This is a genomic window from Pedobacter sp. BMA (assembly GCF_001027745.1).
GTDB lineage: Bacteria > Bacteroidota > Bacteroidia > Sphingobacteriales > Sphingobacteriaceae > Pedobacter.
This window is the reverse complement of sequence record NZ_LECU01000001.1, coordinates 115,344-173,014: the sequence shown is the minus strand read 5'-3', so window position 1 is coordinate 173,014 and position 57,671 is coordinate 115,344. Positions and strand designations below refer to the sequence as shown.

Sequence of the window (57,671 nt, the reverse complement as noted above, 5' to 3'; positions counted from 1 at the left end):
TAGCTAATTATTTACTAACCAACTATAACTAATTACTATGAGTCAATATTTCAATTCGGAATAGGTTTGCTGCCTATAGCATTATTCAGGGGAGCCCTGCAAATAATTCGTTTAACATGATTTAATAAATAATTATCGCTTAAATCTTCCAATAACATATGAATATAAACTACTTGCTTAAATACAGCCAGAAATTGTTGGCTAAGCTTTCACCGCAAATCCTCACTAAACTAGTGGTGATGATGATGATTCTGACTGTAGTAGAAGTCAGTGCAAAGCCAACTTATGCGCAAAATGTGAGCTTAAACATCAAAAAGGCTAGCATTACCCAAATTCTTCAGTTGCTAATCAAACAAACTGGCTACGAGTTTCTCTACGAGCCCGACGAATTATCAGCTTATCAGAGTGAAACGTTGAACATGACCAACAAACCACTAAGAGAGGTTTTGGATGTTGTTTTCAGCAATAAATCTTTAAAATACAGTATCCAGGATAACATCGTGATTATTGAACGGTTAAAGCCCGAACAAACGAAGGCGATGCCCGTTACCGGGCAGGTTGTTGATGAATCGGGTTTACCGGTACCTGGAGTAAGTATTAAAATAAAAGGTGGTGCCCTGGTTGGTCAAACCAATAACAATGGTGAATTTTCGGTACAGGTGCCTGATGAGCAGGCTATTCTGCAATTCACGGCGGTTGGATTTGAAACTCTTGAAAAAGCGGTAACTACCGGTAAGATGAGGATTGTGATCAAAGCTGCCATTAATACCATGGAAGATGTAATTGTTGTTGGATATGGAACAACTACCAGAAAAAAGATCGCCGGCGCAGTTGATCAGGTAAGGGCTTCACAGCTTGCTAATCGTCCTACGGCCAACCTCACCCAGGCCCTTCAGGGTGCAGCCCCAAGTTTAAGTATTCAGCAGCGTAGCATGGATCCGAACGGGAATACTACAAACCTTAACATTCGTGGTGTAAGCACTATGAATAGCAATACGCCACTTATCGTAATAGATGGACTCATCAGTGATGGCAGCAGCTTAAATAAACTTAATCCGGCAGACATCGAAACGGTGTCTATCCTCAAAGATGCAGGTGCGTCGGCAATTTATGGTTCAAGATCTGCCAACGGTGTGTTATTAATTACCACCAAAAGGGGAATGAAAAACCAGGGTCCGGTAATCAGGTTAGATGGGCAGATTGGGCTACAGGATCCTAAAATTTTATTTACCCCTGTTGCCGGCTACCAGAATGCCACATTAAAGAATTTATCGCTTACCAACGTAGGAATGGCCCCTCAATTTAGTCCCACGCAGATCCAGGATTTGTATGCCCATGAAGGTGAAGAAGACTGGTATTTTAACCAGATCCTTAAAACAGCTACCCAGCAAAATTATAATGTCAATGTATCAGGCGGCGGCGCAAATACCACTTACCTTTTTTCGGGCGGATTTTATGATCAGGGAAGCAACTACGAAGGCAATTATGGCATCAAGCGTTACAATTTGCGCTCAAACATCACAGCCGAGTACAAGCGCTTTAAATTCAGCTCCATATTAACCTACACCCGAAACAATTCAAATGCAAGTACTGCAAGCAATGCCATTGTAAATTCATCACGTATACCAACATATTACTATTATAAAATGGTTGCCCCGAATGGTAAATACCTTGTCAATGATGTATTAACCGACCAGAACCCCCTGGCTGAATTGAGGGATGGAGGATATATCAATTCTGATAACAACTATTTCAATGCTAATCTTAACGTTGAAGCCAGACTATTCGACGGCCTGAAGTTTAGAGGGGTGTTCGGAGCCGACGTGATCAATGATCATCGCTTTACCAGAAGAAAACAAATTCCACTCTATTCATCTGAGACTGCAACAGCGCCTTTGGTATTCATGAATTCTACCAGAAACACAGAGGATTACAATCAACAGGTTTCCTTACTGAATTATCAGCTTCTACTGGATTATTCAAAAACACTAGGAAAACATAGCATTACCGGATTGTTTGGTGCGAGTAATGAATCCTATACAAGGCGTGCAAATGAGATCAAGTATAAATTTACCGATCCCATCCTGGGAACTCCCACAACAGGTACAGAGATTGATCCAACCAGTTACGGATCTTTGGGGGCAACAACCGAAAATAGCATTAATTCATTATTTGGACGGGCGGGCTATGCCTATGCCGACCGCTATACTGCTGAATTTAATTTCCGCTATGATGGTTCTTCCAAGTTTGAAAAAGCGCTCAGATGGGGCTTTTTCCCTTCCGGATCAGTAGGATGGTCGCTCTCAGACGAAGTTTTTTTTGCCAGATATAAAGAAAAAGTCGGCGACCTGAAACTAAGGGCCTCCTATGGACTGCTCGGTAATCAGGATATCGACTCTTATCAGTTCCTCACTTCCTACACACCTTACACCAATTCCTATGGATTTAATAATGTTGGTGTCACAGGTGCCGGTTTTACTTTCGGAACCCCTAATTTACTTTGGGAAGTAACCCACACACTCAATATCGGTGTAGATGCTGATTTTTTCAATAAAGCTTTAACGGTGTCATTTGATTATTTCAGTAAAACCACAAAAGATATCCTAATAAGCCCCACAATTCCCTCCGTATTCGGCACAACATTAGGAAAGTATAATGCGGGTCAAATGAGAAATCAGGGCTGGGAGCTCACAGTTGGGTACCAGGTTAAAACAGGAAGCTTCAATCACAACTTCAGCGGGAATATCGGCGATTCAAGAAACAAAGTCCTGAAATTCGTTGGCGATGAGCAAATCACCACTGCCGACAACATCAGTAAAATTACACGTGTTGGCCTCCCATTCAATTCTTATTATGGCTATAAAATCAGTGGCTTATTCCAGAGCATGGAAGAACTCGAAACTGCAGCATTACCCGTAGGCATGAGCGCGTCTGATTTGAAACCCGGAGATGTGAGGTATACAGACAGAAATGGCGACGGAGTAATCGATTCTAAAGACCGTTTTGTCTTGGGTAACGCTTTCCCAAGGTTCACCTTTGGGTTCAACTATAACCTCAATTATAAAGGATTTGATTTCGGGATGCTTTGGCAGGGTGTAGGTAAACGCGATATGGTTGTTCGTGGCGAATTAATTGAGCCCTTCCATGAAAACTATTCTTACGTCATTTATAAGCACCAGCTTAACTACTGGACACCAACCAATACCGATGCCACTCAACCTCGCTTAACACCTGCAGGGGCTACACCTACAAAAAATAACTATCAAATGGGATCCGATCTCTATCTTTTTGAAGGTAGTTACATCAGGTTAAAAAATATTCAACTTGGTTATACTATACCCAAAAATATTTCTCAAAAAATAGGTATGCAAAAATTAAGGGTGTTTGCCAATGCGCAGAACCTGCTTACGTTTAGCGCAAATTCCTGGATCGATCCTGAATCTTCAGAATTTGATTCAAATATGTCGGGTTCTGCCAATAGTGCAAGAAACTATCCGACATTAAAATATTATGGTTTAGGCTTCAACATAGAACTTTAACAGGAGAGAATATGAAAAACAAAAGAAAACTTACCACTCCGCTATTTGCCGGTATTTTATTCCTGATGGTATTTGGTGCCTGCAATAAGCTGGATACTATACCTACGAACAAATTTACAGACGCAAATTTCTGGCAATCTGTAGAGAACTCTGAACAAATGGTTAATATGGCTTATAACCAGATGTTTTCTGCCGACAAAATGTGGAATGATGAGGCGTTGAGCGACAATATTTTTGAAGGACGAACCAATACTGCGCAGCGATCCATCAGAAACGGCATCGCCGATCCGAGCCTTGATCTTTTCAGCAGCGAATGGAAGTGGGGTTACGAAGGACTTAAGAGCTGCCATGTATACCTCGCCAATATTGATCTGGTTCCAGGTATGGACCCGGTACTAAAGAATAAAAGAAAAGCTGAAATCCGCTTCATTAGGGCATCTATCTATTTCAGACTGGTCAATTTTTTTGGTGCAGTACCTTTTTTTACCAAGGATGTTAGGCTGGATGAATCCGGTACAGTAGGTAGGACCCCTAAAGCGACTATTATGAGCTTTATACACCAGGAACTGGACGAAATTATACCGCTTTTGCCTAAAAAAGAAAACGTTTCAGCTGCCGATAACGGTCGTATTACCAAAGGAGCAGCCTGTGCTTTCCAGGCAAGGGCCTATCTTTATGAAAGTAACTGGGCTAAAACTGCAGAATACTGTCAGAAACTAATCACCAATGGTGCAGAATTCGGGACTTATAATTTGTTCTCTAGTTATACAGGATTATTTACTGCAGCTAATGAGTATAACTCAGAAGTAATTCTGGATTATGGTTATGTTCCTGCGGTTAAAACCTGGTCGAAGTTATATGACGCAGCCCCGCTGTCGGTGGGTGCCCGCCTAAATGCCTACGCGCCGGTTCAGGGTCTTGTTAACAACTATCTAACCATAAATGGCCTAGCAATAGATAAAGATCCGTCATACAATGCCGGCAATCCTTATGTTAACCGCGACCCAAGGCTGGCAGCTACGGTAGTTTTTCACGCAGGAAAATGGACAAACTTTAACGGAACTGAATCTACAATTTATATCCGGCCGGGTACAGGAAGTAATAGCACTGAACGTGCCGACAACTATGTTAGCGCGAGTTCAAATTCCACCCCAACAGGTTATTATGTGAAAAAATACTATGACCAAACTGCTACGGCAACTTTCGCATCTGGGTTAAATATCATCATGTACCGCTATGCAGACATCCTTCTGATGTATGCTGAGGCAAAATTCGAAATGGGTCAGCTTGATGCCACAGTATGGAACCAAACCATACGGGCCATACGGAACCGCGCAGGCTTCACAGCGGCTACCGCCCTGGATTATCCATCTACACTATCCACAGCTGATATGCGCAGCCTCATCCGCAATGAACGCCGTAGTGAATTTGCTTTGGAAGGCCTCAGATATTTTGATATTGTACGCTGGAAAGCAGGCACACAATACCTCAATGGCTATGTTTACGGTGCCAGATTTCTCAATAATAATACAGAAGACATTCGTCTGGATAATCGGAAATTTGACGAATCAAGGGATTATTTATGGTCTGTTCCACGTTCACAGATGGACTTAAATCGTAACCTCCAGCCCAATAACCCAGGGTACGCAAACTAATTTTTAACGACTTTAAAAAAGACTAATATGAAAACAAACTTTAAAATCGGAATTTTCCTTTTTATACTGAGCAATTTTGCCGCTTGTAAATCTGATGATATGATCTACAAAGACGCCAATGTAAGTCCAGTAAACGCACTTTACGAGCCAATTAACAATAAAACGATCAAGCTACTATCTTCGGCTTCTGCTTCTCTCTATTTCAACTGGGAAGCAGTAAAAGTAGAAGATAGTGGTGCCGCATTGTATGAAGTTATTTTCGACAAAGCAGGTGGTGATTTTAGCAAACCGATCTATCGTACTACCTCAGATAATAATGGCTACTCGAACGGCGCTACGGTTACCCATAAAATTATGAATAAAATTGCTTCACTGGCAGGAATCCAGCCGGGTGGAACAGGAAATCTGATCTGGACTGTTGCCTCATCGCGTGGTATCAAAACGGTCATGGCCAATGAGCGGAGAACCATTAGCGTAACCAGCTTAAATGGCTTCGTAGATATTCCTGATGAGGTATTTATTACCGGTGAAGGGTCAGAAGGAGGTAGCACACTTTCTGCTGCCTTACCGTTCAAGCTGAACGCACCCGGAGAATTCGAGATCTACACCAAACTGGAGGCTGGTAAAACCTATTACTTCGTTGATCGTAAAACCGGTACACCACGCGTGTTCTATTCCACTGATAACGCAACGCTTCGCGAAGCTGCGCAAACCGGAACAATTACGCCTTCAAAAACAGCTGTCTATCGCATTAACCTCGATTTCACTACCGCAACCCTCGCATATACGGAAATAAAAAGTGTCGGACTATGGTTTTCCCCAAGTAATGCAATTACTTTAAATATGCCCTATCAGGGTAAGGGTGTGTGGACAGGCACTGGTGTAGTCAACTTTAAAACCGAAAGCTGGGGCAAAGATCAACGCTACAAATTTCAAATTGTTACTTCCGTTGGGGGGAACGATGTGGTAAAACAATTCGGTACACTTAACGGAACCGATTCTGCCCCGAATGATGCTTCTGCACCATCATATTATTTTGTTAAACTGCTCGCAAACGTTACCCAGTGGGATGATAAATGGAAATTCGCAGATAAAGTAGATGGTAAATCATCCAGCATTTCTTTAGTATTAAAGGGTGATGCTGCCTATACCCATACAATTGTTGTAAACTAGTATCGATGCGGCATATGCTATAAACGTGTGCCGCTTTAAACTGAAAAGGATGAAAAAGTTATTAATATGTTTAGCCCTTGCCGTTTTTATGGCAGGCTGCAGCAAAATAGAAGATGAGTACCGATATGGTGAGCCACAAGCCGTAGATTGGACATTAGCAGCCAATAGCAGTACAAATGCTTTGATCTCACAGTTCTGGAATAATGACGGCTATTTTAACTACGGCAGTAATGGATCTGATAAAGGGTTTCAGTACTGGCCCAATGCCCATGCAATGGATGTAGTAATCGACGCATACATCAGAACAGGAAATGAGACTTACAAATCATACTTTGATAAATGGTTCGCCGGCATCAAGGTAAAGAATGGTGGTACGTATTTCAATACCTTTTATGATGATATGGAGTGGAATGCACTTACCATGCTCAGGTTGTATCAGGTAACCAAAGAAGAAAAATATTTAACTGCTGTTAAGACCCTTTGGACGGATATTGCTGCCGGATGGAATGAGACCTATGCCGGGGGGGGAATAGCCTGGATGAAGACCCAGTTATATAGTAAAAACGCCTGTTCAAATGGTCCTGCCAGTTTGCTTGCCATCAGGTTGTTTAATCTGACAAAAGAAGAAACCTATAAACAATGGGCATTAAAAATTTATGAATGGCAGAAAAACACTTTGTTCGAGAGGGCAACAGGTGCAGTCTATGATAATATCAATGGTAATACCAATGCCATCAGTACGGTTGCTTTAACTTACAACCAGGGAACTTTTATGGCATCTGCCGTGGAGCTATATAAGGTTACAGGTGATAAAGCCTATCTGAATGATGCACAAAAAATAGCGAATTTTACCCTCACTAAATGTATAGATACCAGTAATAACATCCTGAGGAACGAAGGTGACGGAGATAATGCGTTGTTTAAGGGTATCTTTATGCGTTATTTTCTGATTCTGCTTCAGCAAGGTGATCTCACTGATGCCTACAGGACAAAGTTCGAGACATTTTTTAATAACAATGCTCAGATTGCCTGGACCAAAGGCGCATATCCTACAACATTGCTGTTCGGCCCGTCATGGAATGAAAAGCCATTAGCCGAAGCACAGCTCACGGCTCAGGCTAGTGGCTGTATGATGATTGAAGCACGGGCAGCATTTAAGAAATAATTTGCATGAGGGCGCTGTGGTCACACAGCGCCCCTTGTACTAAAACACCTTGCGCATCGTTAAATGCTTTTTCCCGAACGTAGCACCCGTAGCCTTGTGTATCGCAATCATCTGCTCGTTAAAATCGCCCACCCAGCTTAATTCCAGTTCCTTATATTGGTTTTTAGGCAGTACATATTCCCCAAGTCTGATAAAAAGAACTGATTCCAGTCCGTGCTTTTGAAATTTAGGCTTAGTGCCCATCACAATTGCCCGCATGCGTGTAACGCCAACCCACCTTCTGTAAGCAAATTTTAGTTTTTCAATTAATCCCAGTTTACCATCAAAACCTTTAATCATCTGGTTAGCATCTGGAATCAAAACCACAAAAGAGGCGGGTTCTCCGTTAAAATAAGCAAATTGAATCAAATGCTCATCCATAATGGGCTCCATACTTTTAAAACTTTCCTGCAGGGTTTCTTTCTTTATCGGAACAAAGTTTTCAAAATCCTGCCATCCATCGTTGTAGATTTCCATCAAATCATCGATGTATTTTTCTGAATTTGCTTTGCTGAAATACTCAAAAGTATAGCCAGGTTTATTTCTTACCCAGTTCGCAATTTTCGTAAAGCGCTCCGGGAAGGGAATGGTTAAATTAATGTGATTGGTCAGCTGCTCATATTCGGTCAAGAACCCGTAAGCATCAAAAAACTTCTGGTAGTAAGGGAAGTTATAATTCATGCCGAATGACGGAGGGGTAAACCCTTCAACAAGTAATCCCCAGAATGAATCGTTTTCCCCAAAATTAATCGGTCCGTCCATCGCTTTCATGCCATTTTCGATCAACCAGGCTTTTGCGGTGTCAAATAGCAGGAAGGCAGCTTTTTCATCATCAATACATTCAAAGAAACCAACGCCTCCTGTAGGCTGCTCGTAATTAAAAGCTTTTTTCTCATTTATGAAAGCCGCAATTCTTCCAATAAGATGCCCTGAATCATCCTTCAAAACCCAGCGTGTACATTTGCCGTGGTTAAAAAAAATGTTTTTATCAGGGTTGAAAACATTTTCTACCTCGCTGTCAAGCGGGCAAATCCAGTTTTGATCGTTTTTATAAAGGATTTTTGGAACTTTTAAAAAGTCTTTCTGTAATGAAGTATTGCTTACCGATATAATTTGCATGGGCACATTTTAAAGTAAAAAGCACCCTGCCAAAAGGCAGGATGCTTTTCCAAATATATAGTTTTTTATCTACTAGTAATCGTCATCGTCATCATCAAAATTATCGAAATTGTCCAGATCATCTAATGGCATATCAAAATCATCTTCATCTTCATCCTGAGATTTCGTTTTCGTAGTTTGAACGTCGTCATCTTCAAGATCATCATCTTCATCTACCTGTTTTTTGGTAGTTGGCTTAGTAGGGAGTTTCTTTGGCGCTTTCATAACACAAAAATAAAAATTGCTTTTATAGTTTAAAAATACAAAAAAACTTTTTTTAATAAAGGGTTGAGATCAAATAAATTAAAATCTTCTACTCCATAATTTCGCCTACTGTATTCTCTTCCCTGGCAATATCTTTTAGCTGCGGAAGTTGATTTAAATGATTTAGACCGAAGTAATCCATAAAAAGTGCACTCGTGCTATATAGAATCGGACGGCCAGGAGTTTCTGCTTTTCCATCAATGCTGATCAGCTCTTTTTCCAGCAAACGCTGAACAGAATAATCTGAATTTACCCCTCTGATTTGCTCTATTTCCAGCTTGGTAATGGGCTGCCGGTAAGCAATAATGGCCAATGTTTCCATAGCTGCCTGACTCAGTTTCTTCTTTGACCGGTGCAGCTGCAATTGGTTTACTGTTTCATGATATTCCTTCTTAGTCAGAAACTGATAACCTTTGTTGAGGTTCACCAGTTCTAACGCAAACCTTACATCACTGTACTTTTCTTTTATCGCATCTAAACATTCAAAAATCTCTGTTTCAATGTACTCTTTATTAAATACGGCGTTAAGGGCTAAAATAATTTCGTGTACACTAATGCTTTGAACAGATGAGAAGATCAATGCTTCAACATGTTGCGTAAGATTGGCTTGTGGCATATACAAAATTAAAATTTTTGACATAAAAAAAGCGGTCTCGCTTTAAAAAACAAGACCGCTTTCAACACACAAATGAAACCTGAATTAAGATATAGTTTTAGGTTAGGTTATTAAATATCTATATCAATTCTATAAGAACGTTTTGATAAACACTATCGTTTATTTCTAACACAAGTTTAAGGCTAAACAGGGTGTGGTGTAACTTCTATTTAGTAAGTGGTATTAATAATTGAGTAAACGGTAAAAATGCTATTTCAGTGGTATGCATATCGATACTGTTGTACCATTCTCATGGTTCTGCCTCACATTGAGGTGTATAGGTTTTGCTCCAATCTGTCCTAAAAGATTCAAACGCTCTTTTGTAAGTTGCATTCCTTTGCTAACGTGTGTTCCTTTTTTATCCCGCAATGAATTCTCTATGCCAATTCCATTGTCAATAATTTCGATGTTAAGGTAATGTTCGTTTTTTAAATTAATCCTGATCAGGATCTGTCCTCCTGTTTCTTTGGGCATTATGCCATGCCATATCGCATTTTCAACATAAGGCTGCAGCAACATTGATGGAATAAAGGTTTCTTCTCTATCAATATCCTCCTCAATCTCAAAAATATATTGAAGCTTGTCGCCAAATCGGTTCTTTTCAAGTTTTAAATACAGATTCAGGTATTCAATCTCCTCCTCCAGTGAGATATAGCTTTTAGTACAGATCTCGAGATTTTTTCTGATCAACCTGGCAAATCCTGTTAAAACACGATTAGCAGATGCCGTATTTTGAGTATTAATGTAGTGCTGAATGGAATTCATCACATTGAAAACAAAATGAGGGTTCATCATTGCCTGTAAGGCCTGTTGTTCGAGCATTAATACTTTATTTTTAACGAGGAGCTGTTCCTGTTCTTTATCTTTTTGCTTCCGGGTGATGTTTACGGCAACCTTATAAAAAATATAGGCGACTAACAGAATCAAGATAGATAGAAACCATAAGCTTTGCCAAAAATGCTTTTTTATTGTGAAACTGATTTTTGCAGAAGGCCCCCAGTTGCCATTCTGGCTCTTCGCGCATACTTCAAAAACGTAATCTCCGGATTGTAGTGAAGAAAAATCCAACCTGCGGGTTCGGGTTTCCACCCATGCCGAACGTTCATTCAACCGGTAACGATAGGTAATGTCGCCAGTAGTGAAATCAACGGCACTAAACGTAAAGAGTATGGTGTTGTTACCAGTTTCGAAAGTGAAATTGCCTTTATTTACGGGTAGTCGCTCATTATCCTTAATGATCGACGTAACATATACCTTCGGCAGATTCTTACTGATATTGATATTATTGTATTTAAATAATATCAATCCTTTATTAGTGGCAAAGTAAGCTGTACTATCGTCAATAAAAAGGTTATTAATATCATCGCCCAGCAAATCTTTACCATAATCAAAATTCGCAACACTTAAATTGTTAGGATAGTCAGCAATTTTATTTACCCCCTTATTGGTAAGCACCCATATCTCATCATTTTTCACAAAGATTTTTGTGCAGATGTTGTTCGTAAGGCCATCTTTCTGCGTTACCTGTTTAACAATCTGATCCCCTTTGTAAAAAATTAATCCATAACCGTCAGTTGCAAGAATCAAAGTCCCGTCTGCCAGTTGCTGGATATCGTTAATCCGTTTGGTAAGAAGCGGGTGTTTTTCAAAGTGTTTGATGAGTTTTCCGGCAATAAACTGAGATAAACCACTCACATTTGAAAACCATAAACTGCCCGACCTGTCGTAAAACACATGGTACGACCGGTCTTTGAAAAAATCTTCTTTCTCCTTGTATTTGAATGAATTAAATTCAAAATTATTAATCCTGTCAGATAGAAATACCACACCAGATGATAAGGCGAGCGCCAGATGGCTGTTATTATCATCAAGGCTAAAATGTTTGATCACAAACATCAGGTTGTTTGATTCTTTTAAGTAACTGACTTCACTCGTTGATTGATAGATGTTTTTAAAAACCCCCATCCCGTAATCTGATGAAAAGTATACGGACTGATTTTTCTTATCAAAATTAATTTGTTTAATCGTCTTGTATTTTTTGAAATCATCCAGCCCATATTCCTCTACCTGATAATTGCTGATGTTTAAGATATCAATAACCGCGTCGTCCGTTCCAAGCCATAATCTGTTTTTTCCGTCTTTGGTTATACTTTTGATTACATTACTGCTTAAACCAGATTCCGCATCAATGATCGATAACCTGTTATTCACGTTCGGGAGCATGAATATCCCTATATTAGTAGCAAACCACATGTTTTGGTTGTTGTCTTTAACGACCTGATTTACTGATACGTCCTGAAGATATTGCACGGTTTTTCCACTCTTGTCTAAAGCAAAGGCGCCGTTCGCATTTGCCAGCCACACTTCCCCTGAAGTTTGGTTATAATAAAAGTAACCAGACATGTTTTTGATCAGGTTCTGTGGAATAGAAACCATTGATTCTATTTTTCCATTTTTAAATAACTTGAAACCTTTCTGATCAATATAAGATAGCGAATGGTTAGGCTGTGTGTCGGCAGCCAGATATGAAATGGGCTGAACATTTGATTTAATGACGTTAAAAGTTTTACCGTTAAATTTCTGAACGCTCTGGTCACTGAAGGCATATATATTTCCCTGTTCATCTTCGTGGATAAAGGCATTGGTAAACTTGTCTTCATGGTTAGGGGAAATGTATTTTTTGATCATTTTCCCATCCCAGCATACAATCAGATTCGAATTGGTACCCAACCAGATCCTTCCTTTTTTGTCGATAATGAAAGATACAATCACTGTATTTAAACTCAGTTTTTTTAAGAGCGCATTGTTATCCTGATTGTAGAATTTTCCATCCTGCAAATAGCTCAACTGTCCGTTTAAGGCAAAAAACCAGATACGCCCGTTTTTGTCTTCGGCCATGCGCAAAATTTGTGTATCCGGGAGGCCGTCTTCAATCGTGAAATTTTGAAAATTGGTGCCATCGAAACGGCTCAAGCCATTATCTGTAGATATCCATATAAACCCCTTGGCATCTTGCAGAATATAATAGCAATTGTTGCTGGCAAGGCCGTTTTTCGATGTGTAGTGAGGCAGGTAGGTGGTTTGAGCAAAGGCAGATGGACACCTCAACAAAATAGCGGCAGTGAATGAAAATGCAAATACAAGCGCTGCAATGCGTGTTGAGATCCGATTGCCTTTAGTGCTGATATTTATTCTTTTAATGATCACCGCTCACTTTGGTAAATAATTTTATTTTTTCGAAAAAATCGCTTGCCCGCCTGCGGGAAATATTGATACTCTCACCGCTCTTTAAGAAAACCTGGAGTCCGTTTTTTGAATTGTATTCTTTCAGGTGGTTTAGGTTGATAATACTTGATTTGTGAATCCTGGCGAACTGATCATTCGGAAGCAATTCTTCAAATTCTCTCAATACCTTAGAAACCGTAATCTTTTCCTTGTTAATCAGGTGTACAACGGAATAATTGCTGTCTGCCTCAATGTAAATAATTTCATCAACGTCGATCATTTTAAAGCCCTGCCCATAAGGAAGTGTTAGTTTTCTGATCTCTGATTTGGCACTCAAGCTATTGGCCAGATTGCTCACCCGCTCATCATTTTCATTTTGATTTTGAAATAGTTTAATATGTTGGGTAACTTTTTCTACTGCTGTCTTCAGTTCATCAATATCAATTGGTTTCAATAAATAATCCAGTGCATTTGCCTTGATTGCTTTCAGGGCATACTGGTCATAAGCCGTCGTAAATATAACTGCCGCTTTGTGTTTTTTTGCATCCGGAATCAGGTCGAAACCATTTCCGCCTGGCATGGCTATGTCTAAGAAAATCAGGTCGATAGGATGGTTGAATAAGATTTCTTTTGCCTCTTGTACAGAACGAGCAATTCCGGTAATTTCTATCTCCGGACAGTTCTGCTGAAGAAGAAAAAATAATGAAGATCTCGCAAACTCTTCATCGTCAACAATAATGGCTTTTAATGTGTTCATGGTGTTGTGTTGGTGAATGTATTAAAATAGCCCCACAAAAAAAAATACGATTACAAAAACCAGTTTGAAAATTGTCACGTATGTATCATCAAACGAAATCAAAATACCTAAAAATTCTCATTATGAAAAACAATGAACTAGAAACCAAAAATGAACTTGACGAAAGTTTGTTAAACAGTGCAGTTGGCAGGAGATCGTTTCTGCAATATGCAGGTGCAAGTGCCGCTGCTCTTGCCCTGGTAGCAGCAGGATGTAGAAAAGACCGCAACTTTGGCGATATCTCAACTGGCGCTACTTTAGATTTTAAAGATGATTTCGGGGTTTTAAACTACGCTTATGCATTAGAACAGCTTGAGGCTGCATTTTATGTAAAAGTAGCTTCTGCTCCACCATCAACTTTCACTACAGCTCAAAGAGCTTACTTCCAGGATATACAGTTTCATGAAATTGCTCACCGCGAATTCTTTAAAAATGCTTTAAGCACAGCTGCTATAGGAAGTTTAGAAGTAGATTTTTCTTCTATCGATTTTACCAGCGCATCAAGTGTTTTAGCTACAGCAATGGCTTTTGAAGATTTAGGTGTTGCAGCCTACAATGGAGCAGGGGTTAGAATTAAGAGTACAGATTATCTGGTATTGGCAGGTAAGATCGTTTCGGTTGAAGCACGTCACGCTGCTTATGTAAGAGATATCATCTCGAACGGATCTTTTGCAGATTTGGCAAGTATGACTGCCTTGGGTGCAGTAAACGCAAGTGGATTGGATGGCGCTTTAACTCCAGACAAAGTTTTAGGTATTGCCGGAAAATACATCAAAACGAAAATTAACGTAATTAACCTTTAATCTTTAAAATCTACAATCATGAATATCCTAAATATATTAGACGAAATAGAAAAAGTTGATGGTGAGATCTATGAGAGATTAAACCCTCGCCGTAAAGCGATGAGAGACTTTTACAATATCGGTAAAAAAATCTCCCTTGCTGCTTTACCACTTGCCATGGGATCTATGTTCAACAAAGCTTATGGACAAACCAACCCAAGTACCGTAACTGATGTGTTAAACTTTGCTTTAGCATTAGAGTATCTGGAATATAACTACTATAACCGTGCATTATCTGTAGCAACGGCTACCTATATTCCAACAGGTGCACCAAGAGCGGCAATTACAACCATCCGCGATCACGAACGTGCACACGTAGATTTATTAAAAGGAGCTTTGCAAATTACAGGCGCAGATGGTTATGTTTACAATGACTTTGATTTCACTGCTGGTGGTGGATTTGCTGATGTTGATACCAACTATCAAACCTTCCTAAAAGTGGCATTGGCTTTTGAAGATACAGGTGTAAGGGCTTATAAAGGTCAGGCGCCAATATTGAAAGGTAATGCGGTGTTAACTACAGCATTGCAAATTCACTCAGTAGAAGCACGTCATGCTTCACACATCCGCCAGATGGTTGCTGCCAACGTTACAGGCGCAAGTGCATTGAAACCTTGGATTGCTTATACCGCTACTGGTAATGATACCGGTGTAACAGCTGTTGATGCCGTTTACGCAGGTGAACAAAATACTACTCAGGCCGGAATTCAGATCACAGGAATTAATGGTACTGCTACTACTCAATCACACGCTGCTGAAAGTTTTGATGAATTCTTAACAGGCTCTGACGTTAAAAAGATTGCCAACCTGTTCATTAAAACCGGTAAAAAATTAAGTTAAAAAAATCTATCTATAGAGATAATTGATGTTTAGTTTAAGGTAGGGGAGTGAGACTCAGGTTTTGCTCCTCTTTATTTTAATCACATTCATATCACAACCTACCTGTCATTAACAGAAAAGAGCCATTTGATTTTCAAATGGCTCTCTTTTTTTAAAACTCTGCGTTCTTCGGGAAGCGCGGAAACGCAATTACATCCCTGATATTGGTCATTCCGGTAACGAAAAGTACCAAACGCTCAAAACCTAATCCAAATCCGGCATGTGGTGCTGTACCGAAGCGGCGTGTATCTAAATACCACCAAAGTTCGTCCTGAGGAATATTCATATCCTCCATACGCTTGGTCAAACGATCTAAACGTTCTTCCCTTTGCGATCCGCCAATCATTTCGCCAATTCCCGGAAATAAAATATCCATAGCAGCTACCGTTTGTCTGCCTTCCGCGTCTGGTTCATTCTGGCGCATGTAGAAGGATTTAATGTCTGCAGGATAATCCGTTAAAATTACCGGTTTTTTAAAGTGTTTTTCAACAAGGTAACGCTCATGCTCACTTTGCAGATCTGCACCCCATTCGTCGATTAAATATTTAAACTGCTTTTTCTGATTTGGTTTCGATGATTTTAGAATTCTGATGGCCTCTGTATAAGTCAAACGCTCAAAATCGTTTGCTAAACAGAAGTCCAACTTTTCCAGTAATCCAAACTCACTTCGCTCATTTTGTGGTTTTTGTTTATCCTCTTCAGCTAAACGTGTATTCAAAAACTCCAGTTCTTCTTTGCAGTTGTCTAAAGCATATTTGATAACATACTTCATCATATCTTCCGCAAGCTGCATGTTATCTTCAAGGTCTGCGAAAGCAAATTCGGGTTCAATCATCCAAAACTCGGCCAGGTGTCGGGTTGTATTGGAGTTCTCAGCCCTGAATGTTGGTCCGAATGTATAAATCTTTCCGAAAGCCATTGCTGCAAGCTCACCTTCCAGCTGGCCCGAAACAGTCAGATTTGTCGCACGGGCGAAAAAATCCTGTGAAAAATCAACCTTCCCATCCTCCGTGCGGGGAGTGTTGTCAAAATCCAGAGTGGTGACTTTAAACATTTCACCTGCACCCTCAGCATCACTTGCAGTAATTACCGGGGTATGCATATAAACGAAGCCTCTTTCGTTGTAAAACTGATGAATGGCAAAAGCCAGCGCGTGGCGAACTTTAAAAACCGCGTTGAAAGTATTGGTGCGGAAACGAAGGTGAGCAATCTCACGCAAAAACTCCAGGCTGTGTTTTTTTGGTTGCAATGGGAATTTCTCGGGATCACTGTCCCCTAAAATCTCCAGACTCGTAGCTTTAACCTCCACAGTCTGACCTTTTCCCAATGATTCAATAAGTTTACCCGTCGCAGAAATAGATGCTCCGGTTGTGATTCGTTTCAACAGCTCTTCAGGTAAATTATTAAAATCAACCACAACCTGGATATTGCTCATGCAAGATCCGTCATTCAATGCAATAAACTGATTATTACGGAAGGTTTTAACCCATCCCATAACCGTTACCTCGGTGTCAAATGCTGTCGATTTTAATAAATCTTTAATTTGCTGTCTCTTAATCATATTGTTATTTATAATAAGCCGCAAATTTAGAAAAAAAACACTACGAGTGCTCAGTTTATGAGCGCCAAATTTCAGTTTTTTGCAGGTCTGCCTTCAGTATTAAAATTATTCCCTAAATAGCGCTTATTGTTGTTGCTGTTGTTGCTGCTGCATGGCTTCCATGTATTGCTGGTAACTGTTCTGGGTTCTGGCGGTGGTTGTTAATCCTGATGGCTTCGTGTAATTCACCTCCTTCGGCTGAAAATAGATGTCGCTGTCAAGATCTTCATCATTATAGCCAACAGAAACATTTACTTCCATAATGTGTTCGAAACCACCTTTGTAAACCCCTTTAACCGGAGAGCAGTCTGTAAAGTTTCTTCCAACAGCGAGCCTTACATGGTTTTCATTCGCAATACAATTATTGGTAGGGTCCAGGCCCAGCCAGCCATATTCCGGTAAGTACGCCTCAGCCCAGGCATGGGTAGCCCCTTCGCCCCGCATGCCATCCCTGTTCGGGCAAATATAGCCGCTCACGTAACGGGCAGGAATTCCTGTTAGCCTAAGCATCGCAGTAAGTACATGCGCAAAATCCTGACAAACGCCGGCTTTCAGCTTCAAAATCTCGTCAATAGTAGTATCTACTGCCGTAATTCCCTTAATATATTCATAGCTGCTGAAAACGTGGGCACAATATTTTATAGCTGTTTGAAAAGGAGTATCCTCACCGTTTTTGATACTTAACGCAGTTTCCTTCAGCTGCATAATGCCATCAAAAGGTTCCTGGCGTAGGTAATCTATATAGGGAACTTCATACTTTAGATATTCTAAACTATTCCACTCCTCACTGCTAAACATGTCATCTTGTGGTAATGGCTTCGGAAAGGTCTCCACACTTACTTTTGAAAATATTTTAAGCTGGGTATGGGGTTCGTTTTGTGTAAATGTACCCACCTCATTTCCATAATAGTCGATGAACAGCTCAATTTCCGGGCTTCCTGAAATATTTAGGTCGTGTTTCACAACTTTTTGAAAGTCGTCCTTTATCGGGAATAGAATAATCTGGTTCGCGCTGTCACGAACCGGCGACTCATATTTGTAATTGGTGATGTGTTTGATTTTGAATACTGGCATATGGTTGGCTTTTTATTGGTATCAGAATTCTTATGAATTTGCGAAATAATATTCGTTCAATAAGTTACCGATGCCGTAAAGTTCAGATCTGATTTCTGTTAGATAATGATGCAATTGTTCCTCTTCCATGGTATTCACGGAGCTATAAGTGATCATACTTTTTAACCTGCCGATTTTGAACAACAGATTGTTATAATGTTCTATATTACTTTCACTTTTTAACCGGCTAAAATACCTGTCGATATTGTTCATGGAGTACAGTGCAGATCTGGGGAAATCGTTGTTCAGCATCACCAGCTCAATGATGTTCTTGGCATCAAATCCCTGGCGGTAAGTCTTTAGGTACAGCTCGTAGCCTCCAATGGAAAGCAGCAGGTGTTTCCAGTAAGCAATATCCGTAAGTAAATCAGGATTATCCGTAATAAACCTGAATTTGATATCCAGGATATCAATAGACTGTATACTGCGTTCAAGATGCTTGCCTATTTTCATAAAGCTTCTGCTTTCTCCGCGTTCCATTGCGCTATCTGCCGTTCCATGGTACAACATTACCTGTTTAATCAGGATATCCAATGCTGTAATGGGGTCATCTTTTTGAACATACCAAAGCAGTTTCTCATCCTTAACCGTGTGGTAATACTCATTCAGGCATTGCCATAAGTCCTTTGGGATATGTTCCTGTACGCTGCGGGCATTTTCCCTTGCCAGGGTAACAATATTTAAAATGGAATTCGGGTTGTTCCTATTTAAAAGCAAATATTCGATTACGGCCCGGCTGTCGTGCTGAATGTTTAACAGTTCCGGCTCATCGTCAGAAGAGAAAATCCTGATGATTGGTTTCCATGTAAACTCCTGTATGGTATCCTGCGATGAGGCGTAATTGATTTTCAACATGCGCAGCATGCCATCGCTGCGCTCCACATATCTGCTTAACCAGTATAAGCTTGATGCTACTCTACTTAACATATTATTATTCTAAGAAGTTAAAACCCAGGTATCTTTGCTGCCTCCGCCTTGTGAGCTGTTCACCACCAGCGATCCCTCTTTCAGGGCCACTCTTGTCAAGCCTCCGGGAACGATAGATATTCCATCAGGTCCGTTAAGTGCAAAAGGACGCAGATCTATCCTTCTGGGAGCCAGTTTACCATTGATGAAGCAGGGGGCAGAAGACAAACTGATGGTGGGCTGTGCGATAAAGTTTCTGGGATCTTTCAGGATTTCCAGTTTATACTCTTCAGTTTCCTGTTCGGTAGCGGAATGCCCCATAAGCATGCCATAACCACCACTGCCGTTTGTCTTTTTGATCACCATCTTATTAATGTTCTCAAAAACATAATTTAATTCATCCTGGTTACTTAATTGATAGGTGGGTACATTTTTTAAAAGCGGTTCCTCATTCAGGTAATACCTGATCATATCCGGAACATAGGTATACACGGCCTTATCATCAGCAACACCATTTCCTACTGCATTTACGATGGCCACATTTCCTTTGCGATACGCGCCCATTAAACCGGCAACGCCTAGCACACTGTTCGGGTTAAATACCAACGGGTCCAGGTAGTCGTCATCTACACGGCGGTAAATCACATCAACCTGCTGCAAGCCGGTAGTGGTCTTCATAAAGACTTTCTGATTTTTGACCACCAGATCCCTGCCTTCGACCAGTTCTACACCCATAAGTCTGGCCAGTGTGGTATGCTCATAATAAGCAGAATTATACATCCCCGGGCTCAGCAGTACAATCGTAGGATTTGAAACGGCTCTTGGCGAAAGCGCCATTAGATTCTTATACAATATGGCCGGGTACTCTGTTACACTTCTTACGCCACATTGTGGAATCAGATCAGGGAAAAGTCTTTTTGTAATTTCCCTGTTTTCCAGCATATAGCTTACGCCTGATGGCGTGCGCAGGTTATCTTCTAACACATAAAAGGTCCCGTCGTGATCTCTGATCAGGTCGATACCGGCAATATGGATATAGATGTCGTGAAGCACATTGACATTGTGCATTTCCCGTAAAAAATGCGGACAGGAATAGATCACATTAATCGGAACGATCTGATCCTTGATGATAAACTGATTGCTGTAAACGTCTTTCAAAAAGAGGTTCAATGCCCGCAACCGTTGTTTGATGCCTTTTTCAATGAATGACCATTCCGTTGAGGTAATAATACGGGGGATGATATCAAAGGGGAATATTTTCTCAATTCCCTCTCCGCTGTCGTATACAGTGAAGGTAATTCCCTGGCTCATGAATAACTTTTTTGCCAGTTCGTCTTTTTTGTTCAGATTTTCGAGCGATTCCTTTGAGAAGTTGTTAATGAAGTTTGAATAATGATTTCGATAGTTGTCACTATTCAAAAACATTTCATCGTAAGTATTGGGTTGATTTAAGTAATTTTTTATAAAATTTTCTACCATAAGACTTAAATATTTGCTTAAAGTATGATTTTGATATTTAAAAATGCAAGTTTTGTCTTAAAAAATATCTGATAATTCATTTTCGAACGTATTTTAATGACATTAATACGCTTGTTTTTCCTTTTATTTAAGTTTTTATTAGAAATATTTAATTTATTTATGAAAAACACTTGTATATTGAAATAATATGTGTACTTTTGTAATGCTCGTTAATTATTATTATATATTTGGTTTAAAAAAAGCGCTGGTAACGGCGCTTTTTTTATAAAGCTTACAAGACTTATTCATAATCAACATAAACCAAACAACCTAAACTAAAAGAAGCTTCTATGTAAAACATAGGAGCTTTCTTTTTTAACATAGATTCATTTCAAAACAAAAAAAAGCCATTTCTTTCGAAACAGCTTTTCCATATATGTTTTGTTAGTTGTTATTCTAGTCTTCAGAATAGGTGATGTCATTAACATGCTTGTCAATTTCCCATCTTCCAGTACCTTCTTCACCAATCACTTCGAATAATTCGAGTGCTCTGCGCGCTTTGTACTCTTCTTCACGTTGCTCTTTCAAGAACCAGTTTAAAAATTCCATCGTTACGAAATCCTGTTCTTTATGGCATCTTGATGCTAAATTTTTAAAGCTTTGAGTAATGGCAATTTCAGCTTCAAGTGCATCTTCGAAAACTTCTCTGAATCCACCGAATTCTGTTTTGATACCAGTTACTTCCGGAGAAATTGCATTACCGCCCATATCCAAAACATATTTGAATAATTTAAGCTGATGCATTCTCTCCTCGTCAGATTGCTTGGTGAAATAATCGGCCGAGTAGTCATAACCGTTTTGGTTACACCATGATGCCATTGCTAAATATAGTGATGAAGAGTGAGCCTCTTTTTTAATTTGCTGATTTAAAAGTGTTTCAATATCCTGTGATATTAAACATTTGATACGCATTAGATCTTTCATAATTCTGTGCTTTAATAACAATACAAATGTAAACCGAATTTGTTCATTTGTAGAATTTATTTGCAATATGAAATTAGTCTAAATTGCTGATAATAAGTTATTTGTAATGATTTTAAATAGCGACAATCGCATGTAAAACAAATGATATAACGCTATACGGATTCTGTTTGATTAGCAGTAAGATGGGGGTAAGGTTTGATACAAAGAGAAAGATTTTTGTCTCGGTTTCCCTTGTCTTAAATACGCTGGTTTGTTTAGTAAACCAGTCTGTACAGGCAATCGTTCACCAGGTGGTTTAATTTAAACATGGTAAAAGTGCCATGCAAAAGATCCTTTAATGCGATAATTTCAAGCGCACTAAGCAGATAGATGTGCTCACACCCATTGAAAGTAACTAATTCGAAATCTGCTCTTTTAGTATTTAGTAAAAGATCTTCGATATCAATTTTTTCAACAGTCTTCTTAAGTTTTTGAAGAGAAAGGCAATTGAAACGGGCAAACTTACCTCCGAAATCGATATAAAAACAGTTTAGCTTATCAGATTGATAAACAGAACCATGATTATTAGAGAACACGTTAACGAGTTGATTGATATCAATACAAGCTTTTTCCATCGGACACAAAAATTCACATTATTTAGATTAAATACAAATAAAAGTGAAAATAAATTTATGGCCTTGCTGTTTCGGTTACCCCAGCTCTGCCAGGCGGAAAGTCTCTGCGACCCTGATTCCTTTTTCAGTCCGCTGAACCGTACAACACTCATTCACCGGATCGTGCTCCAGATATAAGATATAATTGTTTTCGGCAGCCTCTTCGAGGAAGGCTTGTTTTTCTGTCAATGTTTTTAACGGAAACATATCATATGCCATTACATAGGGCAGGGGCAGGTGTCCTACTGATGGAAGTAGATCCGCCATGTAAACAATAGTGCGGCCTTTGTAACTGATTTTCGGAAGCATCATGGCATCTGTATGCCCATAGGCAAAGCCAATATGAATATCTTTTTGCCACTCAATATCATCAGTTTCCTCAATAAACTGTAATTGTCCGCTTTCCTGAATTGGTAATATATTTTCCTTTAAAAATGAAGCCTTTTCCCTTGCATTGGGTACCGTGGCCCATTGCCAGTGCTTCTCATTGCTCCAGTATACCGCGTTTTTAAACGTTGGTGTGAGTTGTGCCCCTTCACGAATCACTGCCCCACCTACATGGTCGAAATGAAGGTGTGTTAAAAAAACATCTGTAATATCGGTTTTGCCAAAACCCAGTGCTGCCAGTGATTTCTCCATTGAATCATCACCGTGCAAATCATAGTGACTGAAAAACTTCTCATCCTGCTTATTGCCGATACCCGTATCAACTAAAGTTAAACGGTCACCATCTTCAATTAACAGACAACGCATAGCCCACGTACAAAGATTATTTGCGTCGGCGGGGTTCGTACGTTGCCAGATGGCTTTTGGTACAACGCCAAACATAGCGCCGCCATCAAGTTTGAATAATCCGGTATTTATGGTATGCAGTTTCATTTTCTGGTATCAGGTATTTCGTATGAATTATCAGGTCTGAAAACACTAAAAATAAGAAAACCCTTCAGTTTATCTAAAGGGTTTTCTTATTTTATTTATACAAATCAGATTTCCGGAAGGAATTCGGACTACAAGTGGATCACTTCGCCGTATGCATCAGCAGCAGCTTCCATAATCGCTTCACTCATGGTTGGGTGAGGGTGTACTGATTTAATCATCTCATGACCGGTAGTTTCCAGTTTACGGGCAACCACAATTTCAGCAATCATCTCGGTAACATTCGCACCAATCATGTGTGCACCCAGTAACTCGCCGTACTTCGCATCAAAAATTAATTTAATGAAACCATCTTTTGCACCGGCAGCACTCGCTTTACCGGATGCGGAGAATGGAAACTTGCCAATTTTTAACTCATAACCAGCTGCCTTAGCTGCTTTTTCTGTATAACCAACAGATGCAATCTCTGGTGTACAGTAAGTACATCCCGGGATGTTGTTATAATCTAATGGCTCAGCATGCTGACCAGCAATTTTCTCTACGCAGATAATACCTTCCGCAGAAGCAACGTGTGCTAAAGCTTGTCCGCCAACCACATCACCAATGGCATAATAACCTTTTACTGAAGTATTATAAAATTCATCCGTAACAATTTTGCCTTTCTCCGTTTTGATACCTGTTTCTTCCAAACCGATGTTTTCGATATTGGCCACAATACCAGCAGCAGAAAGGACGATGTCAGCTTCGATCGTTTGCATACCTGATGCTGTTTTTACCGAAACTTTGCAACCTGCACCGCTCGTGTCAACCGCTTCAACAGATGCTGAAGTCATTACATCGATACCGGTTTTCTTCAGGCTGCGCAATAATTGTTTGGAAACATCTTCATCCTCAACCGGAACAACATTCTCCATAAATTCTACGATCGTCACCTTAGTTCCCATCGTGGCATAAAAATAAGCAAACTCCACGCCGATAGCACCCGATCCTACCACTACCATACTTTTTGGTAACTCAGGAAGCACCATTGCCTGACGGTAGCCAATGATTTTTTTACCGTCTTGTTTCAGGTTAGGTAACTCTCTCGAACGCGCACCTGTTGCGATAATAATATTTTTCGCTGTTAATTCTTTTTGAGAACCATCAGCACCCTTCACTTCTAGTTTGTTTCCTGGTTTCACTTTACCAGTACCCATTACTACGTCAATCTTATTTTTCTTCATTAAAAATTGAACGCCCTTACTCATTCCGTCGGCAACACCGCGACTGCGTTTTACCACAGCTGCAAAATCTGCAGTGGCTCCCGAAGTAGTAATTCCGTAATCAGCAGCATGGTTAATATATTCAAAAACCTGAGCACTTTTTAAAAGCGCTTTAGTTGGGATACAACCCCAGTTTAAACAAATACCACCTAATGATTCGCGCTCTACAATGGCAACTTTCATTCCCAATTGTGAAGCTCTGATTGCAGCTACATAACCACCTGGGCCGCTGCCTAAAACAATAACGTCGTAGTTCATATCTATATAAAGAGATTTCTTTTAATTGTTTTATATTAAGTAATCTCCTGGGCAGGAGGAGGCTCTCCGGAAAGATTACCCTCGCTTCTATGAAACACATCAGCATTACAATGTAGAAACATCAGTTTCTTACAATCCCCAAAACTAAAAAAAAATGTTTGTTAATGAATCATAAATAGAAATTCATTACAAAACCAATTATTTTCTTTACCTAAAGTTAACGATGTGATAATAGCCTGTTCATCTCTTATTTTATGGTCATCCTGCACTATTGAGGGTCAAAATGTTAAATAAATTTATTTAACATTTCGTTTCAGCCCTGAGCTATTTCTTATATATACTTTTGTTGCGTCGACATCAAATAAAAAACAAGATTTAATAACAAAACTTAGCATAATGAAGTTATTTTTTACTAAAAGCGTATTTTTTATGCTTTTATTCGCTTTCAGCGGAATTTTTTCGATGGCCCAGACAATAATCAAGGGGAAAGTGATCGATGATGTGACAAAAGAAACCTTACCTGGTGTATCGGTAATCGTCAAAGATTTCAAAGCAGGAACTTCAACCGGAGGGGATGGAACTTTTCAGCTAAAGGTTTCGGGGTCTGGCCGTGCAACAGTTAGTATCAACTCAGTTGGTTACATTGTTAAAGAGCTGATTGTCAATTTGAATGGCGCTGTACAGGATCTTGGGGTGATTCCGATTGTTTCTTCAGGTTTCTCCATGAAGGATGTAAATGTTACTGCTGGTGTAGCCGTGGAAAGAAAAACACCGATCGCAATATCAACCATCAGAGCGGAGCAGATTGAAAATAAAAGTCCCAATGCCGAGTTTCCGGAAATTCTAAAAGGAATGCCTTCGATATATACCAGTAAGGCAGCTGGAGGTTTCGGAGATTCGAGGGTTACGATCCGGGGTTTCGATATGACCAATGTGGCTGTAATGATCAATGGTGTTCCTGTAAATGATATGGAAAATGCCACTGTTTACTGGTCCAACTGGTCGGGTCTGATGGATGTAGCCAGCAGTGTTCAGGTTCAGCGGGGTATTGGAGCATCAAAACTGTCTGTACCTTCAGTAGGAGGAACAATCAATGTGGTAACAAAGCCTACCGAACTCGAAGCGGGTGGTATTTTCAAAAATGCAATCGGTAACGATGGCTTTCAAAAGTATACATTAGGTTACAATACCGGGCTGATGAAAAACGGGCTTGCATTTTCAATGCTGGGCTCATACAATTCAGGGAACGGTTATATCGATGGTACTGGTTTTCAGGCCTGGACTTATTTTCTCTCCGCAGGCTGGAAAATAAATGATAAGCATACACTAACCTTTTCGGCAACTGGTGCACCTCAATGGCATTACCAGTCGTACGCCAGCAGGTACACCGCCTATCAGAATAACATCAGCGGAAGAAAGTATAACTACGAATCCGGTTATTATCAGGGCGAAGAAGTGTCACCCTATAAAAATGTTTATCACAAACCCGTATTCAACTTAAATCACTACTGGAAAATCGATGATAAAACTCAACTAAATACTGTTGCCTACGCATCATTCGGTCGCGGAAACGGCTCGTCTACTTTGGGGACAAGTGTAACCAACAGCATCTTTCAAACAGTAGATGGAACCATTAATTTCAATGATATCCAGAAATTCAACAGGGGAACAACAATAGGAACTACAACCGGTATCAGCCCTTATACTGTAGCAGGTCCTTACCTGGGTAAATACATCATCACCTCCTCTAAAGGGGTAGGAATGTACAGCTCTGTTAATAACCATAACTGGTATGGTTTGATTGTAAATGGCTCCAGAGATATTTCAGATAAGTTTAAGCTTAGTGCAGGTTTGGATTACCGCTATTATAAAGGATTGCATTATGGCAAGCTGGCCAATTTGTACGGCGCTGACGGATATTATGATTCGGCTTCAAAACAAGTGGTCACAGAGGAGGGGGGAGATACACCTATAGTGTATAACTACAATGGCTATGTCAATTGGATAGGGGGCTACTTGTCTGCAGAATATTCTGATGACGTAATCGATGCGTTTGCATCAGGAACATTAAATAATACCGGTTACCGCAGGGAAACCCTATTTTTTACAGGAATCAACGGACAGGCAATATCTGATACCTATAATTTTTTAGGCTATTCAGCGAAAGGTGGAATCAATCTGAAAGTATCTGACCAGCACAACTTTTACGCAAATGCTGGCTATTTCAACAGGGCACCATTATTCAAAATTGTTTTCCCGGGGTCAAGCGCCACAACTGAAAACGGTAGTGCCAAAAATGAGAAGATTACTGATTATGAATTGGGCTATGGCTTCCGTTCAGGAGTATTTAACTTAAAACTTAATGCCTATTACACCAAATGGAAGGACAGGTCATTCATCAGGTCGGTAACAGAAAATGATGTGACAACATATGCTAACTTATCAGGATTTGGTGAGCTACACAAAGGTCTCGAGCTGGAAATGAGCGCAAAACCTTTTCCTAAACTGGAACTTACAGGAATGGTTTCGGCAGGCGACTGGAAATATACTTCAGATGCAACGGCAGTGGTAACAAATGCCAACGGAGAAATTACGGGAACCTATACCACTTATTTCGCCGGGCTGAAAGTTGGTTCGAACGCGCAGACTACTGCAGCATTGGGTGCAAACTACGAAGTTTTAAAAGGCGTGAAAGTTTTTGCAGATTATACTTATGCCGATAAATTATATTCAAACATCAGTATTGGCGGAACCAGCTTGGGAACTGCAAATACCTCACTGTGGGAATTGCCGTCTTATGGTTTGGTTAACCTGGGCATGAGTTACTCATTTCTGTTGAAAAACCTTCCGGTAACGCTCAGGGGGAACATCGATAATGTATTCAATAAGTATTATTTGTCTGAGTCTACATCAAATTATCTTTATTCAACATCAACAACAGCCGGTGATTATGAAATCGGTAACAATGGATCTGCATCAAACTATGTATACTATGGTTTTGGCAGAACCTGGACGTTGGGTTTATCTATAAAGTTTTAATAACAAGTTTTCAACAATCGAGCCGTTTCTATTCATTTAGGAACGGCTTTTTTAGTTATAGATCAAATTATTAAAATGCAAACAAAAAGCGGGCTTTAAGAATTGATTTTATATTACATAATAGGTTCTCAATTTCTTTTGCTAAAGAATTAAGTGTTTTGTTGATATATTTTAGGCTGAAGAGCTGATTTCCAATGTTAAGTTAGTGTTAATTGTTGAATATTTTAATGCAAATGTTAAAATCTGTTAAATTTTATTAATTACATTTGTGGGCAATTTAGTTCGGTCGATGAAGACTGGTCACTTGCGATAATTAATCATTATCTAACACAAAACAATTAAGACAAAAAGTATGAAGAAATCTTTACTTTTAAGATTTGTACTCGTTATTGTTGCTTTAGTAGGAATTACAATTGGTGCATCGGCACAGGTAACTACATCATCAATGACAGGGACAATCAAGGATGCCAAAGGGGCCTTGCCTGGTGCAAGTATAAAAGCTACCCACACACCTACAGGATCTGTTTACACAGCCATGAGTAACAATGCAGGACGCTTTACAATTGGCAATATGCGTGTCGGTGGTCCCTATGTTATTGAAATTACCTACATAGGTTTCCAGCCAAAAAAAATCAGTGATGCCTATTTAAAACTAGGTGAAACCTTCTTAGTAGATGCAGAACTATCCGACAATACTGCAACCCTTAATGAAGTTGTAGTCAGGGGGCAGAACAATCCTATTATGAACAGTAAGCATAATGGGGCGGCAACAAATGTATCTCGAGCACAAATTGAAAATTTACCGACCATTTCCAGAAGTGTTAATGACTTAACCCGTTTAACGCCACAAGCGAATGGAACCTCTATTGGAGGCGGTAGTTACCGTTCTAATAATTTTACTGTAGATGGAGCTAACTTCAATAACCAATTTGGTATTGGACAAAATATTCCTGCAAACGGGTCGCCAATTTCTATTGACGCCTTAGAAGAGATTTCGATTAACGTTACGCCTTTCGACGTCCGTCAAAGTGGTTTCACAGGTGCATCTATTAATGCTGTGACTCGTTCAGGAAAAAATAATTTCTTTGGTAACGCCTTTTATACGTTTCGTTCAGAAAAGCAACAAGGCGTTAGGGTTGAGGATAATGTCATCTCTAACATTCAACAGCTTGACGAAAAACAGTTTGGATTCAGTTTAGGTGGTCCAATTATCAAAAATAAGTTGTTTTTCTTCGTTAATATGGAGAGAAAGAAAACTGTCGAACCAGGTCCAACCAAAGTAGCATCAACCAATGGAGTTGAAAATGCAACTTTGAACATTGCAAGGCCAAGCGTAGCCTTCATGGATGAGGTAAGGCAAACATTATTAAGTAGATATGGATATGAAACTGGTCCATACCAGGGATATTCCAATGAAAGCAATAATAATAAACTCTTTGCAAGATTAGACTGGAATATCAGTGACAAACATAAATTCAATATTCGTTATTCACAAGTTGAAAGCAAAAGTCCTTCGAGTTTAAGTACCTCGACTTCAGGATCAGGCTTTACTGCTAACGACAACCGTCAAAGTATTTATGCAATGAGTTTTCAGAATTCAAATTACTTCCAGGAAGCTAATTTATATTCTGGTACTGCCGAGTTGAATTCTAATCTTGGTAAATTTAACAACTCTTTAAGGGCGTCATTCGCACATCAGAATGATCCTAGATCATCTCCAGGAAGTGAATTCCCTTTAGTTGACATTTTAGATAAAGGATTATCTTCTCCTAGAACAGGCCCGAACTCAACCTTGGTATCTTTCGGTTATGAGCCATTTACTTTTGGAAACTTAAGAGATGTGATGACATATACGTTCAATGACGATTTGACTTTCACATCAGGTAAACATAATTTTACTGTCGGTGTACAGGCTGAAATGAGCAAGACAAAAAACGGTTTCCAGCGTTTCGGAACAGGTTACTATGTTTATAACTCATGGAATGACTTTTTGACTAATGCTAAGCCAGCAAACTTCGCTTTGACCTATCCCTTGACAGCAGACGGATCTCAGGCTTTTCCTAGCTTCAAGTTTTTCCAACTATCGGCATATGGTCAAGATGAATTTGCTGTTAGTGACAAATTAAAATTAACATTGGGATTAAGGTTAGAGCTACCAACTTATCCTGATGTTAGCGAAGTTAAAACGCATCCATTGGTAGCTGCGGCCACATTTAACGGTGGTACTAAAATCAACACAGGTGAATTGCCAAAATCGAGACTCATGTTCTCTCCTCGAGTTGGCTTCAATTATGATATTTTAGGCGATAGAAGTTTACAATTACGTGGTGGTTCTGGATTATTTACAGGACGCATTCCGTTCGTTTGGTTAGTAGCTCAATCGGGTGACGCAGGTATGTTGCAGTTCACACAGTCGATCACAAATTCGACAGATCCTAATATGCCGAATTTCAATCCGAACTATAAAGCACTATATCCTGCAACATTACCAGTAGCAGGAACTTCGATTCCGGGAAATATCTCGGCAATGTCGCCAGATCTTAAATTTCCTCAACAATGGAAATCAAGTTTAGGCTTAGATGCTAAGTTGCCATTCGGATTTATAGGTACCATTGAGTTAATTTATGGTAAGGATATCAATGCTGTGGTTGCGCAAAACGTCAATTTGGTTGATCCGCAACCGCTAAACGTTGCCGGTTATCCGGATAATAGATTCATATACCCAGCTACAATTACAACTGTAGGTGACCCGTTGAGAAACGTACCTCTTAGATACATTAACAGGCTGACAAGCGCAGGACAAATCAGCTCAACAGGAACAAGCAATTTTGATGCTACTGTAATGTCAAACAAAAAAGGTGGGGACTATTTTTCTTCTAGCTTTCAGTTAGCAAAACCATTCGCTAGACATTGGGACATGACAGCTGCATACACATACAGCTACGCTAAAAATTACGGCGACCAGAGTGGTGACCAGATCATAAACTTATGGAGCTTACCATATCAAGCTAGCGGTAACTCTAATGATCCTCAGCTGTCTTATACTTCTAACGTTGTTCCTCATAGTGTTGTTGCTAGCGTAAGCCACAAAGCTGAATGGATTAAAGGTTTGGAAACCGGTATGACATTGTTCTATCAGGGTAGTTCTCAAGGAAGATATTCATACTACTATTCAAATGACTTCAACAGAGATAATCAAGTAAACGATTTAATGTATATTCCACGTGATGCTTCCGAGATCACATTCGTTTCAAATACAACTGGAGGCGTTACTTATACTCCGGCTCAGCAATCTGAAGCTTTTTTCAAACTTGTTGAAAGTGATAAATACTTGAGAGATAACAAAGGTAAGGTAGCTCAAAGAAATGGTGCAATAGCTCCATGGAGAAATCAGTTTGATTTTAGATTTTCTCAAGAAATCTATGCTGGAAAAATTGAAGGGCATAAAAATGCATTGACACTTTATTTTGATATCTTCAATGTTGGTAACCTTATCAATTCTAAATGGGGAGTATATACAATCAACAATAACGCACCACTAGCTGTAGCAAATTCGGCAGCACTTGTTGCAGGCGGAACTGTTAAGCCAACGTATCGTTTAAACACAATTAACAATCAGTTAATTTCGGAATCGAATAGGATTAACACCACTATTTCATCAACTTATTATATGCAATTTGGTGTTCGTTATAACTTTAACTAATCCTTATTAAGTTTAATGTTTTCAAGCCCTAACCACCCGGTTGGGGCTTTTTTTGTCTATCTAAATAGAAATTAAAAATCTTCCTTATTTAAGACAGTGGCGTTAAAAGCGTGTGAAACTTCTCACCTATAATTTGATAGGGTCAAGATCGACCATTTGCTAGAACTTGTCAATGTTTGGTGTAATATAGTTAGTGGTTGGTGTAAAAAAAAACTAATAAATGACTTATTATCAGTTTTTTAGATCAAAATAAATACTAAATATTTGCTCTCGTCTCTTAACCCTCCATTTTTTAAAATTTGAAAATTTTTCTTTCCAAAGTTCTAATAAAGTCTATCCTATACAGAGCATTATTTTAGTCAGGTAATTACGGAAATGAAACATTTATAAATGAAAAAAATCATTAACATCTTGCTTTTAAGCATAATTGTTTTAATTATTTCTTGTAAAAAAGAAACAATTGAAACTACACCGGTAAATAATGTCTCAATTGATGTTATTCAAAAGTTAAAAGAAGCTGGGTTCAATACATCACAAGGTCCGTCTAAAACAAATGGAGGATATTTAGTCGAATACGACATTTTTATTCCGGAATCAGATATAAATAACTTAAATAAATCTTCTAAAATAAACATCCCATTGTCTGCCAAGAATTTAGTTGGTAAATCACAAAGTAGAGAGGTTATAGAGCATTATAGAAGTAACAATCTGGTACTTGCTAGTTGGAATAGTAAACGTAATATAGAAGTTTCATCGATCCCGTATTCGGCACCTATCTGCAAGCTGTGTTAGATTCCGCTCTACTTAGATATAATAATATGGATTTAAGTATTACTTTTTCCAGAACTTATAACTCCTCATCAAATGACATCTACATCTCAGCTACATCGAATAAATCCTATTTAATGAGCGCTGGATTTCCGTATGGGAATGGAGAGCCTTACGATGGAATTTTGGTTAATACTGATTTTTACAATACCTCAGTTAATAGAACTGATGCTATAAGCTGTTTCACGCATGAGTTAGGACATTGTATAGGCTTCAGGCATAATGATTATATGAATAGGGTTTTTAGCTGTAGTGAAAATGTTACAGTTGTTAATGAAGGATCTACCTCAACGGGAGCAATTCATTTGCCTGGCACTACATCCTCCCCAAATCCAGGGTCATGGATGTTAGCCTGTTCTGATGGAACAGATAGACATTTTACTTTAGATGACATTTTGGCTCTTAAAATAATATATTCCTACCGAAAAAATATTTACGTGAAAGAAGTGCTTCACTATGTGACTAGTGACTATTGGTACGATGCTTATAGCGATTGGGAAATGGTTCAATGGGTAGTATATGCAGAATTTTATCAGGACGCTAATCATACGATACCATATACAACAGCAGGGAATTTCGTTTTAAATATGAACATTGGTTCGGAATCAGATTATGAACCATATGCTGAGTTGATCCCTGATGGATTAACTTCTGCCAGTTTAGGAACTTTTACTAGAGAGAGATATTATTCATATGGAACACTTGTACAAGATAACAGTAGTGGTTATAGAGTTGCAAGTTTCCCTGGCTACTGGGGTCCTTAGTTTTGATAGTAACTTATAGTATAAATGCCAACATACAATCTCACGTTCATACTAAAGTTAATTTTGATAAAACCTATATTATATGTTAGTAATGTTTTAGTAGAATGAAAAGCTTCCCACATCTGCGAAGCTTTTCTCATAATTAGTAAATTGATTGTTAGCTACCTGTATGTTACACCATTTTCAAAAAGCTCATTCAAAACACCAGCCAAACGAATGCCGCCCATTTCAATGCGTTTATTTGCAATATCAATGTGAGATTGATAATAATCTTCTCCGAGTTTGTTGTTGGCCTCAATCTCCTCATATAGCTTACTACTGATCCGATAACTTTCATACAGCCAATCAACCGGTGCGGCTCTTTTCCATCTTCTGATTTTTGCCCGGCCAATCTGATCTTTCGACGACAACTCTGCTATGCTTAATCCCTGATGATCGAGCAGGCGGCTGTCCCAAAGGCTGTGTAAATTGGTTCCCTTTCCGTCAAACTGCACCTGTATGGTATTGCCTCCTTTGTCTTCTGCTCTGCTCACATGCATGGGTTGATGAGCATCACCCACCAGGTGTATGATAAACTTGAGCGCCACTACCTTTTGTACTTTTGTAGCATTAGGGTCCTGGATGATTTGTTCATTCAGCTCCAGTGCACTCAATAAATTATCGGTTTTTAAGGTGGTAATACTATCCCTGAACTTTCGCTTGTTTAATCCTGGTGGAAGATTCACGAAATGCCAGTTAGCAGTGTTCTTATAAGCCGGTTGGTTGCGAACTTCGTCGGCCCATGAGGCCACGTCTACCATACTTTCATTCTCCAAAAGTAATTTTACAGCCTCTTTTGCTTTTATGCTGAGGTGTTGTTCTGCTATGGTGGCCACGGTTTTATGTCCGAAAAAGCCCCACGAACCAAACAAGAGTGCAAAGCAAATTAAGGACATTGCTGTTGTTATTTTCTTCATGCCCCGAAGATAGGCAGTCACAAGGTACGCTGTTGGATTGTGCGCTAAATTTTACACAAAAAAAGACCCTGAACACAAGTTCAGGACCTTCACATGTATATTTCTTTCGATCTAATTATACACAAATGTACCTTTATCGCTTTCTATAGTCACCTGCTTTTGCGTTCCGCTTTCCACATGCCCGATAACCTGCGCATCGATGTTGAAGCTTTTAGAAATTGCAATGATATCATCAGCAATCTCCTGCGGCACATACAACTCCATACGGTGACCCATATTGAATACTTTATACATTTCCTTCCATTCTGTACCAGATTGCTCCTGAATCAGCTTAAACAGCGGCGGAACAGGGAAAAGGTTGTTTTTAATCACATGGATATCATCATTAACAAAGTGAAGCACTTTGGTTTGCGCGCCGCCACTGCAGTGAACAATACCGTTGATCTGGCTGCGGTAGCTTTCCAGTATCTTTTTAATCACCGGTGCATACGTACGGGTAGGAGAGAGTACCAGTTTCCCTACTGTAGTTTTACCGAAACCTTCAATCTCAATTACCTCTGTTAGTTGTTTCCGACCAGAAAATACCAGGTCGAACGGAACCGCCGGATCGAAACTTTCAGGATAAGTTTCGGCCACCGATTTTTCAAAAACATCATGACGGGCTGAAGTTAAACCATTCGAACCCATGCCGCCATTATATTCAGTTTCGTAGGTTGCCTGACCATATGATGCCAAAGCGACAATAACGTCTCCCGGTTTAATATTATCATTGCTGATCACTTCTTCACGTTTCAGGCGACAAGTAACCGTAGAATCCACAATGATGGTCCTAACCAAATCGCCCACATCAGCAGTTTCACCACCTGTAGAGTAAATGGAAATTCCCTGTTCGCGTAAATCGGCTAAAATATCTTCAGTACCATTAATTACTTCGGCAATTACCTCGCCAGGAATCAGGTTTTTGTTACGGCCGATAGTAGAGGATAAAAGAATGTTATCGGTTGCACCAACACAGATCAGATCATCAATATTCATGATAATGGCATCTTGTGCAATGCCTTTCCATACCGATAAATCTCCAGTCTCTTTCCAGTAAACATAAGCCAGTGAAGACTTCGTGCCTGCACCGTCCGCATGCATGATATTGCAGAAGGTCTCGTCGTTGCCTAAAATGTCGGGAATGATCTTGCAGAATGCTTTCGGGAAAATACCCTTATCGATGTTTTTGATGGCATTGTGCACATCTTCTTTTGAGGCAGAAACGCCACGTTGATTGTACCTGTTATCACTCATGTTGCCGCAAAGATAATGGAAAAAGTCGGGAGTCAGAAGGGAGAAATCAGAAGTTTTATGCATAAAAAGAGGCGTAAAGTTTTCACCTTACGCCTCTAAAAGCTTAAAACCTGAGGGTTTTTATTTCATGAATAACAATTCTCTGAATTTTGGTAAAGGCCAAACACTGTCATCAACGATTTGCTCTAATTTATCAGCATGGTAACGAATAGTGTCGAAGTAAGATTTAACTTTCTCGTCGTAAGCAATGGCTTTCTCACGTGTATCTTCGATTTTGTTGGTTACTTTACGCTCTTCAAGCATGGCATCAATGTTTGTCTTAACGATATCTAAATGCTCAGATAGTTTTTTAACAATTTCTAAAGATGCTTTGCTTTCTACACCGATTTCTTTTAAACCTTTAACATTAGCAATTAATGAGTTCTGGTAAGCGATAGCAGCAGGAATAATTGCTGTGTTAGCCACTTCACCCATTACACGTGCTTCGATCTGAAGTTTTTTGTAGAAGTTCTCCAACATGATTTCATGACGGGCATGAATCTCGCGTGCGCTATAGATACCGGTTGTTGCAAATAACTCAGCAGATTTATCTGTTAAGTAAGCGTCTAAAGCTTTTGGTGTAGTTTTGATGTTTGATAAACCACGTACTGCAGCTTCATCTTCCCACTCCTGGCTATAACCATTTCCTTCGAAACGGATCGCTTTAGATTCTTTGATGTATTTTTTAATTACTGTTAATAAAGCGATATCTTTTTTATCACCTTTTTTGATCAGTTTATCAACCTCAACTTTAAATTTAGTTAACTGCTCAGCCATAATCGCATTTAAAATGGTCATTGGTGCTGAAGAGTTTGCAGAAGAACCAACTGCTCTTAACTCAAACTTGTTACCTGTAAAGGCGAAAGGAGAGGTACGGTTACGGTCGGTGTTATCCAACAAAATCTGAGGGATTTTAGGGATGCCTAACCATAATGCGTTGTCTTCTTTGATTTTTTTGCTGATACGTGAGTGCTCAATCTCATCTAATACATCGTTCAATTGTGAACCTAAGAAGATCGAGATAATTGCTGGCGGCGCCTCGTTAGCACCTAAACGGTGATCGTTGCTTACCGATGCAATACTTGCACGTAATAAGTCTGCATGCTCACTAACCGCTTTAATTGTGTTCACAAAGAAAGCAAGGAACATTAAGTTATTTTTAGGTGTTTTACCTGGTGCAAGTAAGTTTTTACCAGTGTCAGTAATTAACGACCAGTTGTTGTGCTTACCTGAACCATTGATACCTGCATATGGTTTCTCATGTAATAATACACGGAAATGGTGGCGGCGGGCAACTTTTTCCATCAAGTCCATCAACAATTGGTTGTGGTCGATAGCTAAGTTGATTTCTTCATAAATCGGAGCACACTCAAACTGAGATGGTGCAACCTCATTGTGACGGGTTTTCAAAGGAATACCCAATTTCAAAGCTTCGTTTTCGAAGTCTACCATGTACGTGAAAACACGCTCAGGAATAGAACCGAAATAATGATCTTCCAATTGCTGACCTTTAGCAGACATGTGCCCGAATAATGCACGGCCGGTTAATAATAAATCCGGGCGGGCATTGAATAATGACTCATCAACTAAGAAATATTCCTGCTCAATACCTAGAGATGCATTTACCTTAGTAATGCTTTTATCGAAATACTGGCAAACATCAACAGCCGCTTTATCAAGTGCAGCTAATGCTTTTAACAATGGAGCTTTGTAATCTAATGCCTCACCAGTGTATGAAACGAATACAGTTGGGATACAAAGTGTTTTTCCTGCTTTGCTTTCCATAATGAATGCTGGAGATGATGGATCCCATGCGGTATAGCCACGTGCTTCGAAAGTGTTACGAATTCCACCATTCGGGAAACTCGATGCATCAGGCTCCTGCTGAACTAAAGCACTTCCTGCGAATTTTTCGATAGCACCGTCGCCACTTGGCTCAAAAAACGAATCATGTTTTTCAGCTGTAGTGCCTGTTAAAGGCTGGAACCAGTGCGTATAGTGAGTGGCGCCAGCGCTCATTGCCCATGCTTTCATAGCTGTAGCAATTTGGTTCGCGTCGTCAGAATTAATCAGCTCACCCTGGTTAATAGATGAGATTAATTTTTCATATACGTCTTTAGATAAGAAATCTCTCATTTTTTTCTTATCAAATACATTAGCGCCGAAAAAGTCAGAAATTTTCGATGAAGGAGATTTAACTTCTGGTGAAATTCTGTTTTGAGCCTCTTTTAATGCGATGGTTCTTAAGCTTTTCATTAATCTATTTTGTTTTTTGTCAAAAATAGCATATTTTATTAATTTTTGTAAAACAATCGTATTTTTTATATCAATATTATAGAAAGTGAAATAAAAAAATGTTTTTTAAGTAGGTTTTTTCATTTTTTGTAATGAAAATGCATTTTTTCATCGTTTTATGGAATCGCCGATTTTGTTGCATCATGGTATAAAAAACTAAAACTATGTTCAACTCTTCATTCAATCTGTACAAAACCGAGTGGCTCGATCTTGTATTTGCTAACCGCAACAAAAACTATGGTGCTTATGAGTTAAGATCCAAATCTTCTGCGATCACAACAAGAGCACTTTTTATTGCTTCAGCACTTTTCCTGCTGCTCTTCTGCAGTCCGCTCATCTACAGCAAACTTGTTCCTAAAGAGATTATAGTAGAGGATAAGGCGAAACTGGTAACACTTGATAATGTGATCCATCAGATGAAGCCTAAAACAGAACCTGAAAAGAAAGCTGAACCTGCAAAAGCTGAGCCTGTGAAAGTAAAAACTGTTGCACTTTCTCAGAATATTGTCGTGGTAAATAAGGTTGATTTACCTGATCCTCCAACTGTAAAAGAAATCGAAAATGCGGTAATCAGTGATAAAACTCAGGAGGGTATCATCAGCCCTGCGGCTGTAGTAACCACAAGCACAGGAACCGGCGATGGAAACGGAACGGCAAAAGATGGAGAACGCACGGGATCAAACGAACCTGTAGGGTTGGAAGGCGTTGATGAGTATCCTGAATTTGCGGGCGGTGCGAAAGCATGGTCGAAATACATGGAACGCAATTTACGTTACCCCTCACGTGCCCAGGAAGAAAATATTCAGGGAAAAGTATTCGTAAGCTTCGTAGTGGAACGGGATGGTTCAATTACTGATGTATCCGTAATCAGGGGAATCGGTTTCGGCTGTGATGAAGAAGCCATGAAAGTAATTAAGAAATCACCTCTCTGGAAACCAGGTAGAAATAAAGGAACCGCTGTACGCGTAAGGTATAATATGGCGATTAACTTTCAGATGATGTAATCAATAAAAATAATCGTCATTGCGAGGCACGAAGCAATCTTTTTCGAAGGATCAGATAAGATCATTATATAGATTGCTTTGTGCCTCGCAATGACGAAAACTACATTTTATTTCTTTTCAATCCATTTCCTCGCATTCACAAAAGCTTCCATCCATGGCGAAACCTCATCTTTACGGCCTGCCGGATAGTTTGCCCAGTGCCACTGGAATAATGAACGCTCAATGTGTGGCATCATCACCAGGTGACGACCGCTTTCATCACACATCATAGCAGTGTTGTAATCAGAACCATTCGGACTGGCAGGATAACCTTCGTAAGCGTATTTAGCTACAATCTTATACTGGTCTTCGGCATAAGGTAAAGAAAATCTTCCTTCACCATGTGATACCCAAACACCCAGTGTGCTACCAGCTAAAGTCGACAACATCACCGAATTGTTTTCCTGTAACGTTAACGAGGTAAATATACTTTCGTGCTTACCACTCTTGTTGTGTAACATCTTCGGTTTAGCATCATGGTTTTTGTTAATCAGGCCAAGCTCCACAAATAACTGGCAGCCATTACAGATACCCACTGATAAAGTATCTTCGCGTGCAAAGAATTTCTCCAGTGCAACCCTGGCTTTATCATTATAAAGGAAGGCACCAGCCCATCCCTTTGCCGATCCCAGTACGTCAGAGTTAGAAAAACCGCCGACTGCTCCGATAAACTGAATATCTTCAAGTGTTTCCCTGCCGGTAATTAAATCGGTCATGTGTACATCTTTTACATCAAAACCAGCTAAGTACATGGCATTCGCCAATTCACGTTCAGAGTTACTTCCTTTTTCACGGATAATCGCCGCTTTAGGTCTTGGTTTTGAAGCATCTATAACCGGTTTCTTTCCATCAAACTGATTAGGGAAATTATATTTTAAAACCTGATTTTTATAGTTGTCGTAACGTTCTTTAGCCAAACCATTTCCAGTTTGTCTGCTGTCTAACAAGTAAGAAGTTTTAAACCAGATATCACGCAGGTGATCAATGTCAAAACTCAGGTCGGTCGTTCCATTTTTAACACTCAGCTTAGCTTCACTCGTAACTGTACCGATTTTATGGAAGTCAACACCAGCCTGGCTTAATGCATCCGCTACAGCATCATCAGCCTGGAAAACAATTGCAATGTTCTCCGCGAATAATAATTTAATGATATCCTGCTCTGCCAAGGATGTTAAATCAATGGCTGCACCTAAATCACGGTCCGCAAAACACATTTCCAACAGGGTAGTAATTAAACCACCGCTACCAACATCATGTCCTGCATCAATTTTTCCATCCTTTATTAACTGCTGAAGTGCATTGAATGCTTTAGATAATTTGGCAGCATCTTTAACATCAGGAGTTTCAGTACCGATTTTATTTAAAATCTGGGCAAATGATGATCCTCCTAATTTATAAGTATCATTAGACAGGTTGATATAATAAATGGAACCACCGTCTTTTTGTAATACCGGCTCCACCACTTTTGTAATATCGTTACAGTTACCGGCAGCAGAAATAATTACGGTTCCCGGCGCAATGACATCGCCATCTTTATACTTCTGTTTCATCGACAGTGAATCTTTTCCCGTTGGGATGTTGATTCCCAAGTCAATGGCGAAATCCGAGCAGGCTTTAACCGCTGCATATAAACGGGCATCTTCGCCTTCGTTTTTACAGGCCCACATCCAGTTGGCTGAAAGCGAAACACTTTTCAAGCCGTCTTTTAAAGGTGCCCAAACAATATTTGACAGAGATTCAGCAATGGCATTGCGGCTACCGGCAGCAGGATCAATCAAAGCCGAAAGTGGCGCGTGACCTACTGAAGTGGCAATACCTTCTTTACCCTGAAAATCTAAAGCCATTACACCACAGTTGTTCAAAGGCAATTGTAAAGGGCCTGCAGTTTGTTGTTTTGCCACGCGGCCACCTACACAACGATCAACCTTATTGGTTAACCAGTCTTTAGATGCCACCGCTTCCAGTTGCAATACCTGCTCTAAATAGGTATTCAATTGTGCTGAATCATAAGCAACCGCTTCATAACCGCGGTCAACTGTATGATCTTCCATCACAATTTTCGGAGAACTGCCGAACATGTCTTTCAGCTCTAAATCCATTGGTTTAACACCAGTTGTTTCCGATTTGAAAGTAAAACGATGATCACCGGTTACCTTACCAACCGTGTACATTGGTGAGCGCTCGCGATCTGCAATTTTTTGTAAGGTTTCGATATGTTCATTTCCAATAACCAATCCCATTCTTTCCTGAGATTCGTTTCCGATAATTTCTTTTGCCGAAAGGGTAGGGTCGCCTACCGGAAGTTTATCCAGATTGATTAATCCACCGGTTTCTTCTACCAGCTCCGATAAACAGTTCAGGTGACCACCCGCACCGTGATCGTGGATGGAAACGATAAAGTTTTCTTCACTTTCTACCATCCCGCGAACTGCATTTGCTGCACGTTTCTGCATTTCCGGATTAGAACGCTGAATCGCATTTAATTCAATACCCGAACCATGCTGACCAGTATCTGCAGATGAAACTGCTGCTCCACCCATTCCGATTCTATAGTTTTCTCCACCCAGGATAACGATATTATCGCCTTCCTGTGGTTTTTGTTTTTGTGCCTGACTGGCTTTACCATAACCGATACCACCGGCAAGCATAATTACTTTATCGTAACCCAACTTGCGCGATTGCTCTTCGTGCTCAAATGTTAACACTGAGCCGGTGATTAACGGCTGACCGAATTTATTTCCAAAATCAGTTGCGCCGTTAGATGCTTTGATCAGGATATCCATTGGTGTCTGATATAACCACTCGCGTTCTTCAACGCCTTTTTCCCACTCACGATTGTCTTCCAGACGGGAAAGGGCAGTCATGTAAACTGCAGTTCCTGCCAATGGCAATGAACCTTGTCCACCCGCTAAACGGTCTCTGATTTCACCGCCTGAACCAGTTGCTGCGCCATTAAAAGGCTCAACAGTAGTTGGGAAGTTATGGGTTTCGGCTTTAATGGAAATGACCGAATCAAATTCACTTGTGGCATAATATTCCGGAACATCGGCACGCTTCGGTGCAAATTGCTCTACTTTCGGACCTTTAATAAAAGCAACATTGTCTTTATAGGCCGAAACAATATCATTGGGATTTTCTTCAGATGTTTTGCGAATCAGTTTAAACAAAGAAGTAGGCTGTTCAACTCCATCAATCACAAATTTGCCATTAAAAATTTTATGGCGGCAATGCTCAGAGTTTACCTGAGAGAAACCAAAAACTTCTGAATCTGTTAAAGGTCTTTCCAAACGTGTTGCCAGTGACGCTAAGTATTCAACTTCTTCATCACTCAGCGATAAACCTTCCTGTTTATTAAATGCCGCAATATCGCTGATTTCAAGAATGGGTTCAGGTTTAATATTGATGCTGAAAACCTCCTGGTTAAGCTTTTCGTATTTTTGCGAAAGCATGGGGTCATAGTCAGAAAAATCTTCAGCCACAGCTTTAAACTCTTCGATTCTGATCAGCCCCTGCATGTCCATGTTTTGGGTAATCTCCACGGCGTTGGTGCTCCATGGGGTAATCATGGCCGCTCTTGGTCCAACGAAAAAGCCACTTAGGGCTGTTTCCTGCGAGATTTTGGCGCCGCCAAATAACCATTCAAGTTTAGTAATATCATCTTGAGAAAGCGTTTTGTCTGTTTGAACTACAAAAACCGCCTGCGATTGACTAAGGAAGAAATGAATCATGCTTTTTTTTTGAAAGCGCAAATTTAGGCTTTTTTCTGCAACTTTGCTTTATAATTCACTCATTGAATCATTCACTCATTCCCTCATTCAGTCATTCACTCATACATTCAATCAAAATCCAATAAAACCATGTTCCTACGCATTCACCACCTCGCCATCATCTGTTCCAACTATGAAACCTCGAAAGATTTCTACGTAAATAAATTAGGTTTTACAATTGTGGCTGAGGCTTACCGGGCAGAACGCAAATCTTATAAGTTAGATCTGGCAGTGAACGGAATTTATCAGATTGAGCTGTTTTCATTCGAAAATCCACCTGCCCGTCCATCGCGACCGGAGGCGCAGGGTTTACGCCATCTGGCCTTCGAAGTGGGCAGTATTGAAGCAGAAATTGAAAGATTGAAGGGGCATGGCATTATTGCTGAACCGGTCAGGGTGGATGAGTTCACTGATAAGAAGTTTACTTTTTTCGCCGATCCGGATGGTTTACCTTTGGAGATATATGAAGCTTAGCCAGATCCGGTCTTCGTTTCAAAGGTCTCTATTCTCAGGTCTCAATATTTTAGGCAAGTAGCACATGAGCAGTTTTAAGTTCAAACAATTTGAAGTCAACCAGTCGGGTTGCGCCATGAAGATCAACACCGATGGCGTGCTGCTTGGTGCCCTGGCCTTGCAGGATAGGCCCCAATGTATACTTGATATTGGTACGGGTACGGGTGTAATTGCCCTCATGCTTGCGCAGCGTTTCCCGGCTGCAGCTGTTGTGGCCGTAGAAATTGATCTGCAGGCCAGTAAAACAGCTGCAGAAAATTTTAGCAATTCTGCTTTTGCCAACCGGTTGAGCTGTGAACACATTGCAATTGAGGCCTATGATGATGCTGGTAAATTTGATCTGATCGTTTCCAATCCCCCGTTTTTTGTAAACGATATGAAAAGTGAAGAGAAACGTAAGGAAATTGCCCGGCATGCCGATTCGGTTTTCTTTGCTTCCCTCGTTGCTAAAATCAATCAGCTCTTAGCAGATGAAGGGGTATTCTGGCTGGTATTGCCGGTTAAACAGGCGGAAGAAGTAACAGGGATCGCAATTGACTATGGTTTACACCTCACCAGGCGGATAAACCTGCGTTCTGATGAAACAAAGCCAACCTTCAGACAGATTATTTGTTTTGGTAGAAAAGCGGCCGCCCTGGTAGAAACCGACTTTTTTATTTACCAGGCCCCCAGGCAGCATACCCAGGCTTACCAACTGTTATTGAAGGATTTTTTTCTCGCTTACTAGTGGGTGATGAGCCTTCGATTCATGTCAAGATTGTACAATATTGCCTGAACGGAATCGGGATAGAATGAACAAAATAAAAAATAGAAACACCAGGTACGCTGGTCTTTCACTCAGCATTTAAGCAAAAATTTCAGGGCGATTTTAAGTAAAATCAGCTACCTTTCCATATAAAAATGAAAAAAATAGGATTAATTTCAGATACTCACGGATACCTCGATGAGGCGGTATTTAAGCATTTTGACGCGGTAGACGAGATATGGCATGCCGGTGATTTCGGACCTGACGTTGCCGGACCCCTGGCGGCCTTTAAACCCCTGCGTGGGGTGTTCGGAAACATCGATACTGCGGACATCAGAAGTATCTTTCCAGAGCAAAATCGATTTAGCTGTGAGGCTGTAGACGTATGGATGACACATATTGGCGGATACCCGGGACGTTATTCTAATTTCGTTAAACCGGAAATATACACTAAGCCGCCGAAATTATTCATTACCGGACATTCCCATATCCTGAAGGTGATATACGATGAAAAAATTAAATGCCTCCACATAAACCCGGGCGCAGCCGGAAAACACGGCTGGCATAAAGTAAGAACGTTGATCCGTTTTTGTATAACTGACGAAAATATTCATACCTTAGAAGTAATAGAGTTATCGGGTAGATAATGTAAAAATTACACTAAGTATGGTTTGTGGCGTTAAAACACTAGGACAATTTATCATAGAAAAACAAGCAGATTTCCCTTATGCAAAGGGAGAACTTTCCAGGCTTCTCCGCGACATTGCCATTGCCGCCAAAATCGTAAACCGGGAAATCAATAAAGCAGGATTGGTGGATATACTCGGCCACATCGGAACCACTAACATTCAGGGTGAAAAACAAAAGAAACTGGATGTTTATGCCGATCAGCAGTTTATCGCAGCGCTTACCAGCGGTGGCGAATGCTGCATTATTGCCTCAGAAGAAGAAGAAGAAATTATTCACATTGAATCGCCGGTTTCGCAGAATGCCAAATACATTGTATGCATCGATCCAATGGACGGTTCATCCAATACAGATGTAAACGTTGCAGTAGGTACCGTATTCTCCATCTACAGGCGAAAATCACTCGAAGGAAGAGCAAGTATTTCAGATGTGCTGCAGAAAGGTACCGAACAGGTGGCTGCGGGCTACATCATCTACGGCTCTTCAACCATGCTGGTTTACACCACAGGCAAAGGTGTTAACGGGTTTACCTTAGATCCTTCAATCGGCGAATTCTGTTTATCACACCCGGAAATGAGGATCCCTGAAACAGGTGCCACTTATTCCATCAATGAAGGCAATTATGTACATTTCCCTGAAGGGGTAAAAAAATACATCAAATACTGCCAGGTTGAAGATGAAGCCACTAACCGCCCTTATACATCCCGTTATATCGGCTCAATGGTAGGCGATATTCACAGAAGCCTGATCAATGGCGGAATATACATTTATCCTACAACAGCCCGCTCACCGGAAGGCAAACTCAGATTGCTTTACGAATGTAATCCAATGGCCTTCATCATTGAACAGGCAGGAGGTAAGGCTTCTACCGGTTTCGAACGTATTCTCGACATTCAGCCAACAGAAGTACACCAGCGTGTTCCCATCTTTGTGGGCTCAACAAAAATGGTAGAACTGGCCGAACAAATGATGCTGCAATACACATACAGCCCCTTTTCCAAAGCAGAAAGCGCAGATGCCAAGCTGGCGAATCTTGGCATCATAGGCGGAGTAGACTAAGTCTGTTCATCACGTCATTTAATGCTTAAAGCATAAAACGCCCCAGATACTGGCTGTCTGATTGACCACTTCGATCGGCAGCCAGAAAACCAATATAAATATCAACCTCTTTATTGTGCAACTTAACCTTGGGTGTCATTTTGAATTCGCCCGCCTGCCGGTAAGCACCGTCGAAAATTCTCTTATCTATCACTCCTGAAACTGCATCATACACTAAAAGCATGAGCTGATCGCCTCTGTGTTGCCATCCCGAATTTGATTGGTCCCAGCTGATGCTCACTTCTTTACCAGCTCCGATTTCAACCTGAGGATTTTCAGCTGGTGCAAGTATACCGCCGCTGATCTTCACGAGCTGTGGGTCAATAAAAAAACCTTCTGCATTTTCTTGAATCACTTCTTTCATCGTGTAAGAGATTGCACCTCTGAAGCCACCTGTTTTGGTATAATGACCAGCGAAGCCAACCTTCAGCACATCTATAAAAGGTGAAAGGTAAGTGCGAACCATTTTAAACTTAGCCTGGCTCAACAATTCCTTTGGCGTGAACTTCGTCCTCGGCCTGCGCTTTGCGCGGATGTAGTAGTCCTCACCAGTTTGATAGCCCTCAACAGGGCCAATTTTTCCCGAAAATCCATTTAGGATTCCATTTTTTAGTTTTCCCATAATATTGTTTTTTATTGAAGATAATCATAATGAGTCACTTATGCAAAACTTATAAGAATATTACACAAAATTCACACAGTCCTTGCCCAGTTCATGACTGGGTAACCACTGGGTGAGCACTGGGTAAGCACTGGGTTAGCACTGGGTAAGCATACCAGAAATATGATCGGGAAATTCCCTTTTATAAGGAGTTGGTTGATGACCAGCCGGGGGCATAATCATCACATTTATGCAATCTTTAGGGTCGTTATTTGTGAGCCGAATATCTTTTGGGTATATTTGTAACAAATAAATTACTAATTGCCTATCGAAAAAAACCTACCTAATCAAATCAATCATTTATGAGAAAATACGTTTTAGGATTGTCAGGTTTATTTATTCTAGTTTCTTCATTACTATTTACGGCTTACAAGGGCAGCAACCGCAGTGATGAAAACAAATTCAACACTAAAGCCATGCCGCTTGAAAAAGCCTATGAAAGCTATGCGAAGCATGTATATGATGCCGCACACCTCCAGCAGGCCGGACTAGCGTTTCCAGTATTTGAAAAGGCCTTAACGGGTTATTACAATCTGGGTAAAGATGCGAAGGCTGCACACAATTCATTGCTTACTATTGCCGACTTTGACCAGCTGAGTACCAAAAAGCGTTTATATGTGATCGACCTGGAAAAAGATAGTATTGTGCTCAATACCTGGGTTGCCCACGGGCAGCGTAGTGGGGAAGATAATGCTGTAAAATTCTCCAATCAAAATGATTCTTTTAGCAGCAGTATTGGTTTTTACCTTACCGGAGAACAATATGTAGGTAAACATGGTCGCTCGTTGCGGTTGGAAGGTATGGATCCGGGGTTTAACGACAATGCACGTTTGCGTTCAATTGTCATCCACGGTGCGGATTATGTGAGTGAAGGAACCATTGCCGCGCTTGGCCGCCTGGGTCGTAGTCAGGGCTGCCCGGCGGTGTCGCCAGAGCTTTCTGATCAGCTCATTAACACGCTTGGATCAGGAAGTGTGCTTTTCATCAATAAATCTGATCAGCAATATCACTCCAGCTATTTAAATGAAAAGGAGGCTGCAGTTTACGCGAACCTCCCTGAACATGTTAGTGATTATACTTATGCTTCAGCTACTGTGGATTAAGCCTGTTAAAGGCGTCCTAAATAGGTGAAAAGCACAGCATCAAGTCCATAAATATCTCTTGCGAACCTGAGCTTTCCTGTTCCTGCATCCATCCAGCAGGTTTGATAGCTCAGGTACACAGGGACTTTTTTATCCAGTGAGAGATTTTCTGCTTTTGGTGTTTTACTAGCCATCTCTGTTTTAATTTTTTCAAATTTGCTTCCAGTACCAAATAATGCCTGCGCCAGTTCTAGTGGTTTTTCCACCCGCACGCATCCGTGGCTCACCGCCCGAACCGGTAGTGAAAAAGCGGCTTTCGCGGGAGTATCGTGCAGATAAACGCTGCTCTGGTTATCAAAAAGAAACTTGATTTTACCCAAGGAGTTATCATCTCCCGGACGTTGTTTAAAGGTATAAGTTTTTCCTACTCCGGCAGCCGACCAGTCGATTGTTTCCGGATCATCAACTTTTTTTCCATTATAAAACACATCGATATTATTGTTAGCAAGGTAGTAGCGGTCTTTTGCAGCCTGTACGCTTATCTCGTTTGTAGCGATGCTTTCGGGTATATTCCAAACCGGGTTTACCTGAACACTGTGGATTTCACTGCTCAGCTGTGGGGTTTCGCGGTTAAATGGCCTGTCTTTTTTCAGGTCATTTTCATCATATTCAGTGAGGGCAACAGCGGCGTTATCATTACGACCTTCACCTACACAAACCTTCATCGCAAGCTCAACACGGTTCTGGTTGATCACCTGAAGAGAAAAATCAGGTATGTTCACAAATACATATTTATCCTGTGTGGGTCTGTTTTTCCAGCGCATGCGTTCCAGGTTTACTTTGAGGATGCGCGCTGTTTCTTCTGCCGACAATCCCGGGGCGGTCTGCTTATCTGCTAAGGCAGCCTGCATCAATAAATAAGCCTTATCTTTGGGTTGTATGCTATCCAGAAAAGCGTCCAGGTCTTTAGTTTCAAATACTTTTGTAAAGCTCACTGAATCTGGTCTTTTTGTTGAGGTATAATATTGTGCATAAATGCGTCGTGGGGAGATGACACCAAACTGCATAGCATTTGCATAATCTGTAAGGCTTGAAGCAGCAGCGATTTCCAGTCCCACCAATGCAGCATAAGCTTCGTCTACATTTTTAACTGATTCCTTATCGTAGATTTTACTAATGAAGCCATTTAGTTTTTCCAGTCTGAACATTTCCATGGGCAGACCGTGGGCCGATACCCCGGCAATACGGAGTGCGGCTTTTTTGATGCTGCTGTCAGCCAGGAACTTCATGGTTAAAACCGGTTCATAATCTTTGGCAGCATATAGCGCTGCGGTGAAATCCGGATTGCGTAAGCTTTTGTCTGCTGTGATAGCGGCTTTCAGCTTTTCTGCAAAAACCTCCGCATCAATTTCTTTAAAAACTTTATTTCCGCTTTCTTTTGCCACCAGGGCACCAATATCCGAACGACTTCTTTTACAACCTTCAAACATGAACAGTAGTGCAGAAAGTACAATCAAAAATAATCCGGCTATAACCGGACTCGGGAATCTCTTCATTATCATACCCCTATAAATACAAAAAGCGGCAAATTGTTTTGAGGAATCGATCCGGGCGGATGTAGGGATCCGGCAGATTACGCCAGCTCGTCATCCCAGATTTGCTTCATCCGGGTATGGGTAATCCTCCATGTAAATTAAATAAATATATAATCTATGGTTTTGGTAGATTAAATTTAATTTTCTATGTTTGCTTCATCATGAACAAAGCATTACCACCACTGCTAAAAGCATTTAAGTTATTTGATTACAGGATCTTGAATCATCTTATCTCTTCCCCGAAATTCATTCCCTGTTGTAGGTAGCCATAATTCCAGATCAAGATATTTTTCAACCATTTCTATCTCAATTTAAACATATGTGTTAAAACACCTCATAAAATAACCGGCAAGGAAGCCTTGCCGGTTGCTCAGGAATATCAACTCTGTAACGCCAATCACGCGTTGATATCCTCCAGTTTTCAGCCAATGAACCGAATCATTAACATAAAACCCAGTTAAATATGGACATATTTCTCCATAAGAAAAAGTATTTTATACAGTCGAGCCTTGTTTTTCTTCTTCTGCTTATTACCGCAGGTGCATCTGCCCAGGTAGAACCGCCGCCAATAATCAATTCCAACCTCCAGGGGATCGTTAAGGATTCTTTAACCAGGCAACCCCTTCCGGGTGTGGTGGTACGGATTAAAGGCGTTACGCACTCAGTATCCACAGATGGAGATGGAAAGTTTGTATTTGTTACCGGACAAAAGCTTCCCTATACCTTAATTTTAAGCTACATCGGTTATCAAACCAAAGAAATTGTGGTAAACCAGAGTCCGGTGACCATTATGCTTAGGGAAACCAGTAGTCAGTTAAACGACGTGGTGGTGGTTGGATATGGCACGCAGACCCGAAAATCATTAACCGGTTCTGTCTCCACCATCGCAGTTGATGAAGTGAGAAATAAACCCACCGCAACTTTTGCAGAACAGCTACAGGGTAAGGCACCCGGATTACAGGTAAGTACATCCACCGGTATTCCGGGTGATGGAATGTTTATCCGAATCAGGGGAACAACTTCTATCAATGCCAGTAACGATCCGCTTTATGTGATAGACGGCGTTTATGTCAATAACAGTTCCCTTCAACGCATTACTACCCAGGGACAAGCCAATAATCCGCTATCCGACATCAATCCGGAGGACATTGAGAATGTAACGGTACTTAAAGATGCTGATGCCACGGCAATTTATGGTGCGCGGGCGGCAAACGGCGTAATTGTGATTACCACCAAACGTGGTAAATATAACACCGGACCGAAAGTAAGCCTGAATACCTATGTAGGTTTCGCTAAAAATCCTAAGCTGTGGGAGCTGGTAACAGGACCTCAGCATGCAGAGCTGATCAATGAATTCTACCGGAATTCGAATGCTGATGCCATTGCAGCGGCAGCCGCTACCGGTACAGCACCGGTTACCACCTATCGCTTTCAGCCTTTCAGGGCATTGACAGATAACCCTGGTGCTTCACCAGCACCCCGGGGCTTGCCTCAGGATCAAAATACATACGACCGTTTAAGCAAAGCCTTCCGCACCGGATTTCTGCAGAATTATGATGCATCGGTATCAGGTGGAAATGATAAAACCACTTATTACATCGGTGGGGGCCTCAATAAGCAGGAGGCAACACTCAAAACGAACGACTTTCGCCGTGGCAGTTTTAAAATCAATCTGGATCAGAAAATCGGAGACCGCATTACCATTGGTACAAGCAATATCATTAGCCAAACCTACCGCACCAATGCCCGGGTAGGGGATGGTCCTCAGGGCGGTATTCTCCAGTCGGCGCTGCACACACCAACTTACCTGCCCGAAGTAAATGCCGACGGCACACCAGGAAAATGGGCAGGATTTGATAACCTCGACATTCTGCTGGCGAATACCAATATGAACAGTACCAGTAACCGCTTAATCAGCAATGTATATGGTGAGGTGAAGATTTTTAAAGGCCTGACATTCAAAACCAGCTGGAGTGTGGATTATAACCAGTATAACGAATATCAGTACTGGAACAGCCTCACTAACCTGGGCATTGCCAATAAAAACCTGGGTTCGAACAGTGTAAGCAATAATACCATCTGGACAAACGAGCAGACTTTAAATTATAATCATACGTTTGGAAAGCATGCTTTTGGTGCTTTAATCGGTAACTCGCTGCAAGGTTCGGTAACCAATCAGGTACTGGCCACCGGAACGAATTACCCTAACGATTCATTCCAGCAGATTGCGTCTGCCGCAACCACTACCTCTTCCGCTCAGGAATCAAAATATAAGCTTTCTTCATTCTTTGCCCGGCTAAACTACAACTACAATGGCAAGTACTATGCGGTGTTTAGTATCCGTGGCGATGGCTCATCCCGTTTCGGTACCAACCATCAATGGGGCTATTTCCCATCGGGCGGTTTGGCCTGGAGGGTTAAAGGAGAAAACTTCCTGAAAGATGTAACCTTTATTAGCGACTTAAAACTTCGTGGAAGCATTGGTATCACGGGAAATCAGAACGGCATTAATGATTTTGCTTCGCGTGGCCTTTGGGGTGCCGGTGCAAACTACCTGAATAATCCCGGAACTACCCCTTCACAGCTTGCTAATCCTGACTTAAAATGGGAAAGTACGCGTCAAACGAATATCGGACTTGATTTAAGCCTGTTTAAAGACCGCCTGACCATTAGCGGAGATGTTTACGAAAAATACACCAGTAATCTTTTGCTCAATCTTCCGCTGGCATCCAGCAAAGGCTTCTCCTCAATCTTAACGAACGCCGGGGAAATGAGCAACAAAGGGCTTGAGCTGAACATCAGCAGCACCAATATCGACAGTAAACTGAAGTGGAATACCAACTTCAACATCTCCAGAAACATTAACAAAATTGAGAAGCTGCCAACACCTGTGGTAGCTGCCTATGCTGCCCAGAGAATGGTTCAAGGTTTGTCGATGTATACTTTCTTTGTTTATAACCAGCTTTATGTCGATCCGCAAACCGGTAATTCGGTTTATGAAGATGCTGATAAAAACGGCGTGATCAATTCGAACGACCTGGTGCCTGCAGGGAATGCGTTGCCAAAGTTTAGCGGCGGGATCACCAACAACTTCAGCTATCAGGGATTCGATTTGTCGGTGTTTTTCAATTTCGTGTACGGAAATAAAGTGTATAACAACAACAATTATTTTCTGGAAGGTGGGGGTACCCGAGATGCCAACAGGGCAATGGATATTTATCAGCTGAGCCGGTGGCAGAAGCCTGGCGACATAACTGATCTGCCACGTCTTACTGCCTATGGCCAGAACTATACGTTAAGCCCGACCAGCAGAAATATTGAAGATGGTTCTTTCATCCGCTTAAGCAACATCACAGTGGGCTACAACCTGCCCAAAGCTTTTATCAAAAAAGCCCGGATGTCGGCGGTAAGGGTTTATGCCAGCGGCTCGAACCTGGCTTTATGGACAAAATATAAAGGTCCGGATCCGGAGATCAATGTTTCATCGTCGGCCACTGTTCTGGGCTATGATTTAGGCACGCCTCCAATGCCTAGAACTTTTCAGTTGGGCGCAAATATCACCTTTTAATTCCTAAGCAATTACAAAATGAAAAAGATTATATACCTCTTCGCTTCCGTTCTGCTGCTTTCATCCTGCAAAAAATTCCTCGAAACACAGCCACAATTACAGGTTGACCAGGAGCAGGCCATTATCAATGCCGGCACAGCATCAACAGCGGCAAACGGGCTTTTTAACCTCCTGGCCAGTAACAGCTATTACGGCTCCAACTTCCCGGCACTGTCATATCTGTCGGCAGGAGATATTCAGTGGTCCGGATCTCAATCTGACCCTAATGAAATTACCAAGCACCTCACTTCGGCCACCAATGGCTATGTGCAGTCGGCATGGACCGCGATTTATAAAACGATATCACAGGCCAATCACATTATCGATAAAGTTCCGGGTGTGGGCGATCCCTTGTTAACGAACACATTAAAAAACCAGTATCTGGGTGAAGCTTACTTTGTGCGGGCCCTGGCCTATTTCGATCTGGCCAGAGGATGGGGTGGTGTTCAGCTTATCCTAAAACCCACCAATGCTTCTACAGACAATTCAGATATTCCACGCAGTAGCCTCGCAGATACTTATGCCCAGGTATTGAAGGACCTTAATGCAGCTGAAGGGCTTGTTCCTGTTGCGGTAAACAGAAACCGGGTAAGCTTAAAAACCGTTCAGGCACTTAAAGCCAGATTTTACCTGTACCAGAAAAATTGGGCGCTTGCAGAGCAATTTGCCACTTCGGTGATTGGCGATAATTCAAATTATGCCCTGGTAACGCCATATAGTGCTTTTTTTGCCAACAGTGCCGTTACCACGAGCGAATCCGTTCTGGAGCTGGCCTACACGACTTCTAATACCAACGGACATAGCAACTGGTGGCTGCCACCAGCTTTAGGTGGCAGAAGAGAATGGTCTCCTAACGATGCATTGGTTGCTTTATTGAACAACCCGGCCATAGGAGGCAATCGCAGTGCGTTGATTGCACAAACAGCCGCTCCTGGGAATTTATGGTATGGAAAACTTTACTACCGTACCCCTTTAGGTACCGACCCGGCTTATGTGATCCGCATTTCAGAACTTTACCTGATCCGTGCAGAGGCCAGGGCCTATCAAGGTAACCTTACAGGTACAAACAGCGCCATCAGCGATTTAAATGCCGTAAGGGCGAGGGCTGCTGTTACCGCCAGCACGGCCGCTACACAGGCAGATATCCTGCTGGCCATTGAAAAAGAACGCCAGGTGGAGTTTCCGTTTGAAGCCGACCGCTGGTTTAATCTGGTGCGGACTGACAGGGCACAAACGCTTTTAGGCCTGCCCGACAAACACCTGTATCTGTTCCCTATACCCTATAACGAAACCCTGGTTGACCCGCAGCTTGCCGGTTCGAACCGTAATCCCGGATATTAATCATGAAAAAATTAATTACACTACTATTCGCAGTACTTGCAATTAATCCAGTTGTTTTTGGGCAGCGTTCTCCAATAACGGTGAAGCAATCCGTTACCCGGCATGGTCCGGAAAAGGGAAGTCTTTTGATTATTGGAGGTAACGTAGGCAGTCAGCGCGACATATGGGATAAATTTACAGCGCTTGCCGGCGGAAAGGAAAAAGCGGTTGTAGTGGTGGTGACCACTGCCGGCGGGGATTCTGCGGCTTACGATCAAAAAGGGGTAGAGGAAGTAAAGCGCCAGACCGGGATCAGGAATGTTACCCTGTTTCATACCAATGACCTGAAAGAGGCAAACAGCGAAAAGTTTATTGCACCACTCCAGAAAGCTACAGCAGTTTATTTCCAGGGGGGCAGGCAATGGCGGATTGCCGATTCTTACCTCAACACCTTGAGCCATCAGGCATTTATTGATGTGTTGAACAGGGGAGGTGTAATCGCCGGAAGTTCGGCGGGCGCATCTATTCTCGGTTCTTTCCTGTGGCGTGGCGACACGAAGGGTGCTCAGCTTTTGGTGGGCGATCATACACAAGGACTTGGCTTCCTTAAGTTTTCGGCAATCGATCAGCATTTGCTGGTTCGTAACCGCCAGTTTGATCTGGTGAATTTTATTCGAAGCGCACCTGACTTTATTGGGATCGGGCTTGATGAGGCCACTGCGGTGCTTGTGCAAGGCGATAGCCTTCAGGTTTTAGGACGTTCGGTAGCCGCAATATATGATTATCAAACCATCATCAGCAGCGAAAACAAGCATGTGGTTAATGGAAGCGAGGACTTTACCGCTTCCAGCGGGCCCTTCTTTTTTCTGCGCGCCGGACAAAAATATGATTTATCCAAAAGGCAGGTGGTTAAAGAGAAACGGGTTACCACTGCCGCTGCGGGCAAACCCTAAAAACCGATAAACAGACATTCATATTTTTTTGATAAAATGGCGATGAATAACAATAGTATAAGCAACGAAAGTGGATGGACCGTTACTGAAAAGGGATTTTTCAGGTTCTTTTTTATCTACTTCATTCTTCAGTCCCTTCCATTAAGTGTCGATTTTTTCCATATCGTTTTTGGTTTCAACTGGTTCCATATCCGTTATGGAGATATTTTTAACATCAGCCGGCTATCGGCGAAATTTATTCCGGGGGCAGATAGTTTTTTAAACTGGATCATCCTTGCCATATTTTCAGCTGCAGGTGCTTTTTTATGGTCGAAACAGAAAAAAGAAAACTACAACTATAATGAACTTTATTACTGGCTAAGGGCAATTGTCCGCTACAGGCTCGCTATCGGAATTATTGGTTATGGTTTCCTGAAATTCTTTCCAATGCAGGCGCCCTTTCCGTCAATCAGCAATCTGAACACGGCCTATGGAGATTTCTCTGAATGGAAAATTTTTTCCATGAGCCTGGGGATTGTTCCGGGTTACGAATCTTTTTTAGGAGGCGTGGAAATTGTAGCGGGCTTACTCCTGCTTTTCCGTAAAACCGCTTCTATCGGGGCCATCATCATTTTGATTTTTACCGGTAACGTGTTCATCTCCAATCTGGGCTATGGTGGTGGGGAATATGTTTACGCTTCTTACCTCATCAGCTTTGCGGTTTTTGTGTTGTGGTTCGATGCACAACGAATTTATCGCCTCATTTCTCTGGAGCTTCCTACTCAACCGAATTTATATCAACCGGCGTTCAGGCCTGCAATGAAGTCATTGCGCCTGGTGGCAAAGGCATTTGTCCTGATTTTCTTTGTGTTCTTCTACGGTCTGAAAACCTATTTTGGCCTGCGTAGAGATCCTTATCAGTTTCCCCGTAAAGCGGGACTGGCCAGGGCGGCCGGTATTTACGATGTAACTGATTTTAAGCTGAATGGAAAAGTCATTCCATATGACCCGTCGAATACTTCGCGCTGGCAGGATGTAGTTTTCGAAAAGTGGGCAACGATCAGTATCCGTTCCCCGCGTACTGTAATTACCGATTCTGCCAATTATGAGCAAATTCTTTCGGATGATAAAAGCCGGAACTACGAGCTGGCAGGTTCTGGCGGAAGGCACTATTACGCTTATACCTTGGATACCCTCAAAAATCAACTTTTGCTTGAAAATAAAAACAGCCATTATCTGCAGGAGAAGCTACGCTTTAATTTCAGCAGGCCAGACACGGCAACCATTATTTTATCCGGACAAAACGAAATCGGAGATTCAATAGCGGTAACATTAGTCAGACTTCATAAAAAATATCCGGTTAAACTTGGGCGAAGAAAAACCCTGAAACTTTAACCACAACGCAAAAAAAAATAATATGTCTGAGGATATACAACAAAATACAGCCACAGCAACCCAGGTGAAGCTGGCTCCTTCGGGACCATGGTCAGGGCCAAAACGTTTTGGCTTCAGGGTGCTTTTCATTTTTATGCTGGCCATGTGCATTCCATTTTCATCTAACTGGTATAAAAATCTTTTTACCTTAGACTGGACGCGGCCGCATTACCGCGATCTTTATGATATTGCACGTTTTCAGCCGGCTTTCGTTTCCTTATTCAGTGGTAAACGAAACCGTGATATTACGGATGCTACAGGAGCAAATGATCATGAGGCTAAGAAAAAGAAAACCGGTCAGAAGGGTGAGCCTGCAGAATTGAAAAAAGAAAAATCTGCTAACCAGAGTGCTACGGGAATGCCACCGAAAAGCGGATTTCTAATAGACTATATTGATTGGGGTATAGCTTTGCTTATTGGATTAATCGGTGCCCTGATCTGGTCGGCATTTGACCGGAGATCAAAATCCTATCCCATACTATACTACTGGATCAGGGTTGTAGTGCGCTACCGTGCAGGGATCGGCATCATCGGTTTTGGTTTTACCAAGCTGTTTCCAACGCAGATGCCTTTTCCCTCACTGGGACTTTTAAATACCAATTTTGGAGATTTCACTGCCCAGAAAATTTACTGGCTTTCGGTAGGTATTGTTCCATGGTATCAGGTTTTTGGAGGCGTTGTGGAGATTTTGGCGGGTACACTGCTTCTCTTCCGGAAAACCACCACCTTTGGTGCCATACTGCTGATTGCAGCACTCGGAGATATCACTTTTGTAAATTATGCTTACGATGGTGGTGTACATGTATATGCATTTTATTTCGTTGTACTCGGGCTATTCCTCGCAGCCGACGATTTTCCTAAACTTTATAACCTGCTGATTTTAGAGAGGTACACGGTTCCCTTCAGGATTTACCCGGATTTCAGGAAGCCACTATTGAAGTACACCAGAATTGGATTGAAGGTACTTACCTTTGTTATCTTTTTTGGGATAATGACTTACACCGAGATCATCAATTTTAAATATGATCCATATAAACAACCTGCAACTGCAGGCGTCAGGAATCTTCGTGGAAACTACCGTGTAAGCGAATTCAAAATTAATGGCGTGGATATTCCTTACAACCCGCTCGACTCGACGCGATGGCAGGAAGCCACTTTTGAAAACTGGAGTACCCTGACTTTTAGGGTCAACCGCCCTGTACTAGTCGACCCCTCTAACGGTGGGGGGAGCCCGATGCGTGATATTCAGCGTACTTTTGAAATTAGCGGGGTTGCAGGTGGACAACGGGCTTTCCACTATTATGCTGACACGCTGGATAAGGTACTATACCTGCAGGATAAGAATGTGATGGCGCTGCGAAATGTAAAAACGGCAGATACTTCAGGGATTAAGGATAGTTCTTCTGTAAACTGGATCAGCCAGAGCGCCTGGAAGAACATTGGTGATGAGAATAAAATGATCGATCGATGGGCATGGTCTACCCGGCGCGACAGGGAATTTGCAGAAAAGCCACGGGATTTGAAAAGAAACCGGATGGTGTTAAAATATCAGACTACAGATGGTTCGAGCATAATCCTTTATGGAAAAAATGAAAACAGCGATTCTATTTATGTGGTGTTAAACCGCTATGAAAGAAAATATGTGCTGCCGAAAAGCAGTTTAAACGCAGGGAAATACTAAGAGATGAGAAAAGTAATGATCATGTCCTGTTTTGTATCGCTGGCGATGTGTTGTGCCGTCAACGAAAGTTCAGTTGCGCAGTTCCGCTA

The 57,671-nt window shown here is 41.1% G+C and carries 41 protein-coding genes (1 of these 41 only partly in view); 22 read left to right on the top strand and 19 right to left on the bottom strand.

The window, feature by feature from the left end; all coding sequences use genetic code 11:
- Nucleotides 1-158 precede the first annotated feature (158 nt).
- From AB669_RS00650 to AB669_RS00635, 4 genes are read left to right on the top strand one after another with little or no spacing between them, the layout of a single operon-like run.
- Nucleotides 159-3,539: a TonB-dependent receptor gene (locus tag AB669_RS00650; protein WP_197082293.1), complete on the top strand. Its 3,381-nt coding sequence runs from the start codon at nucleotides 159-161 to the stop codon at nucleotides 3,537-3,539.
- Between the two features lie 11 nt (nucleotides 3,540-3,550).
- Nucleotides 3,551-5,194, top strand: coding sequence for a RagB/SusD family nutrient uptake outer membrane protein (locus AB669_RS00645; RefSeq protein WP_047797356.1), 1,644 nt, complete (start codon nucleotides 3,551-3,553; stop codon nucleotides 5,192-5,194).
- Nucleotides 5,195-5,221: 27 nt separating this feature from the next.
- Nucleotides 5,222-6,367, top strand: coding sequence for a SusE domain-containing protein (locus AB669_RS00640; RefSeq protein ID WP_047797355.1), 1,146 nt, complete (start codon nucleotides 5,222-5,224; stop codon nucleotides 6,365-6,367).
- Between the two features lie 49 nt (nucleotides 6,368-6,416).
- A complete protein-coding gene (locus tag AB669_RS00635; protein WP_047797354.1) occupies nucleotides 6,417-7,532 on the top strand; it encodes a glycoside hydrolase family 76 protein in 1,116 nt (371 codons plus the stop codon).
- Nucleotides 7,533-7,571: 39 nt separating this feature from the next.
- Here the strand turns inward: AB669_RS00635 and AB669_RS00630 are convergent, their stop codons facing one another.
- From AB669_RS00630 to AB669_RS00610, 5 genes are all read right to left on the bottom strand, one after another.
- A complete protein-coding gene (locus AB669_RS00630) occupies nucleotides 7,572-8,690 on the bottom strand; it encodes a hypothetical protein (protein WP_047797353.1) in 1,119 nt (372 codons plus the stop codon).
- A 72-nt stretch (nucleotides 8,691-8,762) separates the two neighbouring features.
- Nucleotides 8,763-8,954: a hypothetical protein gene (locus AB669_RS00625; protein WP_047797352.1), complete on the bottom strand. Its 192-nt coding sequence runs from the start codon at nucleotides 8,952-8,954 to the stop codon at nucleotides 8,763-8,765.
- Between the two features lie 88 nt (nucleotides 8,955-9,042).
- A complete protein-coding gene (gene scpB / locus AB669_RS00620; protein ID WP_047797681.1) occupies nucleotides 9,043-9,609 on the bottom strand; it encodes an SMC-Scp complex subunit ScpB in 567 nt (188 codons plus the stop codon).
- 249 nt (nucleotides 9,610-9,858) lie between these two features.
- Entirely contained in the window at nucleotides 9,859-12,855 is a 2,997-nt protein-coding gene (locus tag AB669_RS00615) for a sensor histidine kinase (RefSeq protein WP_082120547.1), read from the bottom strand.
- Nucleotides 12,845-13,630, bottom strand: a complete 786-nt coding sequence (locus AB669_RS00610) for a LytTR family DNA-binding domain-containing protein (RefSeq protein WP_047797351.1) — start codon at nucleotides 13,628-13,630, stop codon at nucleotides 12,845-12,847. Before AB669_RS00610 ends, AB669_RS00615 begins: the two co-directional genes overlap by 11 nt.
- A gap of 122 nt (nucleotides 13,631-13,752) precedes the next feature.
- Here AB669_RS00610 and AB669_RS00605 point away from each other — a divergent pair, with 122 nt between their 5' ends.
- A complete protein-coding gene (locus tag AB669_RS00605; protein WP_047797679.1) occupies nucleotides 13,753-14,472 on the top strand; it encodes a ferritin-like domain-containing protein in 720 nt (239 codons plus the stop codon).
- Between the two features lie 18 nt (nucleotides 14,473-14,490).
- Nucleotides 14,491-15,351, top strand: coding sequence for a ferritin-like domain-containing protein (locus tag AB669_RS00600; RefSeq protein WP_047797350.1), 861 nt, complete (start codon nucleotides 14,491-14,493; stop codon nucleotides 15,349-15,351).
- Nucleotides 15,352-15,502: 151 nt separating this feature from the next.
- Here the strand turns inward: AB669_RS00600 and asnS are convergent, their stop codons facing one another.
- The 8 genes from asnS to lpdA all read right to left on the bottom strand — a co-directional run bounded on the left by asnS (nucleotide 15,503) and on the right by lpdA (nucleotide 24,500).
- A complete protein-coding gene (gene asnS, locus AB669_RS00595; RefSeq protein WP_047797349.1) occupies nucleotides 15,503-16,951 on the bottom strand; it encodes an asparagine--tRNA ligase in 1,449 nt (482 codons plus the stop codon).
- A gap of 123 nt (nucleotides 16,952-17,074) precedes the next feature.
- Complete coding sequence (locus AB669_RS00590; RefSeq protein WP_047797348.1) at nucleotides 17,075-18,064, bottom strand: transglutaminase family protein; 990 nt, start codon at nucleotides 18,062-18,064, stop codon at nucleotides 17,075-17,077.
- A gap of 30 nt (nucleotides 18,065-18,094) precedes the next feature.
- Nucleotides 18,095-19,030 carry an alpha-E domain-containing protein gene (locus AB669_RS00585; protein ID WP_047797347.1) on the bottom strand — a complete coding sequence of 312 codons (936 nt, stop codon included), beginning with the start codon at nucleotides 19,028-19,030 and terminating at the stop codon, nucleotides 18,095-18,097.
- A 9-nt stretch (nucleotides 19,031-19,039) separates the two neighbouring features.
- Nucleotides 19,040-20,488, bottom strand: coding sequence for a circularly permuted type 2 ATP-grasp protein (locus tag AB669_RS00580; protein WP_047797346.1), 1,449 nt, complete (start codon nucleotides 20,486-20,488; stop codon nucleotides 19,040-19,042).
- Nucleotides 20,489-20,923: 435 nt separating this feature from the next.
- On the bottom strand, nucleotides 20,924-21,451 hold the full coding sequence (locus AB669_RS00575; protein ID WP_047797345.1) for a ferritin: 528 nt from the start codon (nucleotides 21,449-21,451) through the stop codon (nucleotides 20,924-20,926).
- A 254-nt stretch (nucleotides 21,452-21,705) separates the two neighbouring features.
- Nucleotides 21,706-22,065, bottom strand: coding sequence for a hypothetical protein (locus tag AB669_RS00570; RefSeq protein WP_047797344.1), 360 nt, complete (start codon nucleotides 22,063-22,065; stop codon nucleotides 21,706-21,708).
- 75 nt (nucleotides 22,066-22,140) lie between these two features.
- On the bottom strand, nucleotides 22,141-22,983 hold the full coding sequence (locus tag AB669_RS00565) for an MBL fold metallo-hydrolase (RefSeq protein ID WP_047797343.1): 843 nt from the start codon (nucleotides 22,981-22,983) through the stop codon (nucleotides 22,141-22,143).
- 128 nt (nucleotides 22,984-23,111) lie between these two features.
- Nucleotides 23,112-24,500 (bottom strand): dihydrolipoyl dehydrogenase, encoded by a 1,389-nt coding sequence (lpdA, locus tag AB669_RS00560; protein WP_047797342.1) that lies wholly within the window; start codon nucleotides 24,498-24,500, stop codon nucleotides 23,112-23,114.
- A gap of 396 nt (nucleotides 24,501-24,896) precedes the next feature.
- Between lpdA and AB669_RS00555 the strand changes: the two genes are divergently transcribed.
- The 4 genes from AB669_RS00555 (at nucleotide 24,897) to AB669_RS21350 (ending at nucleotide 32,834) form a co-directional block, all read left to right on the top strand.
- On the top strand, nucleotides 24,897-27,539 hold the full coding sequence (locus AB669_RS00555) for a TonB-dependent receptor domain-containing protein (protein ID WP_047797341.1): 2,643 nt from the start codon (nucleotides 24,897-24,899) through the stop codon (nucleotides 27,537-27,539).
- A gap of 352 nt (nucleotides 27,540-27,891) precedes the next feature.
- Nucleotides 27,892-31,242, top strand: coding sequence for a TonB-dependent receptor domain-containing protein (locus AB669_RS00550; RefSeq protein WP_047797340.1), 3,351 nt, complete (start codon nucleotides 27,892-27,894; stop codon nucleotides 31,240-31,242).
- A gap of 390 nt (nucleotides 31,243-31,632) precedes the next feature.
- Nucleotides 31,633-32,034, top strand: a complete 402-nt coding sequence (locus tag AB669_RS21355) for a hypothetical protein (RefSeq protein WP_053058188.1) — start codon at nucleotides 31,633-31,635, stop codon at nucleotides 32,032-32,034.
- A 26-nt stretch (nucleotides 32,035-32,060) separates the two neighbouring features.
- The gene (locus AB669_RS21350) at nucleotides 32,061-32,834 is read left to right on the top strand and encodes a M57 family metalloprotease (protein WP_053058187.1); all 774 of its coding nucleotides are present in this window, start codon (nucleotides 32,061-32,063) and stop codon (nucleotides 32,832-32,834) included.
- Nucleotides 32,835-32,995: 161 nt separating this feature from the next.
- Here the strand turns inward: AB669_RS21350 and AB669_RS00540 are convergent, their stop codons facing one another.
- The 3 genes from AB669_RS00540 to AB669_RS00530 form a co-directional block, all read right to left on the bottom strand.
- Entirely contained in the window at nucleotides 32,996-33,790 is a 795-nt protein-coding gene (locus tag AB669_RS00540; RefSeq protein WP_082120546.1) for a S1/P1 nuclease, read from the bottom strand.
- A gap of 111 nt (nucleotides 33,791-33,901) precedes the next feature.
- Complete coding sequence (locus AB669_RS00535; RefSeq protein WP_047797338.1) at nucleotides 33,902-35,083, bottom strand: AIR synthase related protein; 1,182 nt, start codon at nucleotides 35,081-35,083, stop codon at nucleotides 33,902-33,904.
- 120 nt (nucleotides 35,084-35,203) lie between these two features.
- Nucleotides 35,204-37,378, bottom strand: a complete 2,175-nt coding sequence (locus AB669_RS00530) for a glutamine synthetase III (RefSeq protein WP_047797337.1) — start codon at nucleotides 37,376-37,378, stop codon at nucleotides 35,204-35,206.
- Nucleotides 37,379-37,581: 203 nt separating this feature from the next.
- Between AB669_RS00530 and AB669_RS00525 the strand changes: the two genes are divergently transcribed.
- Nucleotides 37,582-38,421 (top strand): energy transducer TonB, encoded by an 840-nt coding sequence (locus tag AB669_RS00525; RefSeq protein ID WP_047797336.1) that lies wholly within the window; start codon nucleotides 37,582-37,584, stop codon nucleotides 38,419-38,421.
- Between the two features lie 107 nt (nucleotides 38,422-38,528).
- Here the strand turns inward: AB669_RS00525 and purL are convergent, their stop codons facing one another.
- Complete coding sequence (gene purL / locus AB669_RS00520) at nucleotides 38,529-42,188, bottom strand: phosphoribosylformylglycinamidine synthase (RefSeq protein WP_047797335.1); 3,660 nt, start codon at nucleotides 42,186-42,188, stop codon at nucleotides 38,529-38,531.
- 129 nt (nucleotides 42,189-42,317) lie between these two features.
- Here purL and AB669_RS00515 point away from each other — a divergent pair, with 129 nt between their 5' ends.
- From AB669_RS00515 to fbp, 4 genes are all read left to right on the top strand, one after another.
- Complete coding sequence (locus tag AB669_RS00515; protein WP_047797334.1) at nucleotides 42,318-42,701, top strand: VOC family protein; 384 nt, start codon at nucleotides 42,318-42,320, stop codon at nucleotides 42,699-42,701.
- 115 nt (nucleotides 42,702-42,816) lie between these two features.
- On the top strand, nucleotides 42,817-43,467 hold the full coding sequence (locus AB669_RS00510) for a tRNA1(Val) (adenine(37)-N6)-methyltransferase (protein WP_231582606.1): 651 nt from the start codon (nucleotides 42,817-42,819) through the stop codon (nucleotides 43,465-43,467).
- Nucleotides 43,468-43,640: 173 nt separating this feature from the next.
- Nucleotides 43,641-44,132: a metallophosphoesterase gene (locus AB669_RS00505; protein ID WP_047797332.1), complete on the top strand. Its 492-nt coding sequence runs from the start codon at nucleotides 43,641-43,643 to the stop codon at nucleotides 44,130-44,132.
- A gap of 19 nt (nucleotides 44,133-44,151) precedes the next feature.
- Nucleotides 44,152-45,231 carry a class 1 fructose-bisphosphatase gene (gene fbp / locus AB669_RS00500; protein WP_047797331.1) on the top strand — a complete coding sequence of 360 codons (1,080 nt, stop codon included), beginning with the start codon at nucleotides 44,152-44,154 and terminating at the stop codon, nucleotides 45,229-45,231.
- 25 nt (nucleotides 45,232-45,256) lie between these two features.
- On the opposite strand, the gene AB669_RS00495 is transcribed toward fbp, so the two are convergent.
- Nucleotides 45,257-45,892, bottom strand: coding sequence for a DUF6266 family protein (locus AB669_RS00495; protein ID WP_047797330.1), 636 nt, complete (start codon nucleotides 45,890-45,892; stop codon nucleotides 45,257-45,259).
- A 341-nt stretch (nucleotides 45,893-46,233) separates the two neighbouring features.
- Here AB669_RS00495 and AB669_RS00490 point away from each other — a divergent pair, with 341 nt between their 5' ends.
- Nucleotides 46,234-47,034 carry a murein L,D-transpeptidase catalytic domain family protein gene (locus AB669_RS00490; RefSeq protein WP_047797329.1) on the top strand — a complete coding sequence of 267 codons (801 nt, stop codon included), beginning with the start codon at nucleotides 46,234-46,236 and terminating at the stop codon, nucleotides 47,032-47,034.
- 5 nt (nucleotides 47,035-47,039) lie between these two features.
- Here AB669_RS00490 and AB669_RS00485 read toward each other — a convergent pair whose 3' ends face one another.
- Nucleotides 47,040-48,569: a L,D-transpeptidase family protein gene (locus AB669_RS00485; RefSeq protein WP_231582605.1), complete on the bottom strand. Its 1,530-nt coding sequence runs from the start codon at nucleotides 48,567-48,569 to the stop codon at nucleotides 47,040-47,042.
- A gap of 502 nt (nucleotides 48,570-49,071) precedes the next feature.
- On the opposite strand from AB669_RS00485, the gene AB669_RS00480 reads away from it, so the two are divergent.
- The 6 genes in view from AB669_RS00480 to AB669_RS00455 are tightly spaced (at most 42 nt apart) and all read left to right on the top strand, a layout consistent with a single transcriptional unit that may run on beyond the window.
- Nucleotides 49,072-52,176 (top strand): TonB-dependent receptor, encoded by a 3,105-nt coding sequence (locus AB669_RS00480; protein ID WP_047797327.1) that lies wholly within the window; start codon nucleotides 49,072-49,074, stop codon nucleotides 52,174-52,176.
- Nucleotides 52,177-52,194: 18 nt separating this feature from the next.
- Nucleotides 52,195-53,556 (top strand): RagB/SusD family nutrient uptake outer membrane protein, encoded by a 1,362-nt coding sequence (locus tag AB669_RS00475; RefSeq protein ID WP_047797326.1) that lies wholly within the window; start codon nucleotides 52,195-52,197, stop codon nucleotides 53,554-53,556.
- A gap of 2 nt (nucleotides 53,557-53,558) precedes the next feature.
- Complete coding sequence (locus AB669_RS00470; RefSeq protein WP_047797325.1) at nucleotides 53,559-54,488, top strand: cyanophycinase; 930 nt, start codon at nucleotides 53,559-53,561, stop codon at nucleotides 54,486-54,488.
- A 42-nt stretch (nucleotides 54,489-54,530) separates the two neighbouring features.
- Nucleotides 54,531-55,862 (top strand): hypothetical protein, encoded by a 1,332-nt coding sequence (locus AB669_RS00465; protein WP_047797678.1) that lies wholly within the window; start codon nucleotides 54,531-54,533, stop codon nucleotides 55,860-55,862.
- Nucleotides 55,863-55,884: 22 nt separating this feature from the next.
- Nucleotides 55,885-57,582, top strand: a complete 1,698-nt coding sequence (locus AB669_RS00460; RefSeq protein WP_047797324.1) for a hypothetical protein — start codon at nucleotides 55,885-55,887, stop codon at nucleotides 57,580-57,582.
- 3 nt (nucleotides 57,583-57,585) lie between these two features.
- Nucleotides 57,586-57,671: the beginning of a c-type cytochrome gene (locus AB669_RS00455; protein WP_082120545.1), read on the top strand. 511 nt of this gene lie beyond the right edge of the window; 86 of the gene's 597 nt are visible here — the first part of the coding sequence; it begins with the start codon at nucleotides 57,586-57,588; its stop codon lies beyond the right edge, outside the window.

What these genes read in the sequence shown, in the direction of transcription:
- AB669_RS00640 (WP_047797355.1), top strand. Translation starts at nt 5,222, where the DNA reads ATGAAAACAAACTTTAAAATCGGAATTTTCCTTTTTATACTGAGCAAT.
- scpB (WP_047797681.1), bottom strand. Translation starts at nt 9,609, where the DNA reads ATGCCACAAGCCAATCTTACGCAACATGTTGAAGCATTGATCTTCTCA.
- AB669_RS00535 (WP_047797338.1), bottom strand. Translation starts at nt 35,083, where the DNA reads ATGAGTGATAACAGGTACAATCAACGTGGCGTTTCTGCCTCAAAAGAA.
- AB669_RS00490 (WP_047797329.1), top strand. Translation starts at nt 46,234, where the DNA reads ATGAGAAAATACGTTTTAGGATTGTCAGGTTTATTTATTCTAGTTTCT.
- AB669_RS00645 (WP_047797356.1), top strand. Translation starts at nt 3,551, where the DNA reads ATGAAAAACAAAAGAAAACTTACCACTCCGCTATTTGCCGGTATTTTA.
- fbp (WP_047797331.1), top strand. Translation starts at nt 44,152, where the DNA reads ATGGTTTGTGGCGTTAAAACACTAGGACAATTTATCATAGAAAAACAA.
- AB669_RS00630 (WP_047797353.1), bottom strand. Translation starts at nt 8,690, where the DNA reads ATGCAAATTATATCGGTAAGCAATACTTCATTACAGAAAGACTTTTTA.
- AB669_RS00575 (WP_047797345.1), bottom strand. Translation starts at nt 21,451, where the DNA reads ATGAAAGATCTAATGCGTATCAAATGTTTAATATCACAGGATATTGAA.
- AB669_RS00635 (WP_047797354.1), top strand. Translation starts at nt 6,417, where the DNA reads ATGAAAAAGTTATTAATATGTTTAGCCCTTGCCGTTTTTATGGCAGGC.
- AB669_RS00550 (WP_047797340.1), top strand. Translation starts at nt 27,892, where the DNA reads ATGAAGAAATCTTTACTTTTAAGATTTGTACTCGTTATTGTTGCTTTA.
- AB669_RS00465 (WP_047797678.1), top strand. Translation starts at nt 54,531, where the DNA reads ATGAATAACAATAGTATAAGCAACGAAAGTGGATGGACCGTTACTGAA.
- AB669_RS21350 (WP_053058187.1), top strand. Translation starts at nt 32,061, where the DNA reads ATGGATTTAAGTATTACTTTTTCCAGAACTTATAACTCCTCATCAAAT.
- AB669_RS00610 (WP_047797351.1), bottom strand. Translation starts at nt 13,630, where the DNA reads ATGAACACATTAAAAGCCATTATTGTTGACGATGAAGAGTTTGCGAGA.
- AB669_RS00515 (WP_047797334.1), top strand. Translation starts at nt 42,318, where the DNA reads ATGTTCCTACGCATTCACCACCTCGCCATCATCTGTTCCAACTATGAA.
- AB669_RS00625 (WP_047797352.1), bottom strand. Translation starts at nt 8,954, where the DNA reads ATGAAAGCGCCAAAGAAACTCCCTACTAAGCCAACTACCAAAAAACAG.
- AB669_RS00590 (WP_047797348.1), bottom strand. Translation starts at nt 18,064, where the DNA reads ATGCCAGTATTCAAAATCAAACACATCACCAATTACAAATATGAGTCG.
- AB669_RS00480 (WP_047797327.1), top strand. Translation starts at nt 49,072, where the DNA reads ATGGACATATTTCTCCATAAGAAAAAGTATTTTATACAGTCGAGCCTT.
- AB669_RS00525 (WP_047797336.1), top strand. Translation starts at nt 37,582, where the DNA reads ATGTTCAACTCTTCATTCAATCTGTACAAAACCGAGTGGCTCGATCTT.
- AB669_RS00470 (WP_047797325.1), top strand. Translation starts at nt 53,559, where the DNA reads ATGAAAAAATTAATTACACTACTATTCGCAGTACTTGCAATTAATCCA.
- AB669_RS21355 (WP_053058188.1), top strand. Translation starts at nt 31,633, where the DNA reads ATGAAAAAAATCATTAACATCTTGCTTTTAAGCATAATTGTTTTAATT.
- AB669_RS00475 (WP_047797326.1), top strand. Translation starts at nt 52,195, where the DNA reads ATGAAAAAGATTATATACCTCTTCGCTTCCGTTCTGCTGCTTTCATCC.
- AB669_RS00580 (WP_047797346.1), bottom strand. Translation starts at nt 20,488, where the DNA reads ATGGTAGAAAATTTTATAAAAAATTACTTAAATCAACCCAATACTTAC.
- AB669_RS00555 (WP_047797341.1), top strand. Translation starts at nt 24,897, where the DNA reads ATGAAGTTATTTTTTACTAAAAGCGTATTTTTTATGCTTTTATTCGCT.
- AB669_RS00605 (WP_047797679.1), top strand. Translation starts at nt 13,753, where the DNA reads ATGAAAAACAATGAACTAGAAACCAAAAATGAACTTGACGAAAGTTTG.
- AB669_RS00495 (WP_047797330.1), bottom strand. Translation starts at nt 45,892, where the DNA reads ATGGGAAAACTAAAAAATGGAATCCTAAATGGATTTTCGGGAAAAATT.
- purL (WP_047797335.1), bottom strand. Translation starts at nt 42,188, where the DNA reads ATGATTCATTTCTTCCTTAGTCAATCGCAGGCGGTTTTTGTAGTTCAA.
- AB669_RS00540 (WP_082120546.1), bottom strand. Translation starts at nt 33,790, where the DNA reads ATGAAGAAAATAACAACAGCAATGTCCTTAATTTGCTTTGCACTCTTG.
- AB669_RS00460 (WP_047797324.1), top strand. Translation starts at nt 55,885, where the DNA reads ATGTCTGAGGATATACAACAAAATACAGCCACAGCAACCCAGGTGAAG.
- AB669_RS00505 (WP_047797332.1), top strand. Translation starts at nt 43,641, where the DNA reads ATGAAAAAAATAGGATTAATTTCAGATACTCACGGATACCTCGATGAG.
- AB669_RS00530 (WP_047797337.1), bottom strand. Translation starts at nt 37,378, where the DNA reads ATGAAAAGCTTAAGAACCATCGCATTAAAAGAGGCTCAAAACAGAATT.
- AB669_RS00565 (WP_047797343.1), bottom strand. Translation starts at nt 22,983, where the DNA reads ATGAAACTGCATACCATAAATACCGGATTATTCAAACTTGATGGCGGC.
- AB669_RS00485 (WP_231582605.1), bottom strand. Translation starts at nt 48,569, where the DNA reads ATGAAGAGATTCCCGAGTCCGGTTATAGCCGGATTATTTTTGATTGTA.
- lpdA (WP_047797342.1), bottom strand. Translation starts at nt 24,500, where the DNA reads ATGAACTACGACGTTATTGTTTTAGGCAGCGGCCCAGGTGGTTATGTA.
- AB669_RS00570 (WP_047797344.1), bottom strand. Translation starts at nt 22,065, where the DNA reads ATGGAAAAAGCTTGTATTGATATCAATCAACTCGTTAACGTGTTCTCT.
- asnS (WP_047797349.1), bottom strand. Translation starts at nt 16,951, where the DNA reads ATGATTAAGAGACAGCAAATTAAAGATTTATTAAAATCGACAGCATTT.
- AB669_RS00510 (WP_231582606.1), top strand. Translation starts at nt 42,817, where the DNA reads ATGAAGATCAACACCGATGGCGTGCTGCTTGGTGCCCTGGCCTTGCAG.
- AB669_RS00600 (WP_047797350.1), top strand. Translation starts at nt 14,491, where the DNA reads ATGAATATCCTAAATATATTAGACGAAATAGAAAAAGTTGATGGTGAG.
- AB669_RS00650 (WP_197082293.1), top strand. Translation starts at nt 159, where the DNA reads ATGAATATAAACTACTTGCTTAAATACAGCCAGAAATTGTTGGCTAAG.
- AB669_RS00585 (WP_047797347.1), bottom strand. Translation starts at nt 19,030, where the DNA reads ATGTTAAGTAGAGTAGCATCAAGCTTATACTGGTTAAGCAGATATGTG.